Annotated in this window: 60 protein-coding genes, 1 other RNA gene, 1 pseudogene and 1 other annotated feature (2 of these 63 cut by a window edge); of the genes and pseudogenes, 10 read left to right on the top strand and 52 right to left on the bottom strand. The window is 43.3% G+C overall.

What is annotated here, in order from left to right; all coding sequences use genetic code 11:
- The 12 genes from pstB to FC51_RS06655 all read right to left on the bottom strand — a co-directional run.
- On the bottom strand, positions 1-602 hold the 5' portion of the coding sequence (gene pstB, locus FC51_RS06710) for a phosphate ABC transporter ATP-binding protein PstB (protein WP_057910251.1). The gene continues 214 nt to the left of window position 1, outside the view; the window shows 602 of its 816 coding nt (coding positions 1-602); it begins with the start codon at positions 600-602; its stop codon lies off the left edge, out of view.
- A 10-nt stretch (positions 603-612) separates the two neighbouring features.
- A complete protein-coding gene (pstA, locus tag FC51_RS06705; protein WP_057910252.1) occupies positions 613-1503 on the bottom strand; it encodes a phosphate ABC transporter permease PstA in 891 nt (296 codons plus the stop codon).
- A complete protein-coding gene (gene pstC / locus FC51_RS06700; RefSeq protein WP_057910333.1) occupies positions 1500-2399 on the bottom strand; it encodes a phosphate ABC transporter permease subunit PstC in 900 nt (299 codons plus the stop codon). Before pstC ends, pstA begins: the two co-directional genes overlap by 4 nt.
- 32 nt (positions 2400-2431) lie before the next feature.
- Positions 2432-3316, bottom strand: a complete 885-nt coding sequence (locus FC51_RS06695; RefSeq protein ID WP_057910253.1) for a phosphate ABC transporter substrate-binding protein PstS family protein — start codon at positions 3314-3316, stop codon at positions 2432-2434.
- A gap of 248 nt (positions 3317-3564) precedes the next feature.
- Entirely contained in the window at positions 3565-4956 is a 1392-nt protein-coding gene (locus FC51_RS06690) for a sensor histidine kinase (protein WP_057910334.1), read from the bottom strand.
- Positions 4943-5665: a response regulator transcription factor gene (locus FC51_RS06685; RefSeq protein ID WP_057910254.1), complete on the bottom strand. Its 723-nt coding sequence runs from the start codon at positions 5663-5665 to the stop codon at positions 4943-4945. The genes FC51_RS06690 and FC51_RS06685 overlap by 14 nt, the downstream gene beginning before the upstream one ends.
- Before the next feature lie 10 nt (positions 5666-5675).
- Positions 5676-6836: a PDZ domain-containing protein gene (locus tag FC51_RS06680; RefSeq protein WP_057910255.1), complete on the bottom strand. Its 1161-nt coding sequence runs from the start codon at positions 6834-6836 to the stop codon at positions 5676-5678.
- A gap of 162 nt (positions 6837-6998) precedes the next feature.
- Positions 6999-8121 (bottom strand): peptide chain release factor 2 gene (prfB, locus tag FC51_RS06675; RefSeq protein ID WP_099046977.1). Its coding sequence is split into 2 segments (ribosomal slippage): positions 6999-8042 and positions 8044-8121, totalling 1122 coding nucleotides; the frame shifts between segments, so codons are not numbered across the junction.
- 81 nt (positions 8122-8202) lie between these two features.
- Positions 8203-10566 (bottom strand): preprotein translocase subunit SecA, encoded by a 2364-nt coding sequence (gene secA / locus FC51_RS06670; RefSeq protein ID WP_057910256.1) that lies wholly within the window; start codon positions 10564-10566, stop codon positions 8203-8205.
- Positions 10567-10847: 281 nt separating this feature from the next.
- Positions 10848-11405, bottom strand: coding sequence for a ribosome hibernation-promoting factor, HPF/YfiA family (hpf, locus tag FC51_RS06665; protein ID WP_057910257.1), 558 nt, complete (start codon positions 11403-11405; stop codon positions 10848-10850).
- A 122-nt stretch (positions 11406-11527) separates the two neighbouring features.
- Positions 11528-11944, bottom strand: coding sequence for a ComF family protein (locus FC51_RS12540; protein WP_225355066.1), 417 nt, complete (start codon positions 11942-11944; stop codon positions 11528-11530).
- A gap of 269 nt (positions 11945-12213) precedes the next feature.
- On the bottom strand, positions 12214-13536 hold the full coding sequence (locus FC51_RS06655; RefSeq protein WP_057910259.1) for an ATP-dependent helicase ComFA: 1323 nt from the start codon (positions 13534-13536) through the stop codon (positions 12214-12216).
- A gap of 47 nt (positions 13537-13583) precedes the next feature.
- On the opposite strand from FC51_RS06655, the gene FC51_RS06650 reads away from it, so the two are divergent.
- From FC51_RS06650 to FC51_RS06640, 4 genes and pseudogenes are all read left to right on the top strand, one after another.
- Positions 13584-14246, top strand: coding sequence for a YigZ family protein (locus FC51_RS06650; RefSeq protein WP_057910260.1), 663 nt, complete (start codon positions 13584-13586; stop codon positions 14244-14246).
- A 108-nt stretch (positions 14247-14354) separates the two neighbouring features.
- Positions 14355-14537, top strand: a pseudogene (locus FC51_RS12635) (TetR/AcrR family transcriptional regulator); the annotation flags it as partial.
- A 12-nt stretch (positions 14538-14549) separates the two neighbouring features.
- Positions 14550-14948, top strand: a complete 399-nt coding sequence (locus tag FC51_RS06645; protein WP_225363643.1) for a TetR/AcrR family transcriptional regulator — start codon at positions 14550-14552, stop codon at positions 14946-14948.
- 1 nt (position 14949) lies between these two features.
- Entirely contained in the window at positions 14950-15534 is a 585-nt protein-coding gene (locus tag FC51_RS06640) for an NAD(P)H-dependent oxidoreductase (protein WP_057910262.1), read from the top strand.
- 57 nt (positions 15535-15591) lie between these two features.
- Here the strand turns inward: FC51_RS06640 and FC51_RS06635 are convergent, their stop codons facing one another.
- Complete coding sequence (locus FC51_RS06635; RefSeq protein ID WP_057910263.1) at positions 15592-16683, bottom strand: glycosyltransferase family 4 protein; 1092 nt, start codon at positions 16681-16683, stop codon at positions 15592-15594.
- Positions 16684-16944: 261 nt separating this feature from the next.
- Here FC51_RS06635 and FC51_RS06630 point away from each other — a divergent pair, with 261 nt between their 5' ends.
- Both FC51_RS06630 and lrgB read left to right on the top strand, forming a co-directional pair.
- On the top strand, positions 16945-17388 hold the full coding sequence (locus tag FC51_RS06630) for a CidA/LrgA family protein (protein ID WP_057910264.1): 444 nt from the start codon (positions 16945-16947) through the stop codon (positions 17386-17388).
- Between the two features lie 18 nt (positions 17389-17406).
- Positions 17407-18159: an antiholin-like protein LrgB gene (gene lrgB, locus FC51_RS06625; RefSeq protein WP_057910265.1), complete on the top strand. Its 753-nt coding sequence runs from the start codon at positions 17407-17409 to the stop codon at positions 18157-18159.
- Between the two features lie 409 nt (positions 18160-18568).
- Here lrgB and FC51_RS06620 read toward each other — a convergent pair whose 3' ends face one another.
- The 4 genes from FC51_RS06620 to FC51_RS06605 all read right to left on the bottom strand — a co-directional run bounded on the left by FC51_RS06620 (position 18569) and on the right by FC51_RS06605 (position 23566).
- Positions 18569-20410: an APC family permease gene (locus tag FC51_RS06620; protein WP_057910266.1), complete on the bottom strand. Its 1842-nt coding sequence runs from the start codon at positions 20408-20410 to the stop codon at positions 18569-18571.
- A 241-nt stretch (positions 20411-20651) separates the two neighbouring features.
- On the bottom strand, positions 20652-22274 hold the full coding sequence (gene groL / locus FC51_RS06615) for a chaperonin GroEL (RefSeq protein ID WP_057910267.1): 1623 nt from the start codon (positions 22272-22274) through the stop codon (positions 20652-20654).
- Positions 22275-22371: 97 nt separating this feature from the next.
- Positions 22372-22656 carry a co-chaperone GroES gene (groES, locus tag FC51_RS06610; protein ID WP_171031872.1) on the bottom strand — a complete coding sequence of 95 codons (285 nt, stop codon included), beginning with the start codon at positions 22654-22656 and terminating at the stop codon, positions 22372-22374.
- 277 nt (positions 22657-22933) lie between these two features.
- A complete protein-coding gene (locus FC51_RS06605; protein WP_057910269.1) occupies positions 22934-23566 on the bottom strand; it encodes a redox-sensing transcriptional repressor Rex in 633 nt (210 codons plus the stop codon).
- Positions 23567-23751: 185 nt separating this feature from the next.
- Here FC51_RS06605 and abc-f point away from each other — a divergent pair, with 185 nt between their 5' ends.
- Positions 23752-25707: a ribosomal protection-like ABC-F family protein gene (gene abc-f, locus FC51_RS06600; RefSeq protein WP_171031871.1), complete on the top strand. Its 1956-nt coding sequence runs from the start codon at positions 23752-23754 to the stop codon at positions 25705-25707.
- A gap of 139 nt (positions 25708-25846) precedes the next feature.
- On the opposite strand, the gene tsaD is transcribed toward abc-f, so the two are convergent.
- The 16 genes from tsaD to FC51_RS06525 form a co-directional block, all read right to left on the bottom strand.
- Positions 25847-26887, bottom strand: coding sequence for a tRNA (adenosine(37)-N6)-threonylcarbamoyltransferase complex transferase subunit TsaD (gene tsaD, locus FC51_RS06595; protein ID WP_057910271.1), 1041 nt, complete (start codon positions 26885-26887; stop codon positions 25847-25849).
- A 20-nt stretch (positions 26888-26907) separates the two neighbouring features.
- Positions 26908-27483 (bottom strand): ribosomal protein S18-alanine N-acetyltransferase, encoded by a 576-nt coding sequence (gene rimI, locus FC51_RS06590; RefSeq protein ID WP_057910336.1) that lies wholly within the window; start codon positions 27481-27483, stop codon positions 26908-26910.
- On the bottom strand, positions 27467-28189 hold the full coding sequence (gene tsaB, locus FC51_RS06585; RefSeq protein ID WP_057910272.1) for a tRNA (adenosine(37)-N6)-threonylcarbamoyltransferase complex dimerization subunit type 1 TsaB: 723 nt from the start codon (positions 28187-28189) through the stop codon (positions 27467-27469). Before tsaB ends, rimI begins: the two co-directional genes overlap by 17 nt.
- A gap of 2 nt (positions 28190-28191) precedes the next feature.
- A complete protein-coding gene (locus FC51_RS06580; protein WP_057910273.1) occupies positions 28192-28965 on the bottom strand; it encodes an acyl-ACP thioesterase domain-containing protein in 774 nt (257 codons plus the stop codon).
- Between the two features lie 15 nt (positions 28966-28980).
- Positions 28981-29856 (bottom strand): 16S rRNA (cytidine(1402)-2'-O)-methyltransferase, encoded by an 876-nt coding sequence (rsmI, locus tag FC51_RS06575; protein ID WP_057910337.1) that lies wholly within the window; start codon positions 29854-29856, stop codon positions 28981-28983.
- A gap of 10 nt (positions 29857-29866) precedes the next feature.
- The gene (locus tag FC51_RS06570; protein ID WP_057910274.1) at positions 29867-30199 is read right to left on the bottom strand and encodes a DNA replication initiation control protein YabA; all 333 of its coding nucleotides are present in this window, start codon (positions 30197-30199) and stop codon (positions 29867-29869) included.
- A gap of 7 nt (positions 30200-30206) precedes the next feature.
- Positions 30207-31232: a DNA polymerase III subunit delta' gene (gene holB, locus FC51_RS06565; RefSeq protein WP_057910275.1), complete on the bottom strand. Its 1026-nt coding sequence runs from the start codon at positions 31230-31232 to the stop codon at positions 30207-30209.
- An 11-nt stretch (positions 31233-31243) separates the two neighbouring features.
- On the bottom strand, positions 31244-31570 hold the full coding sequence (locus FC51_RS06560; protein ID WP_057910276.1) for a cyclic-di-AMP receptor: 327 nt from the start codon (positions 31568-31570) through the stop codon (positions 31244-31246).
- Between the two features lie 2 nt (positions 31571-31572).
- Positions 31573-32223 carry a dTMP kinase gene (gene tmk / locus FC51_RS06555; protein WP_057910277.1) on the bottom strand — a complete coding sequence of 217 codons (651 nt, stop codon included), beginning with the start codon at positions 32221-32223 and terminating at the stop codon, positions 31573-31575.
- An 80-nt stretch (positions 32224-32303) separates the two neighbouring features.
- A complete protein-coding gene (locus FC51_RS06550) occupies positions 32304-32570 on the bottom strand; it encodes a YaaL family protein (protein WP_057910278.1) in 267 nt (88 codons plus the stop codon).
- A gap of 30 nt (positions 32571-32600) precedes the next feature.
- Positions 32601-33200, bottom strand: coding sequence for a recombination mediator RecR (gene recR / locus FC51_RS06545; RefSeq protein ID WP_057910279.1), 600 nt, complete (start codon positions 33198-33200; stop codon positions 32601-32603).
- A 22-nt stretch (positions 33201-33222) separates the two neighbouring features.
- On the bottom strand, positions 33223-33534 hold the full coding sequence (locus FC51_RS06540; RefSeq protein ID WP_057910280.1) for a YbaB/EbfC family nucleoid-associated protein: 312 nt from the start codon (positions 33532-33534) through the stop codon (positions 33223-33225).
- Between the two features lie 29 nt (positions 33535-33563).
- Complete coding sequence (gene dnaX, locus FC51_RS06535; RefSeq protein WP_057910281.1) at positions 33564-35357, bottom strand: DNA polymerase III subunit gamma/tau; 1794 nt, start codon at positions 35355-35357, stop codon at positions 33564-33566.
- 180 nt (positions 35358-35537) lie between these two features.
- Positions 35538-35624, bottom strand: an RNA gene (ffs, locus tag FC51_RS12110) — signal recognition particle sRNA small type.
- Positions 35625-35652: 28 nt separating this feature from the next.
- A complete protein-coding gene (gene tadA, locus FC51_RS06530; RefSeq protein ID WP_057910282.1) occupies positions 35653-36138 on the bottom strand; it encodes a tRNA adenosine(34) deaminase TadA in 486 nt (161 codons plus the stop codon).
- A 9-nt stretch (positions 36139-36147) separates the two neighbouring features.
- Positions 36148-36759, bottom strand: a complete 612-nt coding sequence (locus FC51_RS06525) for a class I SAM-dependent methyltransferase (protein ID WP_057911243.1) — start codon at positions 36757-36759, stop codon at positions 36148-36150.
- Positions 36760-36917: 158 nt separating this feature from the next.
- Here FC51_RS06525 and nrdH point away from each other — a divergent pair, with 158 nt between their 5' ends.
- The 3 genes from nrdH to nrdF all read left to right on the top strand — a co-directional run bounded on the left by nrdH (position 36918) and on the right by nrdF (position 40385).
- Positions 36918-37148: a glutaredoxin-like protein NrdH gene (gene nrdH / locus FC51_RS06520; RefSeq protein WP_057910284.1), complete on the top strand. Its 231-nt coding sequence runs from the start codon at positions 36918-36920 to the stop codon at positions 37146-37148.
- A gap of 103 nt (positions 37149-37251) precedes the next feature.
- Positions 37252-39417 (top strand): class 1b ribonucleoside-diphosphate reductase subunit alpha, encoded by a 2166-nt coding sequence (gene nrdE, locus FC51_RS06515; RefSeq protein ID WP_057910285.1) that lies wholly within the window; start codon positions 37252-37254, stop codon positions 39415-39417.
- 11 nt (positions 39418-39428) lie between these two features.
- Complete coding sequence (gene nrdF, locus FC51_RS06510) at positions 39429-40385, top strand: class 1b ribonucleoside-diphosphate reductase subunit beta (RefSeq protein WP_057910286.1); 957 nt, start codon at positions 39429-39431, stop codon at positions 40383-40385.
- 110 nt (positions 40386-40495) lie between these two features.
- Here nrdF and FC51_RS06505 read toward each other — a convergent pair whose 3' ends face one another.
- The 19 genes from FC51_RS06505 to gltX form a co-directional block, all read right to left on the bottom strand.
- A complete protein-coding gene (locus FC51_RS06505) occupies positions 40496-41491 on the bottom strand; it encodes a D-2-hydroxyacid dehydrogenase (RefSeq protein ID WP_057910287.1) in 996 nt (331 codons plus the stop codon).
- A gap of 105 nt (positions 41492-41596) precedes the next feature.
- A complete protein-coding gene (locus tag FC51_RS06500; protein ID WP_057910288.1) occupies positions 41597-43063 on the bottom strand; it encodes a UDP-glucose--hexose-1-phosphate uridylyltransferase in 1467 nt (488 codons plus the stop codon).
- 2 nt (positions 43064-43065) lie between these two features.
- Positions 43066-44070 (bottom strand): UDP-glucose 4-epimerase GalE, encoded by a 1005-nt coding sequence (galE, locus tag FC51_RS06495; protein WP_057910289.1) that lies wholly within the window; start codon positions 44068-44070, stop codon positions 43066-43068.
- 27 nt (positions 44071-44097) lie between these two features.
- On the bottom strand, positions 44098-45273 hold the full coding sequence (locus FC51_RS06490; RefSeq protein ID WP_057910290.1) for a galactokinase: 1176 nt from the start codon (positions 45271-45273) through the stop codon (positions 44098-44100).
- 435 nt (positions 45274-45708) lie between these two features.
- Positions 45709-48300 (bottom strand): bifunctional lysylphosphatidylglycerol flippase/synthetase MprF, encoded by a 2592-nt coding sequence (gene mprF / locus FC51_RS06485; RefSeq protein WP_057910291.1) that lies wholly within the window; start codon positions 48298-48300, stop codon positions 45709-45711.
- A 188-nt stretch (positions 48301-48488) separates the two neighbouring features.
- The gene (gene rplL, locus FC51_RS06480; protein ID WP_057910292.1) at positions 48489-48854 is read right to left on the bottom strand and encodes a 50S ribosomal protein L7/L12; all 366 of its coding nucleotides are present in this window, start codon (positions 48852-48854) and stop codon (positions 48489-48491) included.
- Positions 48855-48894: 40 nt separating this feature from the next.
- Positions 48895-49407, bottom strand: a complete 513-nt coding sequence (gene rplJ / locus FC51_RS06475; RefSeq protein WP_057910293.1) for a 50S ribosomal protein L10 — start codon at positions 49405-49407, stop codon at positions 48895-48897.
- Between the two features lie 27 nt (positions 49408-49434).
- Positions 49435-49550, bottom strand: a sequence feature (ribosomal protein L10 leader region).
- Positions 49551-49611: 61 nt separating this feature from the next.
- Entirely contained in the window at positions 49612-50319 is a 708-nt protein-coding gene (gene rplA, locus FC51_RS06470; protein ID WP_057910294.1) for a 50S ribosomal protein L1, read from the bottom strand.
- 100 nt (positions 50320-50419) lie between these two features.
- Positions 50420-50845, bottom strand: coding sequence for a 50S ribosomal protein L11 (gene rplK / locus FC51_RS06465; RefSeq protein ID WP_013728260.1), 426 nt, complete (start codon positions 50843-50845; stop codon positions 50420-50422).
- 120 nt (positions 50846-50965) lie between these two features.
- Positions 50966-51817: an alpha/beta fold hydrolase gene (locus FC51_RS06460; protein WP_057910295.1), complete on the bottom strand. Its 852-nt coding sequence runs from the start codon at positions 51815-51817 to the stop codon at positions 50966-50968.
- Positions 51818-51836: 19 nt separating this feature from the next.
- Positions 51837-52385, bottom strand: a complete 549-nt coding sequence (nusG, locus tag FC51_RS06455) for a transcription termination/antitermination protein NusG (protein ID WP_057910296.1) — start codon at positions 52383-52385, stop codon at positions 51837-51839.
- A gap of 107 nt (positions 52386-52492) precedes the next feature.
- The gene (gene secE / locus FC51_RS06450) at positions 52493-52669 is read right to left on the bottom strand and encodes a preprotein translocase subunit SecE (RefSeq protein ID WP_057910297.1); all 177 of its coding nucleotides are present in this window, start codon (positions 52667-52669) and stop codon (positions 52493-52495) included.
- 24 nt (positions 52670-52693) lie between these two features.
- On the bottom strand, positions 52694-52843 hold the full coding sequence (gene rpmG / locus FC51_RS12105) for a 50S ribosomal protein L33 (RefSeq protein WP_008858258.1): 150 nt from the start codon (positions 52841-52843) through the stop codon (positions 52694-52696).
- Between the two features lie 51 nt (positions 52844-52894).
- Positions 52895-53452: a sigma-70 family RNA polymerase sigma factor gene (locus FC51_RS06445; protein ID WP_057910298.1), complete on the bottom strand. Its 558-nt coding sequence runs from the start codon at positions 53450-53452 to the stop codon at positions 52895-52897.
- Between the two features lie 152 nt (positions 53453-53604).
- Positions 53605-54135 carry an NYN domain-containing protein gene (locus FC51_RS06440; RefSeq protein ID WP_057910299.1) on the bottom strand — a complete coding sequence of 177 codons (531 nt, stop codon included), beginning with the start codon at positions 54133-54135 and terminating at the stop codon, positions 53605-53607.
- 24 nt (positions 54136-54159) lie between these two features.
- Positions 54160-54957 (bottom strand): 23S rRNA (guanosine(2251)-2'-O)-methyltransferase RlmB, encoded by a 798-nt coding sequence (gene rlmB / locus FC51_RS06435; protein WP_081038406.1) that lies wholly within the window; start codon positions 54955-54957, stop codon positions 54160-54162.
- On the bottom strand, positions 54947-55357 hold the full coding sequence (locus FC51_RS06430) for a Mini-ribonuclease 3 (RefSeq protein ID WP_057910338.1): 411 nt from the start codon (positions 55355-55357) through the stop codon (positions 54947-54949). Before FC51_RS06430 ends, rlmB begins: the two co-directional genes overlap by 11 nt.
- Positions 55358-55365: 8 nt before the next feature.
- Positions 55366-56772 carry a cysteine--tRNA ligase gene (cysS, locus tag FC51_RS06425; RefSeq protein WP_057910301.1) on the bottom strand — a complete coding sequence of 469 codons (1407 nt, stop codon included), beginning with the start codon at positions 56770-56772 and terminating at the stop codon, positions 55366-55368.
- 139 nt (positions 56773-56911) lie between these two features.
- Positions 56912-57671 carry the 3' portion of a glutamate--tRNA ligase gene (gltX, locus tag FC51_RS06420; protein WP_057910302.1) on the bottom strand. The gene runs 734 nt beyond the window's last position, so the window shows 760 of its 1494 coding nt (coding positions 735-1494); its start codon lies beyond the right edge, outside the window — the gene reads right to left on this strand; it ends in the stop codon at positions 56912-56914.

The following is a 57671-nucleotide window of genomic DNA, read 5'->3' as shown; positions in this document are numbered from 1 at the left end:
ACCGGGTCTAAGGCACTGGCAGGCTCATCGAGCAATAAAACGTCCGGTTGAACGGCGAGCGCCCGGGCGATACATACCCGCTGTGCTTGACCACCGGAAAGCGAAAGCGCACTTTTGTTCAAGGAATCTTTGACCTGATCCCAAACAGCAGCCTGCTTTAATGTCTTTTCAACGACTTCATCCAACACTTTTTTATCATGAATCCCGCGCCGCTGAAGGGCAAAGGTCACGTTATCGTAAATTGACTTGGCAAATGGATTGGGTCGTTGAAATACCATTCCGATCCGACGACGGACTTCGTAAACGTCAATTTTTGGTTGGTTGATGTTAACGCCCTGGTAAAGAATCTGTCCTTTCACCGTTGCCACCCCATCGTTCATCCGGTTCAGCGCCCGCAAAAAGGTTGACTTACCGGAACCGGACGGGCCAATCAGTGCCGTAATCGTATTTTTTTGAAATTGAATATCCGCGTTGTGCATTGCCAATGTTTTTCCATACAGAATTTCTAAGTCCCGGGTTTGCATGGTAATTTCAGTTTCTTCGGGATTAAAATGGTAAATGAAGCGTTTCGGTTTATCATTTAATTCAGTTGTATTTTGCATTTTCATTCACCTACTTGACTGATGTCATTCGTTCAAAGACTTTTCGACCAATAAAACGAGCCGACAGATTAAAAATTAGAATTGCCAACACCAAAACGGCTGCGGCACCGGAAGAAACCTGGGTCAGATCCGGCATAATCCCTTCTGAATTAATCTTCCAAATATGAACTGCCAAAGTCTCAGCCGGCCTAAGCGGGCTCAACGGACTGTCGATGTTAAACGGGTTCCAATCACCGAAATTCAGTGCCGGTGCACTTTGTCCCGCGGTATAAATTAAAGCGGCAGCCTCACCGAAAACCCGACCGGAACATAGGATTACTCCACTAATGATGCCGGGAAGCGACGCTGGGACGACGATGTGAATAATGGTTTCGTACTTTGAAAGTCCAAGCCCGAGGCCGCCTTGACGTTGGTCATCGGAAACGTTTGAAAGTGAATCTTCGATGTTTCGGGTTAATAACGGTAAGTTGAAAATCGTCAGCGTCAAGGCCCCTGAGAGAATTGAAAACCCATAGTTGAACTGAACAACGAAAAGCAAAAAGCCAAACAGCCCAACGACAACGGACGGAAGCGAACTCAAAATTTCAATCGACGTCTTAATCATTGACGTAAACCAGTTATCTTTGGCGTATTCATTCAAATAAATAGCCGCCAACAGGGCAATCGGTAAAGAAATCAACATCGCTAATACCAGGAGATAAAACGAATTAAAGAGTTGAACGCCGATCCCACCGCCGGCATTAAAGGCTTTGGCAGGAGATGTCAGAAAATGCCAACTGACATGTGGCAGGCCAGTGATAAAAATGTAGCCAATCAGAAACGCTAAGATCAGCACCACAAATCCTGCAATCAGCTTTAAGCCGGTAATGGCAATTTTACTTTGCTTCTGTGATCGATTCATTTTTTAAACGCCCCTTTCCGGCCAATCATGTGAACCAACAAGTTGAAGAATAGTGACATGACCAGGAGGACCAGTGCCAATGACCAAAGCGCGTCATTTTGCAGCGATCCCATCACCGTATTCCCCATCCCAGCGGTTAACACCGAGGTTAATGTCGATGCTGGTGACGTCAGGTTGTGTGGCATCAGGGCAGCATTTCCGATAACCATTTGAACGGCCAGTGCTTCACCGAATGCCCGGGCCATCCCAAAGACGACGGCAGTCAAGATGCCTGGTGTTGCCGCTCTTAAAACGACTTTCCAAATTGTCTGCCACCTCGTTGCTCCTAAGGCCAGAGACGCTTGACGGTAATACTTGGGAACCCCTTTAAGTGAATCGACGGTCATCGAGACAATCGTTGGTAAAATCATCACGAAAAGAACGAAGGTCCCTGAAAGAATTCCGAAGCCACTGCCGCCAAAAGTGCTTCGAACAAACGGGACGACCACTGACAAGCCGATAAATCCGTAAACAACGGAAGGAATTCCAACCAACAGCTCAGTTACCGGCTGAAGAATTTTCGCACCCCGCTTCGGTGAAATTTCGGTCATGTAAACGGCGGTTCCAATCGCAAACGGTGTCGCTAAAGCAGCCGCGAGTAACGTGACCAAAAACGAGCCGACAATCATGGGTAACGCACCAACGGCTTGCTGGCCGCTCGGCGTCTTGGTGCCCGGGTTCCAAATCGTGCCGGTAAAGAATTCTTTGACACTCACATTATCCCGAGAAAAGGTGGAAAGCCCCTTGCTGGCAACAAAGACAATGATTCCCAAAACAATCGCCATAATCAAGAGCAGTGCAGATAGGCTCAGCAAGTGGCCAAAGCGCTCATAACGGGCCGTCTTGGATTTTTTCATTAATTGCTTGGCTAATTTTTCATTTTGCACAGTTATTCCCCCGATCCCTTCGAAATTTTACCCTGCCACGAACGTTGGTATTGCATATCCTTAACGGAGATGTACCCCAACTTGTTGAACAGGGTTGTTTGAATATGATCGTTCTTTAAGTAGGTCAGGAATTTTTTGGTTAACCCAGTCGGTTTCCCACGGGTATAAATGTGCTCATATGACCAAATTTTCCATTTGTTATTTTTCACATTGTTTTCAGTTGGTTGAACGCCGTTAATTGAAATTGGCTGGACACTTTTATTAATATAGCCGAAAGAAACGTAGCTGATCGCCCCAGGCGTTGAGGAAACAATTTGCCGAACCGTTCCTGAAGAATCCTGTTCCTGGGCAGTCGCACTTTCATGACCGGCCAGCCCGAATTGCTCGAACGTTACCCGAGTCCCACTTCCCTGCGATCGGTTAATCAATGTCACGGGCAGGTTGGGTCCGCCGAGCTGGCGCCAATTGGTAATTTTACCGGTAAAAATGGCAATTAATTGTTTGGTTGTTAAATTCTTAATGCCAACTTGATCGTTGGTAATGGGTGCAACGCCCACAACGGCAATTTTGTGGTCAACCAAACCTTTGGGGTTGATTCCCGCCTTTTCTTCGGCAAACAAATCAGAATTTCCCATCTGAACGGCCCCGGTTTCAATTTGGCTGAGTCCGGTTCCGGAACCGCCACCCTGAACGTTAATAAAGATGCCGGCGTGATCAGCCGAATACTGTTCACTTGCGGCTTCAACTAACGGCTGTAGAGCGGTTGAACCAACCGCCGTAATTGATTGCTGGTTGGTTGACGTCTTGCTTCGGGCATTGTACGCGCCAATGCCGGCAACAATGATGATCAAACAAAGTCCTAATTTTAAGAGTGTCCGTTTTCGCATTCCAATTCCTCCTAGATCTTCAATTAATATTGTAATCAATCAATGTAAATATTTGACTTGGCGAATGTAAAAGTTATGTAAATGTGTCAGGGGGTTGTTTTATTTCAAATCAAAAGACGGTGAAAACAAAAAAGCCGTGACCACCCCAGCGTCTGGGATCATCACGGTATTGATTTGAATTCTGGGATCTAAATAACCTGTATCCCAGTCTTTGTTAATTGTAAATATCCTGTCAAAGTGAAATAACTTTATTGATTTTCAGAATCGGTTTGACTGTCCTCGTCAACAAGTGGAAATTCAACGGTGAATGTTGAGCCCACACCCCGCTGACTTTTAACGTGAATCGTCCCGCCAATCGCGTCAACCATTTCTTTAACAATCGATAATCCAAGGCCGGTGCCGCTGACCTTTTGTTTGGTTCTGGAATCGTCGGCACGGTAAAAACGTTCGAACAACCTGGAAATATCTTTTTGGGCAATTCCGATTCCGGTATCCGAAACAATCAACTGCCAATAACTGTCATTATCATCATAAGAAATGGTGATCTCCCCATTCGGCTGGTTGTACTTGATGGCGTTACTAACCAGGTTTCGTAAAATCCGGGTTAAAATCGTCGTATCTGTGTTCACTTCAACGTGCTCAGGAATTTGATTATGAATCGTTAAATGATTGTTGGCAAGCATCGAATCATAAGATTTTAATTCTGAATTGACAAAGTCGTGGAGGGCCAATGGCTTATAAACATAATTTGTCCCATTTTGGATGTGTGAAATCGTCAAAACATCTTGGACCAGTGAGGCTAACTGATCACTTTGCTGGTCAATAATTTTTAGAAATTCAACCAGACTCTTTTTGTCATCCATTGCACCGGATAACAGGGTTTTGGTAAATCCCGAGATGGCGGTAATCGGCGTTTTTAATTCATGGCTGGCATTTCGCAAAAAGTCGATTTGCATTTGCTTCACGTTAATAATATCTGAAATGTCATACATGATCACCAAAATATGAAAGTCCTTGTCCAGCTGGTTAAAAATAATGCTTGTATCCCAAGTCACCGACTCCCCGGTAACGCTTTGAACCTCAACGTGCTGAGATTTGTGATTTTCAAATACGCTTTCCACCAGTGACAATAATTGATAATTGCGAATGTCTTGGGTGTACGGGTGAACCTGGGTCAAAATGTTACGTTCAAGAATTTTCCCCATTTCGTGGTTCGCAAAAATAACGTCATGGGTGGAATCGATCACCATCACACCAACCGGTAAGCTGGATAAGATTGTGATCAATTCGGCGTTACTATTGCTGATGGTCTTTCCCTCGTCTTGCTGGCGGCTTTGAAGCTCGTTTAGCTGATCGGCAATTCCCTTTAATGAATTTCCCGGCTCCACAAACAATGGCACTGCTGGCTGATGGTCGACAATATTTTCCGTCATAACCATCAATTGTTTGAGTAATTTGTCGTGCTTCCGGTACTGGAGCACTAATACCAAGCTGGCGATGAGCAGGACAAAAGCGGCTATCAGGGCTAAAACAAGCCAGCCAGTCGATTTATTTGTAAAGCCATAAAAAAGCATGGCCAAAGTGGCAATGCTTAATAAAAAGACAATTAACGTTTGTTTTGCAAGTTTACTCATCGTCATCACCAGTTGAAAATTCATAGCCGAAGCCGCGAACTGTTTTTAGGTATTTAGGCTTCTTAGGATCAGGTTCGATTTTTTCTCGCAGGTGGGCAATTTGAATATCGACCATTCGACTTTGTCCGGAATAATCAAATCCCCAAACGCCTTGAAGCAATTGCTCGCGGCTCAGCACTTGATTTTCATGGCCAACCAGATACTGCATCAATTCAAACTCTTTTGGTGTCAACTTCAAATTATGATCGCCGGTACTGACGCGATACTTTTTATGGTCGATCGTAAATGGTCCGGTTGTTTCGACCTCACCCTTGTTAGCGGGTTGATTGGAACTACTATCAGAATTGCTTTTCTCGTATCGCCGCAAGACGGCGTTCATTCGGGCAATCACTTCTCTGGGGCTAAATGGCTTTGGAATGTAATCATCCGCCCCCATTTCCAAGCCAAAGACCTTATCGAATTCGGTGTCTTTGGCTGTCAACAAGATGACCGGTGTGTCGTTGCGATCCATTCGAAGCTGTTTTAAAACTTGTTCTCCACTGAGTTGTGGCAACATCAAATCTAACAGGACAATGTCGAAGTCGCCATTTTCCGCCATTGAAAGTGCGTCAACACCGTTAGTTGCACTTTGGACTTCAAAGTTTGCTTGTTTAAGGTTATATTCCAATAGCGTTACGATTGCCGGTTCGTCATCAACTACAAGTACCTTTTTCACGGTAGGCCTCCTAATTACTAAGTTGCGTATACGTTTTGACCCCAATTTCGTGGGGAGAATTCTTAAAGATTGCCGATTCGGTCATTTTTAACTGGTCGTTCCGGTCAAGGACTTTAAATCGGCAGTAGGTTGAATTGGTACTCAAGGCACGGTAAAATTCATCATCATTTGCAACTTTAATCCCGTTGACTTCCAAAATGACATCGCCAACCTTGAGATCCATTTTTGCCGCGGGGGTCTCGGGTTGAATGCCAATCACCCGGATACCGTTCATCACCTCGCTGTATTCAAAGCTTTGCTGATGGTCACGGCGTTTTGCAAGCATCAAGGTTAAGTAATATCCCAGCCACAAGACAATGATTGATGGCAAAACAGCTGTTGGAACAAAGTAGCTCACGATGGCCAGCACGACTCCGACACCCACTAGAAGATACATTGATTTGCTCAATTTAAGAAACAATTCTCGCGGCACACTATGACGAACGGAAAATTTCAGTCCCAATAAGATGGGAACCAGTAGCACCGCATAGGCGTGATCACCGATTTGAAATAGCGGCATAAATGGAAAACTGGTGTGAAACCAGTCACCAGGAACAAACAGCAGGAACGGAAAAATACTGAGCTCATTAAACTTGTATATCGCAATCTTATTGTTCCGCTGATTGCGAACCAGTGTTGGCGAATCAAATTTTCCACCATTAAGGTGAATGAAGACGGCGGTTAAACCAATGACCACCACAAATATAATTAACAGGTTAATCGGATTCACTGATGCTGACCGAATGCCGAGTTGGTTAAACCATTTGAAAATTGGCGCCAGTTGAGGCAGTGTCGGTAAAAGCAGAGTCACCACACTGGAAATTCCTGCAATTGTGACCGGCAACAGCCACCACGGAATGACCAGTAGGAAAAGAGCCATCAACGCTTCATAGACAATCAACCACGGAAGAGAAATGCTTAAAAAACCGCCCAAAATAATTGATCCCAGGACACCAAAAATGATTAAGCTGCGAACAAAATGCCGCCCCTCATAAAAGTCCTCATAAATCGCTGAATTGAAAATCGCGCGTTCTTTTTTCAGCCGATTTCGATAAATCAGGTAGCTGCGAATAACCCCGATCCACAATGCTGGCTGAATCACATAAAACCCAAGTGCAATTAAAATTTTCATTATGTCTTGTCCTCACCAATAATTATAAAGCTAGTATATCATTTATTTAACGGTGTTTTAAGAAACTTCGCAGAAACACCGCCCGGAATCGTCGTCTAAGAGATTGCAAATCAAAAGGGCTGATGCCAAACCAACATTGGTCTTGCTCCAGCCCCGACGGACTTATTCCGGATTTGTTTTGCTCAACTGCCATTGCAAATAAGCCGTGATAAAGGGATCGAGATCGCCGTCCATCACGCCGTCGACATTGGCGGTTTCATAATTTGTCCGGTGATCTTTGACCATTGAGTAGGGATGAAAAACGTAGGACCGAATTTGTGATCCCCAACCAATGTCTTTTTGTTCGCCTTCGATTTTTGCCTTTTCTTCAGCTTTCTTTTCTTCTTCAAGTTCATATAACTTGGATTTCAACATATTCATGGCGGTTTGCCGGTTTTGAAGCTGTGATCGCTGGGCCTGGCTGGCCGTCACAATTCCAGTTGGAATATGGGTGATCCGAACCGCTGAAGAAGTTTTGTTGACGTGTTGCCCACCGGCACCGGACGAGCGGTAAACGTCAATCTTTAAATCGTCCGGGTTGATCTTAATCGACACATCGTCATCGAGTTCCGGCATCACATCGACGGAAGCAAAGGAAGTGTGTCGTCTTCCGGCTGAATCAAAGGGCGATAACCGAACCAATCGATGAATTCCCTTCTCAGACCGCAAATAACCATAGGCGTTTTCGCCGCTAATCAAAATTGAAACACTGTTGAGACCCGCGACATCTCCGACCTGATAGTCCAAGGTTTCGACTTTAAAGCCGTGGGCCTCTCCCCAACGGGTGTACATCCGCAGCAACATTGATGCCCAATCTTGAGCTTCGGTTCCACCTGCACCAGGGTGGATTTCCAAAATGGCGTTGTTGTGATCGTACTTACCGTTCAATAACAGATTTAATTGGTAGCGGTCCAGTTGTTTCTTCAACGTCTGTTCGTTAGTTTCAAATTCCCCTTCCATTCCGGAATCGGGATCCTCGCTGATTAACTCTAAGGTAACTTTGAGATCGTCCAATTGGTTTTTGAGCGACATAAAGTTATCTCGTTTGGACTTCAATTGATTGGTCTCATCAATTAATTTTTGGGCAGCTTCCTGGTCGTCCCAAAATCCGGGTTCCGCCATTTTTGATTCGTTGATCGCAATTGTTTCACTCAACGCATCGAAGTCAAAGCGACCCCCTAAAACCATCGATGGCTTTTTGCATATCTGCGATTTGATTTTTTGCTTCACTTAATTCAAACGTCATATTAATCCCTCTTATTTCTCCAGATTCAAAGAAAGAATCCAAACAATCATCGTAATTGTCGGATTCTTCTGCGTCATACTATTAACGTTGCATATTTTGACGAATTTCAGCTTTCATGAACAGACGGGTTGCGTCGTATTCGATGTCGGCAATCATTTCTTCGAACATTTTGTAACCTTCTCGTTGGTACTCAACAAGTGGGTTTTGTTGACCATAACCACGAAGACCGATTGATTGACGCAATTGATCCATGATATCAATGTGATCAGTCCAGTGGGAATCAACAACTCGCAGAATGACAACTTTTTCGAATTCTAGCATTTGTGAGGCATCATAAAGTTGTTCCTGCTTTTCCTTGTACTCGTTGTTGGCCAAGTCCATTAACATGCTCTTGATTTCATCAGCTGATTTGCCTTGGAAATCTTCGAGTGAAATTTGATCGGGGCTGACCATGGCACTAATGGCGAAGTCCAAAATTGTTTGAAGATCCCAATCTTCTTTTTCGCCTTGCGTATGAAGGTCAACGATTCGGTTAATTGTCCGTTGAATCATTGGCATAATAACCCACTTCAGATCCTTTTGTTCATCAATGACTTCGCGACGCTCACCGTAAATAACTTCACGTTGTTGTCTCATAACATCATCGTATTGCAAAACGTTCTTTCGTGAATCGTAGTTATTTCCTTCAACCCGCTTTTGAGCCGATTCAACTTGTTTGGTAATCATCTTTGAACGAATAACGGCGTCTTCGCCTTCAACGTTAAGATGCTCCAAGAAGTTCTTGATCTTTTCAGAACCAAATCGACGCATCAAATCATCTTCAAGTGACAGGTAGAATTGTGACAAACCTGGATCACCCTGACGACCAGAACGGCCACGAAGCTGATTATCAATACGACGAGACTCATGACGTTCAGTACCAATAACGGCAAGTCCGCCGAGTTCAACGACACCTGGTCCTAATTTGATATCCGTTCCACGACCAGCCATGTTGGTGGCAATGGTTACGGCACCACGTTGGCCGGCATTGGCAACAATTTCAGCTTCCTTGGCATGGTTCTTGGCATTCAAAACAACGTGAGGAATCTTTTCTTCGTCAAGTCGGTGTGACAAGTATTCAGAAGTTTCAACCGCAACAGTCCCGACCAGCATTGGTTGGCCCTTGGTATGGAGTTCTTTAATCTTGTTCACAACAGCTTCGAATTTTGATTCCAGCGTTGGGTACAATACATCTGGATGATCAACCCGGACAACCGGCTTGTTGGTTGGAACAGAAATAACTTCCATGTTGTAAATCTCACGGAATTCTTCTGCTTCAGTCTTGGCAGTACCAGTCATACCAGCAAGCTTCTTATACATCCGGAAGAGGTTTTGGTAAGTAATGGTTGCCATTGTCTTACTTTCCTCGTTAATCGTAACCCCTTCTTTTGCTTCAAGGGCTTGATGAAGACCATCTGAGAATCGACGGCCTTCCATGATTCGTCCGGTAAATGAGTCAACAATCTTAACTTCATCATCGGAAACCACGTAATCCTTATCACGGAGCATGATAAAGTTGGCACGCAAAGCCTGATCCAAATGGTGGGTCAAAGCCGTGTTGTCAGTATCGTAAAGGTTCTTTAAGTTAAAGTACTTCTCAGCTTTTTCAATTCCTTGATCAGTTAATGAAACTGTCTTGGTTTCCAGGTCAAGCTTAAAGTCGTCGCCTTCGTGAAGGGTTTTGGCAAACCGATCTGTTCGTTGGTAAAGATCGGATGTTCCGCTCGACTGACCAGAAATGATCAATGGTGTTCTGGCTTCATCAATTAAGATGGAGTCAACTTCATCGACGATCGCAAAGTTAAGTGGCCGTTGAACCATTTGCTCTTTGTAGGCAACCATGTTGTCACGCAAATAATCAAACCCGATTTCGCCGTTGGTTGAATAAGTGATGTCGGCAGCGTATGCTTCACGCTTCTCATCGGCATCTTTTTCGGTTGTGTTAACCCCAACCGTTAGGCCAAGCCAGTTATACAACTCGCCCATTTCAGTCGCATCACGTTGAGAAAGGTACTCGTTAACCGTGACAACGTGAACTCCTTTTCCAGCAAGTGCATTTAAATAAACCGGCATCGTGGCAGTTAAAGTCTTACCTTCACCAGTCTTCATTTCTGCGATATTTCCTTCATGAAGAACAATTCCACCCATGATCTGAACGTGGAATGGATAAAGGCCCAAGACCCGTTTTGCACCTTCACGGGCAACGGCAAATGCTTCTGGAAGCAGGTCATCCAAGGTTTCACCCTTTTGATAACGTTCCTTTAATGCCGGCGTCTTGGCTTGTAGTTCTTCATCGCTGAGTTGGCGGTATTCTTCTGCGTACGAACCGACTTTGTCAGCAATTTTGCTGAGTCGTTTGAGTTCGCGCGTATCACTTTCAACCCATTTCTTTAAAACATTAGCCATTAGTAAATTCCCTTCTAAATTAAAATACTTTTCAAATTTATAATAGTATTTGTTGACTGCATACTTAATTAGTGTAACATTTTAGGTCGCTTATGAAAACAAAAAAACAATGTATCAGCGGCATTTAACCATGATAATACATTTTGCCCGGATATGAAAGGTTTGACGCACAATTTAGCCGTGATTCATGGTTCGAAAACAAAAAAGTTGGGAACGAATCGACCTGCAATTCATCCCCAACTTTACGCAAACATTTAAATGCCCGCTAGTATCGTAAATAATTATTCTTCGCCGGTCTCAATCAAGCCATAACGGCCATCATTACGACGGTAAACAATGTTAATGCCTGAAGTTTCTGCATCTTCGTAGATGAAGAAGTCATGGCCCAACATGTCCATTTGAAGAATGGCTTCCTCGTTGTCCATTGGCTTCAAAGCTAATTGCTTTGTCCGAACAACTTGGAATTTGGATTCATCATCTGTATCTGCGCTAACGTCTTCGGCTGGTGCAAATTCAAGGTTCTTGAATCCTTTTTCACGAGATTTGCGGTTAACCTTGGTCTTGTACTTACGAATTTGACGTTCGAGCTTATCTGTTACCAGATCAACACTTGCATACAAATCGTTAGACATTTCTTCGGCTCTCAAAGTTAAGTATGGCAAAGGAATGGTTACCTCAACTTTTGCTTGCTTATCTGGATAAACCTTCAAATTAACGTGAGCGGTATTTTTCACGTCCTTTTCAAAGTACTTCTCCAGCTTGCTGATCCGTTTTTCAACGTAATCCCGGATCGCTTGGGTTACCTCAATGTTTTCACCACGAATGTTAAAAATTAGCATAGCGTTCTCTCCCTTCACCATTAAAGGCTTAATGGTCCACTAATGAAATCACTTTCATTACTGGCTACAACTTTAGTATAATTGAAAGTTCGCATTTTAACAATCATTGGGTTTGGATTTCTTTAACGGGCCAAAGTCAATCCTTTAACATCCGTCGCTCCGGCTTGGTACAGCAAAGCCGCTGCGTGCCTGATAGTCGTGCCGGTTGTGTAGACGTCGTCGACTATTAACACCGGGGTATCTTTTATCAAATTTTTCTGTAATTTTAATAATTCAAATGGTTGAATCAAGTCTAATCGTTGCCGACGATTTTTTTCGGATTGTCGGATTAATTTTTGATCTTGTGTTACCTTGAGTACTTCATGGTAGTGCGTCCGGTCGAGCAACCCGGTAACCTGATTAAATCCACGGGTTGCCAAGGTGCCTTGGCTCACCGGGATTGGAACGATGAGTCGCTTGGTATGCGCTAAAGCCAACCGCAGTTCCGACACAAAAACATATCTCAGCCGATAATCGCCATTGAACTTATATCGTTTCATAAAATCCTTCATTGCTGCGTTGTATTCGAACAAGGCTTGGTTGGTCAGGTTTGGAAGTCCGCTGTCGCGCCACCGGATACAATCTTGACATGGGTTTGTCATTTGGGAAACTAACTTTCGACCGCACCCATCGCAGGTGGGCATTGATAATCGATTAAACCCGGATCGACAGGCATGACAAACCGTATGACTGGAAATCGGCCTCAGGGAAATCAACTCGCCAAATGAAATGTTGTCTCGAATTATTTCACCGCATAATAAACAATGTTTCATAGCGCTGCCGCCTTTTGATTCATTAATTTAATCTGGCGATCACAGGACTTGATGTTGGCAGTCTTTGATTCACAATAAAATAGCACTTCCCCAGTCGGCCGATCGCTGTTTCTCCCAACTCGCCCTGCAATTTGAACCAGCGCCGCCGCCGAAAAAATATCGTCGTCAGCCTTCAGCACAATTACGTCAATCCCCGGAAAAGTCACGCCCCGTTCCAAAATCGTGGTGGTAATCAAAAAGTCCAATTGATGGTTGCGCATTAAGGCGACCTTTTCAATCCGCTGAGGATCCGCTGAATAAACCGTTTCAAATTTGGCCGCCATTTTAGTGGCTTTGAGGGCGTCAAAAACATGTTTCAAATCTTTAATGTGTGGTACAAAGAGTAAAAAGCGCTGCTTGGCATCAATTAACGCTTGAATCTTGTTTAGAATGTTTTTTGGTAACTGGCCATCATTGATCAAAGTTGCTAATCGTTTAGTTCGGATCACTGCTATCTCGGGCAACAGGTGACCATGGTAACGAATTGGCAGGTAACTGACGGTCAATTTATTTTGCTTAATCGCTCGAAACAGATTTTGGTCAGGGGTTGCTGTTAAATATAAGGTTGCGCCGGTCGGTTTGATGGCGTTGGCCACGGCAAAATGAAGCATTGCATTTCCGGAATACGGAAACACGTCAACTTCATCAATAATCAAGACATCAAATGCATGGTAGAATCGTAATAATTGGTGAGTGGTACAAACCGTTATCTGGCTGTAAACATAGGGTTGCTCACTTTTGCCATGTAGCAATACACAAGATACCTTTTCAAAAGCGACTTGAATCCGTGGAAATAATTCAATACAAACATCAACTCGCGGTGAAGCGATGCCGACACGCAAGCCATTTTCAACGGCCCAGTTAATGCCTTTAAATAACATTTCCGTTTTCCCGGCACCCGTGACTGCCCATAACAAGTGTCGCCGACGATTCTTAAAGACATCAATCACCGTTTGTGCACATTCAGCCTGCAGTTTCGTTAATTTTCCCTGCCAAGTCAGTGGTTGGCTGATACGCGGAAATTCATTGGGTTCCGGCGCAAAGGCCAACTGCTGCAGCGTATCTATTCGCCCCATTTGAATACAAACGTAGCAGTAATACTGATTGTTGGGAAGCGCTGCTAGTCTTCGCTTCAAACGACTGCCGCAACGACAACAGGCAATGCCGTGGTCTGTTTGGATGGCCGCCCGTGTCTTGACGCCTGGATGATGATTAAGTGTTTCACCAAGCATCGACATCGGCATTTGGCGTCCAAACAACTCTGATATATCATTAATCATAGAAAAACACCTCACTATTTAAATACGAGATGTATGGAGGAATACTTTTGAAAAAAGAATCTTTAACAATTAAAAAAAACGGCTCCCATGAAATTGAAATTAAAAAGTCCCGCTTTATCTGCACGATGGTAAGAATTCAAAGCGAGGACCAGGCAAAACAATTGATTGAACAAGTCACCAAGGAAAATTCCAAGGCGAACCATAACTGCTACGCTTACATGCTGGGAGACGATGATCATATTCAGCGCGAAAGTGATAACGGCGAGCCTTCAGGGACTGCCGGAGTGCCAATCTTAGAGGTTTTAAAGAAAAACGAACTGCACAACGTTTTAGCTGTCGTTACCCGATATTTTGGCGGCATTAAATTGGGCGCCGGTGGCCTTATCCGTGCGTACAGCAACGCGACTTCAACCACCATCGATCAGCTGGGGATTGTCAAACTTGTCAACAAGCAGCAGCTGACACTGACCATCGACTATAATCAATTCGACAAATTAAAATATTTTCTTGAAAACGAAGCCATTCCGATCGAAGACACCCAATACACCGATCAAATACAGGTTGTCATCGCGGTCAGTGATGATCATTTCAATGCGCTTATTTCGGCGATTACAAATTTACTGAGTGATCAATTTACTTACGACAAGGGGCCGTACAAAATTTTTGAAGTCCCCTACTCAAGAGAGGCTCGACAGCAAGATGAAAGATAACAAGTGCTGGTATAAAATTTGATTTTAATTAAGTCAAACGCTCTGAAAGTGTGATGATTACTAGGTTCACACTTTTTATTTACATCAATAGGATAACGATGTTATCTTATTTTTATAAAGGAGGTTTCAACTATCGCTGGAAAAACAAATCAGACCAAGAACCTTATTCTGTCTACAACTATCCGTGAGATTAAGGAAAATGGTTACCAAACAATATCACTTCGAAAATTACTTTCACAATTAAACTTAACCACTGGATCGTTTTATAAACATTTCTCAAGCAAAAATAATTTGTTTGAAAATGTGGCAGAAATTGTTTCGAAAAGATTTTCTGAGAATGCCGAACGACAACTATCGCAAGTACAAGGAGATGCACTGGACGAGTTAGTTACTCTGGGCGAATTCATCATTTCTGAAATAGAATCCGATCCAAATCTTACAGACTTTTTATTATTTAATCCAAGCATCATTCCTGTTTACTTAATTGAATCGAATATTGATACGTTTGAGTTACTAAAACTCACTCACCACATTATCGCAAAGCTTGTTAAGCAGCGTGATCTCTCTCAAACGGAAAATGAATTATTCGTCAAGGTTTGGGCATTTATTCAAGGTTATGGCTCACTTATTTCAAGGGGCGCCGTTAAATACGACCGCCATTTATTATTGACAGCTGCTACTCAATTGATTGGAGAAAAATGAAATGTCAAACACATTAATTATTTATTGCCACCCATACGAAAAAAGTTTTAATCACGCTATCGTGGAATCGGTCATCAATAATCTTGAGCTACATCATACAGATTGGACAATGATTGATCTTTATAAAGAAGCATTCAATCCTACATACAATGAAGAAGAGCTCCGCTTGTTTCACGACGGAAAATCCCACGATCCCCACGTGTTAAAATATCTGGAAGATTTACAAAAAGCAGATAAGCTTATTTTCGTAACACCAATTTGGTGGAACAGCATTCCAGGAATGTTGAAAGGTTTTATTGATAAAGTCATGAAGGAAGGCCCGGGTTTATCACACACTGTGACTAAAACGGGCGTTAAGGGGAACCTAACCAATATTAAACAGGCGTATGTGCTGACAACATCGACTTCACCAACGTTTTATTTTCGCTTCTTTTGTGGAAATGGGATCAACAGAATTTTTATTCGCCAAACATTACGACAACTGGGCATCAAAAAATCTAAATGGGTGAATTTCGGAGGTATCTCTACTTCTAAAAATTCAAAACGAACTGCTTATCTCGACCAATTAACTAAAATCAATTTTTGATTGAGAACAAAAAACTGCGTAGACAAAATACAACTTGTCTACGCAGCTTTTTAAGTTTTAATGATTATTTTTACTCGTCGTATCCTTAACAAGCTTCTTGATGCCGTTTAACAAGGGCTGGCGGTCCTCACCCACCAGACCGATGGTTTCAACAAACAGCTCCAATCCGATTAAAACCGCAACCGTCAGCAGAATTGATCCCCACAACGTTGAGATTGGGTATAACAATGAGATAAACGAAAAAATCAACGCAATCCCGTAAATCACCAAAACGGTTTGACGATGTGTCAGGCCAATTTGCATGAGTCGGTGGTGCAGATGACGTTTATCAGCATGCGTGATCGGTTCCTTGTTTAAAAGTCGCCTGAAAATGGCAAAAACCGTATCGGTAATCGGAACGCCCAAAATCATAACAGGAATCAATAATGTAATGAAAGTGGCGTTTTTTAGACCGAACAGTGAGAAAACAGACATCATAAAGCCAATAAACAAGGCGCCGGTATCACCAAGATAAATGCGTGCCGGGAAGAAGTTGTATGGCAGAAAGCCGATACAAGCCGCAACCAGCGTGAAAATCATGATGGCGACGAAAATATTGCCGACATTCAAGAAGAACATGGCGGTAATTCCCATAGTCGTCAAAGCAATAATCGCAACCCCGGTGGCCAACCCATCCAACCCATCAATCAAATTGACGGCATTGGTAATTGCCAAAATCCAAATCCAAGTAATGGGTAGGCTCATCCAACCGAGGTGAATCGTGATAAACGGCAACGTAATGCTGGTCATTTTAACGCCGGCAGTAAAATAAACCCACAGAGCCGCGATCGAAATCCCAAGGACCTTTTGACGGGGCTTCAAAACAAAAATATCGTCAATAATCCCCGTCAAAATAATAATTGTCTCACCACCGTATATCCCCCAGAGGACCTTCGTCGGAAATTGTCCGCGCAAAAGAATCATGGTTGTAAAGGTGTAGGCAATAAAAATGGCCAACCCACCAATCGTTGGCATTGGAATTTTATTCACTCGTCGTTTGTTTGGCCGATCTTCAGCACCAACAGCAAAAGCAAGTTTCCGGATAAATGGGGTTAGGACTGCAGAAATAATCATGGTAGCAAATAGTGACACAATGATCTCGAATTTCAAAACTGTAACCTCACTTATTTCCTTCCAAATCAATATTAATTCAATTATACAAATGACAAATCATAAAAACAAGGTTCTACTTTTTCACAATCTGAATAAGCTTACTTATTTAATTACACCGGCCCAATTGTGTCAATTTTCACATTTCACAAAATTGCTAGCGTTTTCAATTGTCATCCTTCACAAAAACATTTATACTAGGAGTTGTAAGACAACAGCTTTAATTATTTTATAATTCACAAACGGAAGGAGTTTTTTACTATGGCTGACAAATCAAATACTACACAAGCCGAAACAAAGGATGCCCCAATCTTAGTTCAAATGGGTATCTTCGCCGGCGTATTGTTTGTTTCCAGTTTAATTTCACCATTGTTTCCACCAACATTTCCAGTCCCAACACCAGTTATTGGGTTAGTTCTACTTTATCTTCTCTTAACTTTCCACATTGTTAAGGTTGAATGGGTTGATAAATTTGCAACCTTTATGATCGGAATGATTGCATTTCTGTTCGTACCGTCAGGAATTCAATTAACCGCATCACTTGATATTATGAAGGCTCAAGGTGTACAGCTTATTGTTGCTATTATTATTTCAACGGTTGTCTTACTTGTCGTTATTGCTTACACCACATCATTCTTCATTTGGATCCGAAAGACTGTTTTCCACGGCGATATTTCCGTCAGTGAAACGGTTGACAAAAAATAAAGGAAAGGGTGAATATATATGTCTGCTACGCAAACAACCATTATTACGTATCTAGGGACACCAATTTTTGGTATCTGCTTGTCACTTGTTGTTTTCTTGTTTGGCCAATGGCTGTTCAAGATTGGTAAGGGATTCTTCTTATTCCAACCACTGTTTGTTGGTATGGTATTAGGAATCTTTATTCTCTGGTTGATGGCTAAGATGTTTGGCGTCGATGTTACTTGGTTCTACACCAACGCATACAAACCAGGTGGAGATATCATCTTCTGGTTCTTAAACCCAGCAACAATTGCGTTTGCCGTTCCTCTGTACAAGCGTAACGATATTGTTAAACGATTCTGGCTTGAAATTCTGCTATCATTAATTATTGGATTGTTCATTTCACTGTTCATTATCTACGGTGTTTCAAAACTCCTTGGTTTGGACAACAACGGAATCGCTTCAATGCTTCCACAAGCTGCTACGACAGCTATTGCAATGCCTATCTCTGGTGCTATCGGAGGTACTCCTGCTATCACTGCCATGGCATGTATCCTCAATGCCGTCTTGATTTACGCTTTGGCAACATGGCTGATCAAGATCTTCCACTTGACTGAACCTATTGGCCAAGGTCTTGGATTAGGTACTGCCGGACACACGGTTGGTTCAGCAAAGGCCATTCAATTGAGTTCTGTATCTGGTGCGATGGCCGCTATCGCCGTTGTTATCATTTCAATTGTTGTTGATATTGTTGTTCCAACATTTGCTAACTTAATGGGAATTGTTCATTAATTATTTCAAATAAAAAGGTTGCTCATTTGAGCAGCCTTTTTATTTTTCACAAAATTCCCCTCACCTTCATAAGGGAATTGAACCGTCTTACAGGGCGATGTAACCTAAGAAGGCAACATGGGCAACACCCCTTGACCAAAAGCGACTAAAGCGCGCTTATGAGCGATTAATGGGGATACTGGAAAGCCCACGTACAAACTAAGGGGCTGTGACAAAACTAACGTTTTGCCAACAGCCCCTTGCTTTTTCAATTTTATATAGCCAGAACGTGTGCCAAAAGGCCGCTTCCGTAGCATAACCCGCCTTTTGGCACACTCCCTTTTTAGCCTGAATGTAACTCAACTGAATCGGGCACCAAATAACAGCTCTCAAAGTATGAGCGGTATGTCCCCGCAGGCTTTAATCCCAACTACTCACGCAGGTGGTAGTTATAAGTTGAAATAATAATATTTTGTCTTGAATTTAAAATCGTTCGCAAGCGTAGACTGGTTTGGTTATGCAAGACGTTCTCCCAACGGTGACGAGGCACGAATTGTGGTACCAAGACCGTGGTTGAATAATTCCGATCAGCCGCACGCTTAGCAATCACATCACAGAATCGTAAGGTTGGTTGGGCGATGGATCGATAAGACGAATGGATATCCACGAATCGGACGTCTGGGAATTCCTTCTTAAATTGCTCAGAGGTCTTATGTTCCTTCTCGGGATTGGAATCAAACGAGACGTGCATTGCGATAACGTAATCACCAATTGACTGGGCATAGCTGATAGCATTCGCCGTCACCCGGGTCACCCCGCTAACCAGTACAATCACAGTCGCCCCATCAAAATGATGGGTAGCAGTAATCTCAGTTTCGTCTTCGACCACCCGGAGCTGCTCAGCAACTCGAACATAGTGATGGTGAATCTTGTAGAAAATTTGTAACAAAATCGGCATTACGATTAGATAAGGCCAAACATTGGGGAATCTTAACAGGAACAAACAAGTAACCAAAGCTAAGGAAATAAAGGCCCCAATAAAGTTGATCACTGATTTGATTTGCCAATTTTTCCCTCGGTTTCGATACCAATGAATAATCATCCCTGATTGCGACAGCGTAAATGGAATGAAAACACCGACCGCATAAAGTGGAATCAGTGAGTTCGTCCGACCACCAAAAATGCCAATCAAGACCATCGCACCAATTGCCAAGGAGATAATACCGTTGGAGTAACCCAACCGGTCCCCTTTATCCAAGTAAGCGTGGGGCAAGAACTTATCCTTCGCTAAATTATACGCCAAAATTGGAAAGGCTGAAAATCCGGTATTGGCAGCGACTGCCAAAATCATCGCGGTGGACAGCTGAAGAATATAGTAAACAATGCCGTGGCCAAACACATTCACACCAATTTGTGAAAGAACCGTTTCATGACTGTTAGGCACAATCCCCATGTAGTAACTAAGAAATGTAATCCCACCAAAGAAGCAAGCTAAGATGGTGGCCATGATCGCCAATGTTGCAGAGGCGTTCTTGCTCTTTGGTTTGTTGAAGTTAGGAACAGCATTACTAATCGCTTCAACACCGGTCAATGATGAAGAACCGGATGAGAAAGCCCTAAAGAACAGCACCAACGTCATCCCTTCAACGGGCGCACCAATATGCGCAGCCGCGTGATAGGCAATGTTGCCAGTGACGATATTGTAGCCACCGTATACGATCATCCCAATGATCATGATGATAAATAAATAAACAGGCAGCGTCAAAAATGAAGCGGATTCTCGAATTCCCCGAAGATTAAGCAACATAATAGCAACAACAATAAGACAGGAAATCAAGACTTGGTGCGAATACAATGACGGGATAGCCGAGGTAATCGCCTCGGTCGCAGATGTGGTTGAAACGGCAACGGTCAACATATAGTCAACCAGTAGTGACCCGCCGGCAACCAGTCCGGCCTGCTGTCCCCAATTGGTGCTGGCAACAACGTAAGCACCTCCACCAGACGGATAAGCATGAATAATTTGTTGGTATGACAACGTAATTGCAGCCAATAATACCAACACAAGTGCGGCAACCCAAATTTGGTACATCAACGCTGCTGCAGACAGCGTAATCAAAATGGTTGTAATCTGCTCAGTACCATATGCAACTGACGAGAGCGCATCGGAAGACAGTAATGCCAGTGCCTTAAATTTGGTTAAGGATTGACCACCTTCATCAGTGGTTTTTAACGGCTTCCCAATTAACAGCCGTTTAAGATATCGCCACATAAATAGTTACTCCTTTTTCAATAATCTACCATTCTTGTGAACCATAAAATGATAGTCCTTCTTGAGATTAAAAACAAGTCTTGATATGTACGCCCAAATGAGTTTAGAACTGAAACTCATTTGAAAGCCAAAAAATATGACATTTACCAGACAAATTTTGATTCAAAATAAGCACCAATCCTCATTAGGACTGATGCTTATTTTACAATACTTTAATCATAAATGGTTATTTTATGCTAAATTACATGCCCATTCCTGGTTGTGGCATTGGAGCAGCTGGTGTGTCCGGCTTAGGTTCGTCGGCAACAACAGCTTCCGTTGTCAACAACAAAGCAGAAACGGATGCGGCATTTTGAAGTGCTGAACGGGTAACCTTGGTAGGATCAACGATTCCATCGTCAATCATATCTTCAAATTTGCCGTTAGCAGCGTTATAGCCGATTCCAGGCTTTTCATCCTTGAGCTTTTCAACGATGACAGAGCCTTCAACACCGGCATTTTCAGCGATTTGACGAACTGGCTCTTCGAGGGCACGAAGGACGATTCTGATACCAGTTTCTTCATCACCGCCAGCTTCGGCATCCAACTTGGCGATTTCTGGAATGACGTTAATCAAGGCAGTTCCACCACCGGGTACGAAGCCTTCTTCAACGGCCGCACGGGTAGCGTTCAAAGCATCTTCAATCCGATACTTCTTTTCCTTCAATTCAGTTTCAGTTGCGGCACCAACACGAACAACGGCAACCCCACCTGATAACTTAGCTAAACGTTCCTTTAACTTGTCACGGTCAAAGTCTGAAGTCGTCTTTTCGATTTGTGTCTTAATTTCAGCAACACGGTTGGCAATTTCATCATTTGAACCTGAACCGTCAACGATGGTAGTTGAATCCTTCGTAACGTTAACCTTGTTAGCTTGACCTAATTGTTCAAGGGTTGCGTCCTTCAAGTTCAAGCCAAGGTCATCGGTGATCAAGGTTGCACCAGTCAAAATGGCGATATCTTGTAATTGATCCTTACGACGGTCACCAAAGCCAGGGGCCTTAACAGCAACAACGTTGAAGGTTCCACGCATCTTGTTCAAAACAAGTGTTGGCAATGCTTCGCCACCAATGTCATCGGCAATAATCAGAAGTGAACGACCTTGTTCAACAATCTTTTGCAGCAATGGCAAAATGTCTTGAATGTTGGTGATCTTCTTATCAGTTACCAAGATGTATGGATTGTCCAAGTTAGCTTCCATCTTGTCGTTGTCGGTTACCATGTATTGTGACATGTAGCCACGGTCGAATTGCATTCCTTCAACAACGTCCAAGCTGGTATCAACACCACGTGATTCTTCAATGGTAATGACACCATCATGGCCAACCTTTTCCATTGCGTCGGCAATCAACTTACCAACTTCAGTGTTGGCAGATGAAATTGATGCAATTTGTGCAATATCATCCTTGGTCTTAACATCGTGTGACATCTTGTGAAGGGCATCAACGGCAGCCTTGGTTGCTTTTTCAATCCCGCGACGAATACCAACTGGGTTGGCACCGGCAGTCACGTTCTTCATACCTTCATTGACGATTGCTTGTGTTAAAACAGTTGCAGTGGTGGTTCCATCACCGGCAACATCATTGGTCTTTGAAGCAACTTCAGAAACCAACTTGGCACCCATGTTTTCAAAATGATCAGGCAATTCAATTGACTTGGCAATTGTGACACCATCATTGGTAATGGTTGGTGTTCCTGCACTTTGTTCCAAAACAACGTTTCGACCCTTTGGTCCAATTGTTGCCTTAACTGTATCTGCTAATTTATCAACGCCTCGAAGCATTGCGCCACGAGCATCTTCAGAAAACTTTACTTGTTTAGCCATTTTAAAATTTCACCTCAAAAAAGTATTTTTGATTATTTTTAAATTGTTATTCGATTCAAATCATTCACTAACGCACAATTATCTTGGTAAAATGAACTTACTCGATAACTGCAACGATGTCTTTTTCATGCAGAACCAGGTAGGACTGATCGTTGTCCTCGATCTCGGTTCCGGCGTACTTATCAAACATAACCCGGTCGCCCTTCTTAACAACTGGCGCTACTTTTTGGCCGTTATCCAAAACGCGGCCATCACCCACGGCAACGACGGTACCAGCTTGTGGCTTTTTCTTTGCATTATCAGCAAGAACAATGCCGCCCACTGATTTTTCTTCTTCTTTTTCTGTTTCGATAATGACGCGATCTCCTAATGGTTTTAACACGTTAGTCCCTCCATTTACAACATTTTTTAGCATCATTAGCACTCGTATGTTAAAAGTGCTAATCACTGTTTATAATATATTATTTTTTCAGACCAATTGCAAGGATTTCTACATATTTTTCAAGATTTTAGTATTGACTAGGCCGGCTTTCACAAATTGACGTAACAGAAAAACCTTGTGACAAAGGCGTTTTAATCGCAGAACTGAAGTCATTCAAAAAAGCCGAGCCAAAAGTTGACACTTTTGGTCCGGCCAATAACATCTATTCATTAAGCTGTTACTTACTGAAATTTTCAATAAAATAAATCAAAGTTTGTAATTCGTTGGTTAAATCGACATTTTGGACTAACACATCATCAGGCACTGACAATCTGATCGGCGTAAAGTTCAAAATTCCCTTCACCCCACCGGCAACGGCATCGTCGGCAATCGATTGGGCAACGCTTGATGGAACGGTCAAAATAATCACTTTAATTTGTTGATCGTGAAGTTGATGCGCCAATTCATCAATTGGATAAACCGGAACGCCGTCTTCAATCGTGTTGACAATTTCATCATCGGTATCAAATGCAGCGGAAATTCGAACGTTGCCATCCTTGTGAAAATTAAAGTTCAACAAGGCGTGGCCCAAGTTCCCAACCCCGATCAAGGCAACGTTGGTCAGATGCTCCTGATTCAAAATCTGCTTGAAAAATGAAAGCAAATTGTCGACATCGTAACCGTAACCTCGTTTGCCCAAAGCACCAAAGTACGAAAAGTCCCGGCGGATTGTAGCTGAATCAACCTGCACCGCCTCAGCTAATTCGGTAGACGAAATTCGTTGCTTGCCTGTATCGTGTAATATATTTAAGTATCTGTAATAAATGGGCAATCGTTTAGCGGTTGCGCGTGGAATATTTTCAGCTGTCAAGAAAATTTCCTCCTATTTGTATTTTGATCATATAACTTTGTGAATTCCTATTTACAACTTATTCTACCATATCTCGACATCTTGTGAAATATATTTCAAATAATACTTACAAAAAATTACTGAAGCATTGAAAATTATGATAGAATTATATGATGTAAGTTACAAAACGAAAGGTGGCCAAACGCTTGATAATCTTACAAGTACAGGATCTCAGTAAACGTTTCAATGGCGAAACAATTTTTTCAAAAGTTAACTTGGCCATTCAAGAAAAAAGTCGCATTGCCTTGGTCGGCCGAAACGGTGCCGGCAAGTCGACCCTGGTCAAAATGATAATCGGTGAACAATCCGTTGACAGCGGCCAAATTGTCACCAAAAAGAATCTGACGATTGGCTACCTTGCCCAGGATACTGGTTTGGACTCCGATAAAAGCATCTATGATGAGATGGCATCGGTTTTTGCCGGTTTAAAAGCACAAGAACACAAGCTCCATGAATTAGAATCACAAATGAGTGCCCCTGATCTGGATACGACCTCTGAAGATTACCAAACGATTTCTTCACAATATGATAATATTCGGGCCGATTTTGAACAACATAACGGATACGGTTACGACGCTGAAATTCGCGGCGTGCTCCATGGCTTTGGTTTTGAGCAGCCCGACTACGATCGGCATATCAACGAATTGTCCGGTGGTCAAAAGACCCAATTGGCGCTGGCTAAGCTCTTGTTGGAAAAGCCTGAGCTCTTAATCTTAGATGAACCGACCAACCACTTGGATGTTGAAACCATCACCTGGCTTGAAGGTTACATTCAAAATTATAGCGGTGCGCTTTTGATTATTTCACATGACCGTTATTTTCTGGACCGGATTGTGAACGAAGTCTACGAAATGTCACAAGGGACCCTCCACCATTTCACTGGGAATTATACCGACTACACCCGAAAAAAGGGCCAGCTAGTCGAACAAGAGTGGAAAGAATACGAAAAACAACAGGCAAAGATTCAGAAGTTACAAACATTTGTCGATAAAAACATCGTCCGGGCATCTACGACAAAACAAGCTCAGGCGAGACGAAAGCAACTCGAAAAAATGGACAAGCTGCAAAAGCCGACCGGTGACGCCAAAAGTGCCCGTTTTTCATTTACGCCGGCTTCCAAGAGCGGCAACAACGTTTTAAACGTCGTAAACGCCGCGGTCGGCTACACCACTGTTCTTTCAGAACCGGTTAATCTCGACGTGAAACGTCACCAAGCGATTGCAATTGTCGGCCCGAACGGGGTGGGAAAATCAACGCTACTTAAAAGTATCTTGGGGATCATTCCATTTTTAAAGGGAACAGCCCAATTTGGCACCGGTGTTGATACCGGGTACTACGATCAAGAGCAGGCCTCCCTACACGATTCCAAAACCGTTTTAAGTGAACTATGGGACGATCATCCAACCACGCCTGAGGGCGACATCAGAAGCATCTTGGGCAGCTTTTTATTTTCGGGTGACGATGTTGCCAAAATGGTTCATGATCTTTCCGGCGGTGAAAAGGCCCGGCTTCTGTTGACGAAGCTGGCAATGCAGCACAATAATTTCCTGATTTTAGATGAACCGACCAATCATTTGGACATCGACAGCCGAGAAGTTTTAGAAAAAGCGTTAAATCAATTTGACGGCACAATTTTGTTTGTTTCCCATGACCGCTACTTCATCAATAAGATTGCCACGTCTGTGGTCGAACTGTCCCGTCAAGGCACAACGCTGTATTTAGGAAATTACGATTATTACGTCGATAAAAAAGCCGAGCAACTTGCGATTAAGGAACATGATGCCCAGAAAAATGCCCCGGAACAGTCACAATCCGAACCGGAGCAAACCACAGACAAGAAGAATTACGTCATCAATAAACAAGTTCAAAAAGAGCACCGCAAGCTTGAAAGAGAAGTGGCGTCGCTCGAAGAACAACTGGATCGTTTAACAAAAGAAAAAGATACAATTGAGACTGAGATGACCAAGCCGGATGTTTTTAACGACTTAGGTAAACTACAGGATCTGCAAACTCAACTTGATGAGACCAATCAAAAAATCGGCGAAACGGAATCAAACTGGGAAGCCGCCAGTTTGAAGCTCGAAAACATGTCTGAAGGCTAGCAGCTCTCGGATCACACCACTCGACTTTCACCTAAAAAATGAGCGTGGGCCAAATATCGGTTAGGTAATATTCAGGCTAAAAAAGAGGTTGGAGCAAAACTTTTAAGTTTTGTCCCGACCTCATTTTTTGTCCATATTTTTATTTAACTTCATCTTTAAGCCAATCAAATTCAAGCCCAGGATCGGCATTGAGCGTTGCGTCCGCCCGCTCACCGTGTCGATAGAGCATTTCCCCAGCTGCCCCAATCATGGCGGCATTATCCCCGCACAATGAGAGTGGTACCAATTCAAGCTTGGTTTGTGGAAAAGCCGCTAAGTCTGACGTGAGTCTGTCGCGCAACCCTTTGTTGGCTGCCACACCACCGGCTAAAATCAATTGCTTAACTGGAAATTCACGTAACGCTCTGACAGTTTTATCCGACAAAACATCTACAACTGCTTGTTGGAAGCTGGCGGCGAGATCTTCTTTGCTCAGTGATTCGTTGAGTTGATCTGCATGGTGAACCGTGTTAATAAACGCACTCTTCAAGCCACTAAAACTAAAATCGAAGTTCTCGTCGGAGTCCATTGCCCGAGGAAAGTTGAAAGTATCCTTGCCCTGATGAGCCAATTCGTCAACCGGCTTGCCGGCGGGATAGTTAATCCCGAGAACCCGACCAATTTTATCGTACGCTTCTCCGGCAGCATCGTCTCTGGTTTCACCAATAATTTCAAATCGATTTTCTTCCGGCATGTAAACCAGCTCAGTGTGTCCCCCGGAAACTACGAGCGCCATGGCCGGAAATTCGATCGGTTCAACTAATCGGGCAGCGTAAATATGTCCCGCCAAGTGATTGACCGGAACTAATGGTAACTGGTGGGCCCAAGCAACCGCTTTGGCAGCCGTCACACCAATCAATAGTGCGCCCACTAGGCCAGGACCGTAAGTAACCGCCACTGCAGATAAGTCGTCGTAGGTGACGTCCGCTTCGGTTAATGCATCCTCAATACAACTCGTAATCTGCTCAATGTGGTGGCGACTGGCAACTTCGGGAACAACCCCGCCGAATCGTTGGTGACTTTTGATTTGTGTCGCAACAATATTTGAAAGAATCTGATTGCCATTTTCGATCACAGCGACTGAAGTTTCGTCACAGCTGGTTTCAAAAGAAAGCACTAAATTTCTTGCCAATAAATTCATCTCATCCCTATTCGTCATTTTTACCCAATCTTAGTAATATCCAAAACCATATTCAAAGCATCTTCGCGATCGTTGAAGTAATAGTCTTTTTTCAGGCCGTTATCCACAAACCCGATGTCTCGGTACAATTTCTGGGCGCGCGTATTGCTGACGCGAACCTCCAAAGTAACTTTACTGTACTGAAGCTGACGGGCTTTTTTAATGATCGTCGTGACCAAAAAGTACCCCAATCCATGATTTTGAAAATTGGGTGCAACAGCAACGTTTGTGATGTGACAATCCTTGGTATGATTATTCAATGAACAGCCGATAAACGCGACCAGCCAATCATTTCGTCGTAAAACCAAGTACAGACGGTCGGTCTTTCGCATCAATTCTGTGCGAAAAGCCCGGTCGTCCCAAGGGGTCTGGCCACCATAAACGGCGCGTTCAATTCCTAAAATCTCAGGAATATCCGGAATCATGGCCTTAGCCAAGAAATATTCAGTTCCGTTAATTTCAACATCGTGATTTTTGATGTCAAGGTAACGTTCACGTAACTGGACTTCCTTATTATAAAATTGCTTACTAAACCAATCCTTAAATTTTTTCAACATAATCATGCGTATCCTCGTTAGGATGTAATTTTTTCCAATCGGCCTCCGCCTTGGTCAATCTCAAGTATCTGGGGACAACCGCATCAACGTTTGTCACCGGCGACTTTGATCGCCCATAGCGACCGAGCTTGGCGGCACTGGGAATTGCTGCTAATGAATCAGCGACGATTAAACGACTATGTAAAACAGACCGCATCCCGTCTTCAAATGAATCCGTGTCACCGGAAATGATAATCGGTTGGTCATAAGAGCTAATTAATTTCAGCCAGTCAGTTAAGTTGATGTGCTGATCTTCAATCACGGACTCAATGACACCATCGTTCCACCGATAAAGGCCGGTGAACATGTTTTGGTTTCGACCATCAAAAATTGGGTTGATCAAAACCCCTTCTTTTTCAATATTAAGGGCCAAATTTAATAGGCTCGAAACCGTCACCAACTCAATGCCAAGCGTTTTAGCGATTGTTTTCCCCGCTGTCACTGCCATGCGAATCCCTGTGTAGGATCCTGGCCCGTCGGCGACGACAACCCGCTGTAAATCCGTTGGCTGCAAATCAGATTTTTGAACCAAGTCTTCAATGACCGGCATCAAAAATTCTGCGTGCTTTCTATGCGTGGTTAACGTCGTTTCCGCTAATAAACGGTCATCTTCCATAACAGCGACGGAAAGTGGCCGATTCGATGTATCAATTGCTAAAATTTTCATGATTAATCGTTACCCTTTGCTTTACTTTCTTTCCAAATGATCGATGCCGTAGCTGAGAGCACATCGTTGGATGTAATGTCGTGCACTGTTTTAATTCTATCATTATCTGAAGAATCGACAACTACCGAACTCGTCACCATGCTTCCATATGTGACTTCATTTTCAAAACGGATATCAATGTTGGCCGGTTCGTGCGCATTTAAAAAGGTCATTGGCAGTGCATCCAACATCCATTCAGGATAACGGGAATTATTGACGTGGCCGTTAAAATCAATGTCACTCCATCTAACCCGATATTGTTTGGCCGTGGCTTGACTTGTTTCTTCAATCTTATCCGGTCGCGGCAGCCGTGGTATTCTGCGGACCTTTTCGGACTGGTACGGGGCAATCACGTCGTCTGCAATCGCCGTAATTTTACGGGCCTTTTCATCCATTAAAACCCAGATGCTTTCGACCTTGACTAATTCGTTCCCAGCTTCGTCATGTAACCAAAACTCTCGATAAGCAAAGTAACGGTTATAAGAGGTTCCCCGAGTCGTCATTTCAACTTTCATGTCTTTTTGCGGCAGCTTGGTAATGTGAATCGAATATGAAGTAACAACCCACCCAATGCCATATTTATCAATCAAATATCGTTGATCAACACCGAGTTTTTCATTTTGGTGTTCAGACGCCAAAATCAAAATGTTAATCAGCATCGGAATCGTAATACGGTTATTAACATCGCATTCATAAAATGGGATGGTGTGGATTTCACTAAAGTGATGGGCTGGCATAGACATTACTTCTTTCTATTTGATGTCGTGGTATTGATTATAAACAACTTGCTTACGTAAATGATGCGCTTTAGCAACCCGCTTAATTGCTTCGTTAACACTCAGATCATTTTGAATATAGAAATCAACCTGCTGGTCAATGGTCATTCCGGCGAGTGGGTCGACAGCCTCAATTTCAGGCTGGTCATTACCTGACACTATAATAACAAATTCCCCACGAACTTCATTGGAATTGGCCCATTCGTTGAGTTCCGAAAGACTCCCGCGAATAAATTCTTCATGCTTTTTGGTCAACTCCCGGCACAGAGCACCCTTTCGAGCAGATCCAAGCTGGCCTTCCAAAGTTTTTAGAGTCTTCTTCAACCGATGTGGCGCTTCATAGAAAATCATTGTTTCGGGCTTGGTGCGCAGTGCATCGAGTTCTTCCCGCTGCTCTTTAGGTTTCCGGGAAAGAAACCCGTAAAAGTAAAATGGCTGGGGCGCAACTCCTGAGGCAATTAACGCCGTGATTCCGGCATTGGCACCAGGAAGTGGCACAACATTGATTTGTTCTTTCACACACGCCATCACCAATTCATGGCCGGGATCACTAATGGACGGCATCCCTGCATCACTCACTTGCGCGATTGTCACGCCCTGCTTTAACTTCTCGATCAATTCCGGAATCCGTTGAGCGGTGTTGTGCTCATGAAAGCTAATCTGTTTGGTTTTAATATCAAAATGATTGAGCAGTTTCTGGGTGTTTCGCGTGTCTTCCGCCGCAATCAAATCGGCTTCCTGAAGTATTTTGACGGCACGAAACGTCATGTCGTCAAGATTCCCGATCGGCGTTGGTACCAGGTATAAAATCCCATATTGAGTTGAAGAATCAAAGCTTCGTTGCGTTTCCAATGTTGACTCCTTAATGACGTTTGCCATAAATAATATCGGTACAGAAAATACAGTCCTCACCGTTTTCCCGACGCTTACCATAATACGAGCTGCATACATGAAAGCCTTGGTTATAAAGCTTTTCTAAGTTCTTTCTCGACTTAGACAGGCGGGGTGAGTTGCTATCCATTTTTTCAGTTATCTGATTAATTCGATCCCGTAGATGCTGATTTTCAATTTCCAGCTCCGCGTTTTTTTCCATCAAGCCGATCAATGATTCATGGAGGTGGGAAAAGTTTGCGGCGTTGGAACTAAGTTGTGTGTCCATTTGTTTTAATTCATCGTATAAGCTCTGACTGTCCACGTTTTTATCACCCTTTAACAAACTCTGACTGACTGATTGTGAGAATCTTTAGCGTCACTGATTCAATGATGTTTTGAAAGTTTACGTTAACGTTCATACTGCTGTTCATATTCAATAATTCGTCGAGCATGGCCAACACCTGGTCGTTGTTCCATTTGGTTGCAGCCTGTTTGGTTTGTTCCAGGATGCCGGGGTACTTAACTTGATCCGCACTCAATGTTTCGTACTTCATTTGTAACACATCATCAAACAAACTAATCATCATTGAGATGACAATCCGTTGTCGTTCTTTATTAGTAATTAATGGCATCAAGGACATTTGAATAAACGGCATGGCCATCGCATCACTCTTTACCAAATAGGTAAACCACTTTTCGAGCAACCGTTGGGTATTTTCAAACCAGTCATCTTTGAGCCATTCGTTGATTTCGTCCATGCTATTGGTGATTGAAATCATCAAATTGACTTCACTGGGCTTAACCCCACTTGATTTTAATTCTTCAACCATCAATTTTTTGCTCAAGCTGGGGAATTCAACCACTTGGGTTCTGGAAATAATCGTTGGCAACACCAAATTCCGGTTCTTACTGATCAGAAACGAGACGACGTTTCCGGTCGGTTCCTCAATAAACTTCAATAAGCTGTTCGCTGCGCCGGTCGTCATTTTTTCAGCTTCGGAAATAATGAAGACCTTTTTGGATCCTTCCATGGCGCTCTTAGTAAATTCACTTTTAACGTGACGGATTTGGTCAACTTTGATACTTAGCCCATCCGGCTTGGTCATGACGACGTCTGGGTGGTCATAATTCATGATTCGTCGGCACTCGGGACATTGACCACACGGCATGCCATTTTGAACATTCGTACAAAAAAGCCGCATGGCAACCCCCATTGCGACTGAAAATTGACCGGCACCGTCTTCACCAGTAAACAAATAGGCGTGAGACAATTCGTTTCGTTTAACCAGATTCATAAACTGCTTAAAAATTGTCGGTTGTTTAGTTTCAGCAACGTTAACAATATTTTGTTCCATAACGTTCCCTTCTAAAACTGCTTAAATGCTTCGATTGGCAAAATCATAACCGTTGCCCCACCAACTTGAACTTCGATTGGAAAAGTGTGTTCAGCGGTATCGCCATTCAGACTCACGGGCGGTGTCATAAATTGCTGTCTTGCTGAACAAGTTTCTTTGATCAACTTCAACGTCAAATCAACTTTATCATCGTCAACCGCAACTAAATAAGTGGTGTTTCCTGCCCGCAAAAAGCTACCGGTAGTTGAAAATCGGGTCGCAATGATGTTATGGGCAACAAAGACCGAACGAAGCTTGTTTGCGTCTTTATCTTGGACAATCGCAATGACTAATTTCATACTTAATCCTCCTTAAAGTATTCGCCGGCAATTTGATGAATAATTGTAATTGTATCATTAACCACCGCATCGATTGGCTGCGTTGCATCGATACTGATAAACCGATCGGCATTTTGATCGCGAATCTTCATGTAACCTTGATGAACCCGCTTATGAAAAGCGGTTGTTTCGACATCCAACCGGTCAATTTTACGACTATCGCGATGCTTGGCGATCCGCTCCAAGCCGACTTCAACGGGAATATCAAAATAAATTGTTTTAAACGGCAATAATTTCTCTGTTGCAAATTCATTCATTCTGGCAACTTGACTCATGCCAATCTGACGTCCCGCACCCTGGTAGGCAACCGAACTGTCAACGTAGCGATCACATAAGACTAATTTATGATCTTTCAGTGCGGGTAAGATGGTTTCGACCAGGTGCTGACGGCGGGCTGCCGCATACAATAACGCTTCGGTCCGATAGTCCATTTCAGTATTATTCCGATCCAAAATCACGCTGCGGATCTCTTCAGAAATTTTGTTGCCCCCCGGCTCTCGGGTGACCAGTAATCGATCACCGAGTTCTTGATCAAACACGGCGATTACTTGGTTCATAACGGACGTTTTCCCCGCACCATCCGGTCCTTCAAACGTGATAAATTTACCATCCAAAACAATTCCCTCAATTCTATGGTTAATTGTACTTTAACTCATTTCGACTGTCTAATGACGTGTTGTTTGATTCCAGCACATTATTCAAAGTTATCGTGATCGTAACTGATCACAGAAGGTTGGATTTGATCGTTTTTGATTTTTCTAATCCGGGCTTCTCTATAGATAAAGAAATACTTTTGTCGTGCCAAGGCAGTCTCTTGTTCCATTTCCATATCGCTATCAGCCACAGCCTCTTGCGTTTGGGAAGCGTGATCCCACTCCTCTTTCAAACTATTGATCAGCTCAAGCAATCGTTGATCGTATTCTTTTTTGACGTTTTGCCGTCTGAATCGATTAAAAAACATGTTGATTGACCACCTCGCTTTTAAATTCGCTTAAATTTCAGTTCTTCCCTGGACCGCTTTAAACAAGGTCATTTCATCGGCGTACTCGATATCAGAGCCAACGGACAGGCCATGGGCCAACCGTGTCACTTTAATGCCGGCCGGCTTAATCAGCTTGCTCAGATACATCGCTGTCGCTTCTCCTTCTGGAGTGGCATTGGTTGCGACGATGACTTCTTTGACGTCTTGATTTTTTTGCAGCCGCTTAATCAAAGAACTAATATTCAAATCTTCCGGGCCCTTACCTTCAATAGGTGATAAAACACCGTGCAGCACGTGATATAGCCCATGGTACTCCTGCACTTTTTCCATAACCATCACGTCTTTGGGCTCTTCAACAACTAAAATCGTTGATTGATCGCGGGTTTTGTCCCGGCAAATATCACAGGGATCCTCATCGGTTAAATTGCCACAAATTGAACAGTAACGTAAATCGTTTTTGGTAGCAACCAATGCTTTGGAGAACTCCTTGACATCATCTTCATTCATATCGACCGTGTAAAATGCCAAGCGGGTCGCGGTCTTGCTGCCAATCCCCGGCAACTTCATGTAACTATCAATTAATTTTGCGATTGGTTCAGGATATTGCATAGTTTCCCCTTTTCAAAAATGCTTACATTCCTGGGATCCCTTTAGTATATTTACCCATTGTATCTTGGGTCGCTTTATCAACCTTGGTAAGACCATCGTTTACGGCAGCCAATACCAAATCGCCCAACATGTCTGGATCATCAGGATCGATGGCTTCAGGCTTAATTTGAATGTCAGTCATCTTCTTGTCACCGCTAAAGGTCACCGTCACCATGTCATCAGGAGAGACACCCTTAAATTCTTGTTGCTTTAAGTTCTCTTGTTCTTGACCGAGTTCCTTTTGCATCTTCTTCATTTGTTTCATCATGTTGTTCATGTTCATACGGTTCATCATAATTGGTTTCCTCCATTAATCGTCATTTATTAATCATTTTTAATATCTAATATGTCTTTGCCAAATAATTCCTCGGCTTTTTTGACAACGGGTTGGGTCTCGGCGTCGTCTGCCGGACGCTCATCAGCGTCATCAGTGGAATCAGGTTTTGGGTCGGCATCATTAGAACCTGCCTTCTTGCCCTTCAGCTGATTGCGATGGTTCGCTAAGTAATCATGCCGAATTTCCGGCCATTGATTTTCAGGGACAAAGACAATTTGGGGTACTTTGCCGACAATTCGATCCAGATTATTTTCCAACGCATCCTTTAAATCCGAATCTCCCTGCGCCTTTTGATACACAAATGGGTATTCAAAGGCGACAATCACGCCGCCTTCGCTGGCAGCCACCGGAGACGATACATGCATCACCGCGCGTTGAGTGACCGACAATGCATTCATCAAATCCGGCCAAATTTCTTTAAATTGATTAAGTTGCTTTCGCGTGGCCTGTCCCAAAATTGGGTAAATCTTTGCCAACTCAATGTGCGTATCCAATGCCGGAGCGCTTGCTTTGGCCGGCTCAGAAACAGCCGGAGTCTCAACCGTCGAACCAGCCTGCTGTTTAAGTGACTCAACTTCAGCTTTGAGCCGATCGACCTCTTGAGTCAACTGTTGGATTTCCACCGTCGTCTCAGGTGACGGTGCCTGCTGATTCGTTGAGTGAACGGCAGCTGGCGCCGAACTAGTTGATTTTGGTTGTTCCAAATGCGTTATTTTGACCGTCAGAACTTCCAAATAGACGTCCGGATTGGCGGTATACCTCAATGAATTTGAAATGGCGTTTAATTCGCTGATCATTTGATAAATTTCCTGATCAGTGATTTTTTGACTCAATTCCTTGAACTGATCGTCAATGACGCCCAATTCCATTTCCTCAACGATACCGGGATCTTGCTGATACAACAAAATATCTTGACAATAACTGGTTAAGTCTTCAATAAATCGGCTGGCATCCTTACCTTCATCCAAAATCTTTTGAATAGTGATCAAGGCGCTTTTGGTGTCCTTAGCCACAACCTGTTGCATGTAAGTTGTCAACAGCTCATTGGTGACGCTGCCAGTAACCAGCAAGGCGTTTTCGTATGTGATCTGATTATCCCCGTAAGACATGGCCTGATCCAGGATACTCAGTGCATCCCGCATCCCGCCTTCAGCCGCCTTTGCAATCAGCTTAAGGGCCTTATCATCATACGCAACCTTTTTTTGGTCCAGAATATATTCCATTCGTGACAGAATATCCTGAGGCTTGATCCGCTTAAAATCAAACTTCTGTGTCCGCGAAATGATGGTTGCCGGGATTTTATGGGGCTCAGTCGTTGCCAAAATAAAAATAACGTTGGTTGGCGGCTCCTCAAGTGTTTTCAGCAATGCATTAAAGGCCCCCGTCGAAAGCATGTGGACTTCATCAATAATGTAAACTTTGTAGTCCGCCTGGGTTGGCGCGTATTTTGCCTTATCCCGAATGTCTCGGATCTCTTCAACACCGTTGTTCGAGGCAGCATCAATTTCAATGACATCATTTAAGCTGCCCTCATTAATCGCCTTGCAAGTCTCACATTCGTTGCAGGGTTCGCCGTCCTTCAAAAAGTGACAGTTCACCGCCTTGGCAAATATTTTGGCTGCAGATGTTTTTCCAGTGCCTCGTGGGCCGGTAAACAAATAAGCATGACTAATTTGTTTAGTAATTAGAGCGTTTTTAAATGTTCGTGTAATAATCGACTGGCCGACAATCTCGTCAAAGCGTTGAGGCCGCCAAACCCGATATAATGCTTGATAGCTCATTACCAAATCCTCCAAAATAAAAATGCCGAATGCAAAAAAGTGTAATTGGAACGTCTAAATAATTATATAGTGAAATTTGTAAGAATGCCAACATAAATCCGAAAACATGTTCCGCTCTTCAATTAAAAAAACTCGCACAAAAAAATACTCCCAGCAGAATCTGCTGAGAGCTTAATTTCTATGTACAAGAGGCACAAGGTTGATGATACTTAGTGCTGCTTCCTTCCGGACCTGACACAGTTCGTAACCCGACCCTTGCCTCAGGGCCTTGCGGCAATATCTATCATAACGTAATTCACTTTGAATTGCCAGAGATATTCTTCCTTTTTTGTCGAGCAGCCCGAAAAAAGGCCTTCATTATCTGTGAGCATTGGTCGCTCAGTAGCCCTTCAATCACATTAACCCGATGATTCAAGCGTGAATCTTCCAGAACCGTATACAGGCTTTTAACAGCTCCGGCCTTGGGATCACGGGCACCAAAACAAACGTTATCGATTCGAGAATTGATGATCGCCCCGGAACACATTAAACACGGCTCAATCGTCACGTAAAGATCGCAATCAACCAGCCGCCAACTATTTAATGCCCCACAGGCTTCTTCAATGGCCATAATTTCTGCGTGGGCGACACCGTCATTTAAATGCTCCCGAAGATTGTGACCACGTCCAATAATGTCACCATTGTGAACCACAACAGCGCCAATTGGAACCTCATCAATTAAAAATGCTTTCTGTGCTTCGACCAAGGCGGCCTTCATATACTGAACGTCTGCTTGAAACATGATTCAACCTCACGATTTCTGAATGCTTTGTAGAATATAGTAACCTTTGTCACGTTTTAAAATTTGGCAATTCCCAAATACTTGCGTCATTAGCTTCTTAGCGGATGGTGCCCCCTGCTTTTTTTGCAGCACAACGGTCAGTGTCCCGTCCAAAACGAGGTGGTCACGGGCACCGGAAATCATCTGTTCAACAACTTGTTTGCCGGCTCGAACTGGTGGATTGGTGATAATTGCGGCATATGAATCACTGACTGCATCATAAATATTACTTTCAAAAATTTTGACGTTGTCAACCTGATTGGCAGCCGCATTCTTCTTGGCCAATGCCAAAGCAACCTCATTAACGTCAACCATGTCGACTTGGCGTTTGGGAAACGCTTTGGCAATCGCAATGCCAATTGGGCCATAACCGGTTCCCATATCAAGGATTTTACCGGCGGGGATCCGGTCATAGTCAACGTAATCAATCAAAACGCGACTGCCATAGTCAACGGTATGTTTAGAAAACACACCGTTGTCAGAAGTAAACACTAAGTTGTTTCCAAGTAACGAAAAGTTCCACGTCAGCGGATTGGATTCAACGTCTGGATTCTTTGAATAGTAAAATGAATTGTCTGTCATAAAAATCTCCTAAGTTGTTTTTGATAATGGTCACCTATATTTGGTGTTTACAATTAGTTTTATCACAATATATTGTGTTTTAATCGTTGCATTTCACGATATTTAGTGTAAACTTGAACCATAAATTAAATTTCAACGAAACAGGGGAAGTGTTAACAATGGCTAAAATCACACTATATTCAAAGAACAACTGCATGCAATGCAAAATGACAAAACGTTATCTTTCAGAACACAATGTGGAGTTCGAAGAGCATAACATTAACGAGCAACCACAATATATTGATTATCTTAAACAACGGGGCTTCATGGCTGTTCCCGTCGTTGATGTTGATGGTAAACAAGCATTTAGCGGTTTTCGACCTGATCAGCTTCACTCGATTGCCGGATAAATCGCCTTTATCCATTCTAACATATTGATTTCAGATTAGCGGGCGAAACCACAAACGGTCTCGCCCCTTTTATTCGCAATTATAAGAAAGCGTGGTACTAAATATGTCACTTCACAACTTGAAAGATGTTACTTATTTCGATTTAAACAACGAAATTAACATCCCAGTCAATGGCCAGATCCCATTACAAAAGGACCAAGAGGCACTTCAAGCCTTTTTGAAAGAAAACGTCGAACCGAATCTCAAACGTTTCGACAGCTTAAAGGACCGCTTCGATTATTTAATCGACAACAATTATTATGAAGCTGACTTCGTTAAGAAATACGATTTTGCCTTCATCGAAAAGTTATACGCCTACTTAAATGATCAAGACTTCCACTTCAAGTCATTCATGGCAGCCTACAAGTTCTATGCCCAGTACGCCTTAAAGAGTAATGACAACGACTCTTACCTGGAAAGCTTTTTGGATCGGGTTGCCGCAAACGCACTGTTCTTTGCGGACGGCGACGAACAATTGGCCATGGACCTTGCTGATGAAATCGTTCATCAACGTTACCAACCGGCAACGCCCAGCTTTTTGAATGCCGGCCGTGAAAATCGTGGCGAATTTGTTTCCTGCTTCTTGATCCAAACCACTGATGACATGAACACCATTGGTCGAACCATCAATTCCGCCCTTCAACTATCCCGTATCGGTGGTGGCGTTGGTATTAATCTTTCCAACCTCCGTGAAGCCGGCGCACCTATCAAACATATTGAAGGCGCCGCATCTGGTGTGGTTCCGGTGATGAAATTATTGGAAGACAGCTTTTCGTACTCAAACCAGTTGGGACAGCGTCAAGGCGCCGGTGTTGTTTATTTATCAGTCTTCCACCCAGATATCATTGACTTCTTAGGTGCCAAGAAAGAAAACGCCGACGAAAAGGTCCGATTGAAGACCCTTTCGTTGGGTGTGACCGTTCCCGACAAGTTCTACGAATTAATTAAGCAGGACGCTGATATGTATCTCTTCAGCCCCTACGACGTAGAACGGGAATATGGCGTGCCATTCTCATATGTGGACATTACTAAGGAATATGATCATTTAGTTGCTAATGACAAGATCTCCAAGAAAAAGATCAAGGCCCGCGACTTGGAAACTGAAATCAGTAAGCTCCAACAAGAATCCGGCTACCCTTACATTATTAATATCGACACGGCCAACCGTGATAATCCGATCGCCGGCCGTATCGTCATGAGTAACTTGTGTTCTGAAATCCTTCAGGTTCAAACGCCATCGACAGTTGATAATCAACAGCACTACATTAAGATGGGCAAGGATATTTCTTGCAACCTGGGTTCAACAAACATTAACAATATGATGGCTGGCGATGATTTCGGTCACTCGGTTGAAAGCATGGTCCGCGCATTAACATTTGTCACTGACCACTCCAACATTGACGTTGTTCCTTCCATCCAAAAGGGTAACAAGGAATCCCATTCCATTGGACTTGGCGGCATGGGCCTGCACAGCTTCTTGGCGAACCATCACATGTATTATGGCTCACCTGAATCAATTGAATTTACCAGCGTTTACTTCATGCTTTTAAACTACTGGAGTTTAGTTGCATCTAACAAGATCGCTAAAGAACGTCAGGAAACGTTTGCCGACTTTGATAAGAGCAAGTATGCGGACGGCACTTATTTCGACAAGTACCTGGAAACATCATTTGCACCGAAATCCGACAAAGTTAAAGCGTTGTTCAAAGACGACTGGATCCCTTCAAAAGAAGACTGGGAAGCACTTAAGAAGTCCGTCATGGAATATGGCCTCTATCACCAAAACCGGCTTGCAGTGGCCCCTAATGGCTCCATTTCTTACATCAATGACACGACTGCCAGTCTTCATCCGATTATCAACCGAATTGAAGAACGTCAGGAGTCAAAAATCGGTAAGATCTATTACCCAGCTCCATACCTTTCAAACGATACAATGCCCTACTACACTTCCGCATACGACATGGACATGCGAAAAGTGATTGACATTTACGCTGCTGCTCAGGAACACATTGATCAGGGAATGGCTTTAACGCTTTTCATGCGATCAACAATTCCAGAAGGCTTGTACGAATGGAAGAACGGCAGAACTGATAAGATGACCACACGGGATCTCAACATTTTGAGAAACTACGCGTACAAAAAAGGCGTCAAATCAATTTATTACATTCGAACTTTCACAGATGACCAGCAAGAAGTTGGTTCTAATGAATGTGAAAGCTGCGTCATTTAAAGGAGAAGAACATGACCGAGAATTATAGTGCAATTAACTGGAATGCCATTGATGATCAAATCGATAAAGCAACCTGGGAAAAGCTGACGGAACAATTTTGGCTTGATACGCGAATTCCGTTATCTAACGATTTATCCGATTGGCGGACGTTTGACGAAGACCATCAGTGGGTAGTTGGCCACGTATTTGGCGGCTTGACGCTGCTTGATACCCTTCAATCCCAAGAAGGAATGGCATCATTAAGAAAAGATGTTCAAACCCAACATGAAACAGCCGTCCTCAATAACATCCAATTTATGGAATCTGTTCATGCTAAAAGTTATTCATCCATTTTCTCAACTCTGAACACCCCTGAACAGATTGACGAGATTTTTGACTGGAGTGACAGTGAAGAATTTCTCCAAAATAAGGCCTTGAAGATTCGTGACATTTACGAAAACGAACCCGATCCACTTAAGAAAAAGGTTGCCAGCGTTTTCTTGGAAACTTTCTTATTCTATTCAGGATTTTATACGCCACTTTGGTACCTGGGTCACAACAAGATTCCTAACGTTGCCGAAATCATCAAATTGATTTTGCGTGATGAATCCGTCCACGGAACCTACATTGGTTACAAGTTCCAAATTGGCTTTAACCAATTGTCAAAGGCAAAGCAAGAGGATATGAAAAACTGGATCTATGACTTCTTGTACAAATTATATGGCAATGAGGAAAAGTACACCCACATTCTGTACGATCAAACCGGTTGGACAGAAGATGTCCTGACATTCATTCGTTATAACGCCAATAAAGCGTTGATGAACCTGGGTCAAGACCCACTGTTCCCAGATACTGCAGAAGACGTTAATCCAGTCGTCATGAACGGTATTTCAACATCAACGGCCAACCATGACTTCTTCTCGCAAGTTGGAAATGGTTACCTGTTAGGAAATGTTGAGTCCATGAATGATAGTGACTACGACATATAAATTCGTTTCACTTTAAAAAAATATTTAAGCGTTCTATCAAAAAAGGCTGCCAGCCAATCCAAAATCAATCGGATTTGTTGGCAGCCTTTTTAGTTGTATTTTGCAATAGTTTAATCAACCAGGTCTTTTGGCTTGTCACCATTGTTTAACGAGACTAAATTGCTCAACGAAATATCAATCATATTTCGAACTGCTTCACTGGTGTGGAAGGCAGAATGTGGCGTAATCAAAACATTAGGCATCATAGAGAGTTTAATCACATCCGGATCCGTTACCTGCTTGGTTGACCGTGAATCCTGCAGATCGGCCGATTCATTTTCAATGGTGTCAATTCCGGCACCGGCAATTTCACCACTTTGCAAAGCGAACAATAAATCGTCCGTCTTAACAATCGACCCCCGGGCGGTATTAATTAAGAGCGCCGTATCTTTCATCTTCTCAAAGACTTCGTGATTGAACTGATGGTAATTATCCTCGGTGGCGGGCATGTGAATACTGATAATATCACTTTGGGTCAACAATTCTTCAATATCATTGACATATACAAATTGTCCGTTGGTTGTTTTTTGAGGATACTTGTCATAGGCAATTACGTTTGACCCCAGGCCTTTGAACAATTTGATCGCTTCTTGGCCAATTCGGCCGGTTCCAATAATACCCACGGTTTGTTCGCTCATTAAACGGCCCATAAAATAAGGGGAGAAGTGAAATTGATGATTTTGATCGAGTTGCTTTTGCATATAGCCAACTTTTCTGGAAAGGTAAAGGGCCATCATAACCGCAAACTCGGCAATACTTTGAGGACTGTACGCTGGAACGTTGGTAATTTGAACGTCATTTTCCTTTGCGGCAGCCAAATCAATGTTATCGACACCGACATTTCGAAGTGACAGGTACTTAATCCCCATTGACTTCATCGACTCAAATAATTCTTGCGAATACGGAATCGTTTGAAGACATGAAATACCGTCAAATCCATTGGCCTCTTCAACCGTTTCCTGATTCAAAGTGGTTGTCGTGTAGGCGACTTCAACGCCATGGTCCTTTCCCCATTTTTGAACAAATGGAATTTCGTCATCCCTGACATTGTACACAATAAATTTCATAGTTGACCTCCGAGAAGTATTTTTTAACGAAATTGATTACGCTTCCATTCTACCAAAAAAGAGAAGCCGACAACAAATAATGTTGCGCCCCTCTTTAAATGAATCCTACTTCAATTGTTCAATGAATCGATCAAAGGCGGCCTGCCCTTTATCATCCCATTTATAAACACCGGCATCCTCAAGGACTCTGCCAAACACCTTACCGACTTCTTCGTCAATGACGGTTTCAACATTATTCTTTGTGAAGTGGTCCCGCTGCTTTAATTCGTCTGCCCATGGTTTGTGGTAGTCAGCAATTTGATTATCCTCACCGAGAACATACTTTTGAACTTCCTTCATTTCAGTCTTTAAACGAGCTGGCAAAATTGCGCGGCCCATCACCTCGATGAGACCAATATTTTCTTTTTTAATATGTTGGACATCTTGATGTGGATGGAAGATCCCATCAGGATATTTGTCAGACGTTTGATTATCCCGTAAGACGACATCCATTTCAAATTGATCCCCATTCATTCTGGCAATCGGTGTTACCGTGTGATGCCGGGTGCCATCCGTATATGCGCGAATGTCGACTGATTCATCTGAATAGTTCAACCACGTGTCAGCAATCTTTGTGGCGGCATTGATGACCTTGTTGGCATCCTTACTCAGCAACCGGATCGTTGCCATCGGCCACTTAACAATTCCGGCTTCCAGTCCGTCAACGCCTAGATCAACGGAACGATCAATTTTGGCCTTCATCATTGGGAATGTATGCCGCCCACCCTGATAATGATCCTGGGCAAGCAATGATCCGCCAACGATTGGCAAATCGGCATTACTGCCGACAAAGTAGTGCGGGAACTGTTTGATAATATCAATCAAATTCTCGAAGGTTCGTTGATCAATTGACATTGGGACATGTTTTTGATTCAAGAAGATTGCGTGTTCGCCAAAATAGGCATATGGCGAATATTGAAATCCCCAAGGCTCACCATTGATCATCATACGAATTACCCGGTGATTACTTCGTGCAGGATAGCCTAATCGGCCTAAATAGCCCTCATTTTCGATGGCTAATGGCCCAACCGGATAACTTGTCGACTTTGCTCTTCCGGCGGCTGCAATCGCCTTAGGATCCTTTTCAGGCTTAGAGAGATTAATCGTAATTTCCAGATTACCATAATCGGTCTTTGTCTCATAAGAAATATTTTTAGCGATTGCCCGTGTCTTGATATAATCATTTTCCTGACTCATGCGGTAAAAGTAGTCAGTTGCTTTATCAGGAGATTGTTGATATAGATTCCAAAACAGATGATTCAACGTCGATGGAATTGGCGTGATTAAATCCATCAGTTGGTCTTCCAAAATTTCACGGTTGGTAATTGAATCTTCAATTTTACCGTGCGCAATGGCCAGATCAACCAATTCATTGGCCAAGTCAACGGCGACTGTTTGCGTGGTTGGCTCACCAAACCCATCACCAATGAGTCGGAAAATCAGGTTGGTTACATAAATCCGGTCAACATCTGAATATGGTGAATCAGATTGAATAATTAAATCGACAAATTTTTCAACTGCTGATTGGCTCATGATTACTGGTTTCCTTTCCGATCGTCATAACCCTTTGGATGGGTCTGCTTCCAGTTCCATGCGGTCTTAATGATTTCGTGGACATCGTCAAACTGTGGTTTCCAGCCAAGGATCTTGCGTGCCTTATCGCTGGCCGCAATCAACGTACTTGGATCACCGGCACGCCGTGGGCCCATTTTTGCCGGAATCGGCTTACCAGTGACATCCCGCGCAGCATCAAGCATTTGCTTATTGGAAAATCCGGTTGATGAGCCCAAGTTAAAGGCATCACTGTCATTTCCAGCTTGAAGATATTTCAATGCCAAAATGTGCGCATCGGCTAAATCAACAACGTGAACATAGTCCCGCACATTGGTGCCATCCGGGGTGTCGTAATCGTCACCGAAAATGGTTAATTCATCACGTTCACCGGCAGCAACCTGCAAAATGATTGGAACCAAGTGGGTTTCTGGATGATGGTCTTCACCAATTGAACCATCCGATTTGGCACCGGCAACGTTGAAGTAACGCAGGGCAACGAATTTGATTCCGTAGGCCACGTCACTCCAGTGCATAATCTTTTCCATCGCCAATTTACTTTCACCGTATGGATTGGTTGGGACCTGAGGATCGGTTTCCTTAATTGGAATTTGTTTTGGTTCGCCGTAAGTTGCGGCAGTTGATGAGAAGACAATCTTCTTAACATCGTGATCATGCATGACTTCAAGAAGACTGATCATCCCACCGGTATTGTTGTCAAAGTACTTTAATGGCTTTTCCATTGATTCTGGAACAACGGAGAATGCAGCGAAGTGAATGACACCCTCAATGTTTTCTTTGTCAAAGACATCGTTCATAAACTGCTTGTCACGAACGTCTCCTTCGTAAAAACGGGCCTGACTGTTAACGGCGGCTCTGTGCCCGGTTACCAAATTGTCGACAACGGCAACGTCATATCCATTTTCAATTAAACGATCAACAGTATGTGAACCAATGTACCCTGCTCCACCTAGTACTAAAATTGCCATTTAAATATCCTCCTTCTAATCAATCCGTTACTTAATCTCTTTAGGGCCATCAGAAATTTCTGCGATGTAGAATTCTGCTGGATGGCCGATCTCTTTCTCATAAACCTTGCCAACATTTTCAGTAAATGCGTCTACCTTGTCGCGGTCAACAATCGCAATTGCACAACCACCAAATCCGGCACCGGTCATTCGGGCACCGATCACACCCGGTTGCTTCCATGCAGTTTCTGCCAAAGTATCCAATTCCTTACCAGTTACTTCAAAATCATAGTGTAATGAAACGTGGGAAGCGTTAATTAATTTTCCAAAGGTCTTCAGGTCGTTATTAACCAAGGCGTCTTTGGCTTGCAAAGTTCGCTGATTTTCAAAGACCGCATGACGCGCACGGCGAATCAAGACGTCATCATTAATCAAATAACTATTTTCGTCGAATTCACTCTCGGATAAGTCGCCAAGTGACTTGATTGGCAAATCAGCTTGAAGACGTTTCAAAGCCTCCTCGCATTGGGCCCGACGTTCGTTGTATTTGGAATCTTGGAGTTCACGATGTTTCTTAGTATTCATGATCACAATCACCCGATCCCCTAATTTAACGGGCACGTAATCATATTCAAGGGTGTTGGTATCAAGTAAAACGGCTTGATCCTTCTTACCCATCCCAATCGCAAACTGATCCATAATCCCTGAGTTCACACCAATGTATTTATTTTCAACCAATTGGCCATATTTAACCAGGTCAAGTTCACTGATGCCAAGGGAGAAGACGTCGTTGACAATTTCTCCGGTTAATAATTCGATGGCAGCTGATGATGACAAGCCGGCGGCATCTGGCAGATTACCGTAAACTGCCAAGTCAAAACCATGGCCAATTTGATAACCATGTTCAATAATTTGAACCATCATTCCCTTCGGATAGTTAGTCCAGCCGTGAGCTTTGTTGTAGGCCAAATCATCCAATGAAAATTCAACGATCCCTGCATCGGGTACGTTGCCAGAGAACATGCGAATCGTGTTATCCTGGCGTTCACCGTAAGCGGCGTAAATTCCCATACTGATGGCACATGGAAAAACGTGACCACCGTTGAAATCGGTATATTCACCAATTAAATTAATCCGTCCTGGTGAGAAAAATACACGACTTGAGTCATAACCAAACTTGTCATTAAATTCTTTTTGTACATCTTCCGAAATCATAAATTTCATCCCTCTACATTTATTTTAGTAAACTTTACTTACTCAAAATTTAACGCATTTTGAGAGCGTTGTCAACCGTGTCTTCACAAATTTCCATCGCTCCACTCATGATTATATCCCTTGCGGGGCGTGATGTGAATATCTAGTTTTAACTTTTCGTGAATTTTAGTTGCTTGACATGTAAGCGCTTCAAGGAATTCCCATAGCGACGGGGTTCGCTGAGGTAAACTTCAGTAAACTTTTTTCATCATCAAATTCACTTCATATTTCTCACTGGAATGATCGAACTCGTGCTTGGGCCGTGTCAAATGATTAACCTAAAGTCTGTGCACGCAAAAAGCCCGGCTAAAAATTGACATGAATCAATTTCTAACCGGGCTAAATCGTCATCCGGGGCTGATTGGCTCATTCACGATGCAAATAAACGCGCCGCGATTTCAATGATTATTCAGTCTCGTCAATATCCACAAAATATCGCAGGGTTCTCGATAGCTTATCAGGCTTTTTATTACGCGGTTGATTAACGACCAAGAGAATTTGTAGAACAGCGAATACAAGGGCACTGTGACGATAATAAGCAATATATTTTGATTCCCAGTTGTCAACGTACTTATCTTTGTAGGATCGCAGCCCTTCAAAACTATACAGGCGATACCCATACTGATAAATCAAATGGACGATCCGTTCCTGGGTAAAACTGAATCGCGACGTCCCAACATTTGAAAAAGGAGACATTCCCAGATCGAAATATCGATACCCCTTTTCATGAGCGTCTTGATACAGGTTAATCAAAATCCCATCCATAATTCCGGACGGGGCCTCTGAGGATGAGCGCATCAAATCAATCGAGGTGGTCGTCTTGTTACCATCAGGCATCACATTGGCAAAAGCGACAATTTTGCCTGCTTTATCCCTCATGACGGCAATTGGTGCTTGCTCGAGGTAATAGCGGTCAAAGAATCCAAGAGAAAACCCCTTTTCAGCCTTATGGTCCAGCCACTCATCCGAAATTTGCTTTAAAGTCGTCATCAAGCTGTCAGTGAATGGTGGCTGAAGAATTTCAAACTGATAACCTTCGCGATCAAACTTATGCATCAAGGCACGCTCACCACGATGGCGTTTGCCGCTCAAGGTAAAGCTGTCCAAATCAACGAGTCCATCCTCACCTGTTTTGATGAAATCAAACCCGCTCTCATGCAGGCTCATGGTCAATTCCTGATTAATTTCATAGAAGACAAGCTTGAGGTCTGACTGATCCGCCTTGGCAACAAAGTCATCGATCGCAGCCGGGAATTTTTCGGGGTCTCCAATCGGTTCTCCCATAATTAATAATTTGTCGGAAATTCGGCGATACATGAAGAAGACAACATCTTGGCCATCTTCTTGATAAAAGTAAATCCGTTTATCCCGTAGGAAAGCTAGGTGGCTATTTTCGTTGCCGCCAAATTTTTCGATCACCGCCTTGACCCGATCGGCATCAAAACGCTTCAGGAGCCATGCCGGCTGTCCGGCTGTCAGGTATGCATTGATGCCAACAAGAACCAGCAGTGCGACTAACAGCCCGATAAAACCGGTTAACCAAGCGGCAGCTGAAGGAAACAGATAAGCCTTATCAAAGTGAAGCGGTGTTTTTTTATTGGCAGCAATCCCAATCAAGGCGTATATGACGAAGGTCACAACAAAAATAGACCCATTGAAGAGCATTATACCCCACGAGTTTGCCATCCGGTCTCGGTATAGAACGCTTCGAGACAGCCATAAAGTAACCAGAATCAATACGAGTAACAGCACCATCCGCCAAGTGAAAGCCTCGTTGAACCAGGTATTGAGAATTGACAGAATTAAGACCAGCATGGTTGGTCCAAACGCTCTCCGTGTCCGCGCCCAAATCCCACTCGCCAGTCCAATCAACAGAAAGGCGACAACAATATTCATCATATGGCTCACAAAAAAGATCGAGTACGGAACTAATTTAATATATAGCCGGTTGACGATGACCACATTCGGCACAGTGGCAAACAGTAACATCATCAGTCCGGAAAAATACATAAATCCAGTCAGAAAAATTTGGGCGGCACGTTTGACCAAGTGCCGTGGAATATCATCCAAATACGTGTTAAATTTACTACCGGTATCGTGAACAAATAAGATCGTGCCAACAATAAATGGCAGCAGGTAATAGAAAAGCCGATAAAGAAGGATCCAGACCAAAGCATCGCTGCGGGCAACCCCAATGAAGCCGAGTCCAATAATGACAAATATATCAAAAGACCCCAGACCGCCAGGAATCATGGAAACAACCCCCGCCACGTTTGCGACCACAAAGATTGGAATCACCAGGCTAAAATCAATTGGCAGCTTCATCAAGTAACCAATCAAAATGAAGAACCCAAGCGCACTTCCCCACTCCATAAATGATCCGCCGGTCATAATTAGTTCCTGCTTGGTGGTCAAATCACTGAAAAACTGCGAATTATTGAGCTTGGTAAAGATCAACACACCTGGAAAATAAATCGCCCCACCAACAAGCCAAATCCAGTATTGGGCAAGGGGCGTCCCAATTCCAAAGCCAAAAATCATGATCAACGAAACAAAACAAAGTAATGATAGTCCTGAAATCAAGAACAGGGCAACTTTCGAAATTGCATATAAAATCTGCTTGCGGGAGGCATTTTTACCATAAAAATTGGCTCGTAAACTAGCCCCAAGAAGGCCACCAAATCCGAGCAGATTGGTAAACGTATTCACGATCCAGCCACTACGCACTATGTATCCAGGTGAAAATTTGCCGGGTAAAAATTGAATAATTGAATAATCATAGACCAGCATCGGCAAAATTGAAATAAAGCCGACAATCAGCATGATCAACAGTGAGCTCTGACTTTGACTCGCTAGCACAGTCTTGAATTGTTCCCCATTCACTTCCCGAATAATTTTTGCCAATTGACGCACAACGAAAATTAAAACCGAGAAGACAAAAATTAATTTAATTAGGGTCATCCGTTTATCAATAAAATCCTTAAGCTTATTAAACATTATTTGCCTCCGTTATTTCATTTTGAATAATTAACTCTGCTTCCATTATGCCAATAAATAATCGATGACACAATCAATGTGCGCACTGAATTGAATTTGACTCCCAGCCCGCCAGCAGATTAAAAAAAGAGGTCGAATACAAACTTTCGTTTGCACCGGCCTCTTCTTGTATGTGAGTCGTAAAACGACTACTTAAGGGTAACAACGCCACCAACGGCTTCAAGTTGTTCCTTGATCTTGTTGGCTTCGTCTTCTGAAACGCCTTCCTTGATAACTGAAGGAACCTTGTCAACAAGTCCTTTAGCATCTTTCAAACCAAGACCAGTGATGTCACGGATAGCCTTGATGGCTTTAACCTTTTGGTCACCGGATTCAGTTAATTCAACGTCGTATGAATCTTTAGCAGCACCGTCGCCGCCAGCAGCACCAGCAGCTGCAACTGGAGCAGCAGCTGAAACACCGAATTCGTCTTCAATTGACTTAACTAAGTCGTTAAGGTCAGAAATTGAAGCATCTTTTAATTGGTCAATAATATTATCTTTATCAAAAGCCATTATATTTTCCTCCATTTTAATTGGAATTATTTAGTTCTGATTAGGCAGCGTCGCCATCGTCAGATTGTTTCTTATCAGCAATAGCTTTAACACCGTACGCAAAGTTACGGACAGGTGCTTGAAGAATGTTAGCAAGAGTTGATAACAATTCTTCACGGCTAGGCAATGCAGCGTAGGCAGTAATTTCATCAAGACTGGCAACTTGGCCATCGATAACGCCGCCTTTAATCTTAATTTGGTCGTTAGTCTTTGTAAAGTTGTGGATAATCTTAGGTCCTGCAATAGGATCCTCTGATGAAAATACAACAGCAGTAGGGCCGGCAAAAGTTGGCTTTAATTCTTCAAAACCAGCTTTGGTAGCGGCACGGTCCATCACTTTGTTCTTGATAACCTCCATCTTAACGCCCTCATCACGTAATTGCTTACGTAAGTCGGTCACTTCAGCAACCGTCAAACCACGATAGTTGACGATGACAACAGATGAAGCATTCTTCAATTCCTCAGTAACAGCTTCAACCTTTTGTGCTTTTACAGCAACAGCTTTTTCACTCACGAAATTCACCTCCCAAAATAATTGTTGGGATTTAATAAAAAATCCCTATGCCCACCCAGACATAGGAAAAAAGTAAACACTTTCCTCGGCAGGATATTAAGGCATAAAGCCACCTGAGTCTTAGGCGAATATATCAGCAACTAACAGTCTATCACAAATTGTGATGGGCCGTCAATTAGGGATTTTTTATTTAATCTGATCTAACTAAGCTTCAACAGATGCAAATGAGTCAAGATCAACTTTGACACCAGGGCCAAAGGTTGTTGAAATTGAAACATTGTTAACGTAAACGCCACGAACAGAAGCTGGACGTGCCTTTACAATAACATCTTCGATTGTCTTCAAGTTACCAAGCAACTTGTCGTTATCAAATGAAGCCTTACCAACTGGAACAGCAACGTTACCGTCACGGTCAGTCCGATAAGTAACCTTACCAGCCTTTGATTCTTGAACAGCTTTGGTAACATCCATTGTAACGGTTCCAGTCTTAGGGTTTGGCATTAAGCCTTTAGGTCCAAGAACTCGACCTAAACGACCTACTTGAGCCATCATATCAGGTGTTGCAATTGCAACATCGAAGTCAAGCCAACCGTCTTGAATCTTTTCAACCAAATCAGTGTCACCGACAAAGTCAGCGCCAGCATCTTTAGCTGCTTTAGCATTGTCACCCTTTGCAAATACGATAACTGTTTGTTCCTTACCAGTTCCATTAGGTAAGACAACAGCACCACGTAATTGTTGGTCAGCCTGCTTAGTATCAACGTTTAATTTAAATACAATTTCGACTGTTGAGTCGAACTTTGCAAAATCAATATCCTTAATTAACTTAACAGCGTCTTGGATTGGGTATGCTTTTCCAGCTTCAACCTTTTCGACAGCTGCCTTGTAATTTTTACCTCTTTTACGAGCCATGTGTGTTTTCCTCCTTGCTTTGTGGTTATAACGGATAAACCTCCCACGCGACGTGAAACAGTGCATCACCGTTAAAAGTCCCGACTATAGAATGGTCAAACTATCCTTCGACAGTAAAGCCCATGCTACGTGCAGTACCTTCAACCATGCGCATTGCTGCTTCAACATCAGCTGCGTTTAGGTCTTTCATTTTAGTTTCGGCAATTTCTTTAACTTGGTCTTTGGTAACAGTTGCGACCTTGTTAGTGTTTGGTTCGCCGGAACCCTTTTGAACACCAGCAGCTTTCTTGAGTAACACAGCAGCAGGTGGAGTCTTGGTAATGAAGTCGAATGAACGATCTTCATACACAGTAATGACAACAGGAATAATCATCCCTGCCTGATCGGCAGTACGTGCATTAAATTCCTTTGTGAATCCCATGATGTTGATACCTGCTTGACCTAATGCAGGTCCAACTGGAGGGGCAGGTGTTGCTTTGCCCGCTGGAATTTGCAATTTAACAATATTCGCTACTTTTTTAGCCACGAGACATAACCTCCTTAAGTCCGTGTGTGGTAAATGGAGATGAAAATTTCTCCTCCCACGTGGGTATGCTTAAACATACCATACTAATATAACATAAACATCTTCAATCAACAACCTAATTTATAGATTCCAAATAAATTTTGCGATGCCCTCATCAACTTCCGAATTTTCATGGAGTAGTCTGTGGGTGGCCCGCTTGCCATGGATCACGAGTTCTCGATACTGTTCAACGGGCGCGCGAAGCAGATACCGCAAAGAAAAAGCACTGTTAAGCGACACCTGCCCGTCATCTTGCTGAAGATTGCTGATCCGACCGGCAATATTAAGAACTTGAATGCCTTTGGGAATCGCAAAAACCCGTTTGGAAAGGGCGCGATAAATGGGCATCTTCTTTACCGGTCCCTTTGCGTTAAGTGGATAGGCGTCAATGTCACTGGTTCTTCGGGCAATTTCAGAATCATTAAACGGCCCGGCAATTGCAACGACGCGCTTCACGGTTACCATACTGGTCGCAGACTGATGGGTTAAAAACCAGAATATAGTAATGCAGCCCATCGAATGTCCCACCAAATTAACCTGATTGACCCCATATCGGTCATGAAGCGCCCGACAAATATCAGCTAGCCAGGTGGCCTGCTGTTCAGGTCTTGATAGTTTGTTGGCAAACAATACCTGAATCATTGGCCGTGATTGACTGATGGTTCCACGAATCCGAATCCTGCCGTGCAGGTCAACTCTAACCACCATCGACTTGTTTGCCTGATACCGAAGCGACAACCGATTCAGCAGACGACCAAATGAAAATCTGTTGCCAAAATATCCAGGGAGAAAGATCGTTGGAATTTGATCAGCAGGTTCTAAAGCGCCGACCGTCTGCCGAGTTTTGGGTTTTCCCAGCGCGACAAACTTAAAAGACGCGGGAATCATTACCAAGAGCACTAAAACAATCATTCCAATCGTTATTCCAACCATAACGACCACCTACTTTGAATTAAAGGGCAGTATCCACCTGATTAAAGTCCAGATCAGTGCTGGTTTCACGACCAAACATTTCAATGTTTACCTTCAGACGCTGCTTTTCGTTGTCAACTTCAGTTACTTTGCCATCGAGGCCGGTAAACGCCCCATCAACAATCTTAACCGTATCGCCAATGTTGACATCAAGATCCTCATGGCGTGAACTCATTCCGATTCGTTTAAGGACCAAATCCACTTCGTCAGGAAGCAGCGGTGTTGGCTTACTACCTTGGCCATGGGACCCGACAAATCCGGTAACGCCAGGAGTGTTTCGGACGATATACCAGGCCTGGTCAGTCATGATCATTTCCACTAACACATAACCCGGGAACGTCTTGTCCATCTTAACTTTGTCCTTGCCGTTCTTAACTTCATGTTCTTCTTGTTCGGGGACGACCACACGGTAAATGTAGTCCTGCATTCCCATTGATTCCTTTCGACTATCCAAGTTCATTTTGACTTTATTTTCATAACCTGAATAAGTGTGCAACACGTACCATTGCTTTTCTGCTGACTCGACCATTATTTTTGCTCCTTCATCAATTCATCCTAAAATTAATTCAAATAAAAAAACCTGACACTTTTCGCAGGTTTTAACAACTTAACTATATCAAAGTTTTGCCAAAATGGCTATGCAAGAAATTGAAGTGCCCACTGAACAATCCAATCAACCAAGCCTAAAAAGATCGCCATGATAATTGAAGTACCGATAACTGTACTGGTATCAGTACGTGTCTGTGATGCGTTTGGCCAAGTGACCAACTTCATTTCCTGGCCGACTTTCTTGAAAAAATTAAATAATCTCAAAATTTTATCCCCTAACGTTTATGATTAACGAGTTTCTTTGTGCAAAGTATACTTGCCGCAATACTTGCAAAACTTATTGAGCTCCAAGCGTTTGGTTCGGTTGGGATTTGCGGGGATCGTATAGTTCCGGGATCCACAAACCGAACAAGCCAGAGCGACTTTTCTTTGTGCCATATCGGCACCTCCTTACAAGCATAGTAATTTTAGCATTCAAATTGTTTAGAGTCAATTTATCTCGTCATCAAACTTCCGCCGACAGCGTTCAAAAGCGTTAATGATCGCCCGACGAATCTCTGCATCAAGCTTGGAAAATTCTTGATCATTCATCATGAGATGAAAGGCCCGCTTTTCAAGTGGCGAACATTTGCTGTAGAGCTTTCGCAACTCTTCGTCGATGATTGCAGCAGTTTCCGGACTACTCGCAGTATAATCGGCAACCGTTGCTTCATACAGCCGTTCATTGGCCTCAATGGACGTCAACGGTTCACTTGGGAGCCGCTTTTGGGCATTATTGGAACGAATCAAGTCAAATAACCGATTTCTCAAGTTAAGGCTGTAAAAGCTGCCGAAGCTGACCTTACGCGCCGGCTTAAACCAACACGCCGATCGATACAGAACAATGCCTGCTTCCTGGTCCAAATCTTCGAAGTCATAACCCTCGATGTAGTATTGTTGGCGAAATTTCCTGACAATTGGATAATACTTCTTGAATAATTTGGCAAATGCCTCATCGTCGCGATTCGCAACCGCACGAATCAATTGTTCTTCTTGACTAGGTAACATTTCTGTTCTCCCCTTTTACTGTTTTTGATAATCAATTAATAATTATGAAAAACATTAAACGAGAACGGGTACCTCGACAAGACGAACCGTCGTTCAGCCACCTTAATTCATACCTATACCAATTTTAAAATATCAAAATACTGATATTTTTATTAATCGTCATGCATCATCTTATCACGGAGTTTTTCCAATTCGAGCAGTTGCTTCGCATCCCACGGGGTGTGTCGAAACACTTGTGATTGATCCGTCATCTTTCTGGCTTCAATGTCGACTTCTTGTTTGGCCCGCTTGACGTCCCGTAGCAATTCCCGTGCAGGAATTCTCAGGGCCCCCGCCGCAAAAATTGTCCACTGTTCAGCTTGATCACTGGTTGCCACGATTACCTGGGTAAAGCGATTCTGCCGTTTATGAGCCAAGGCTTCGATATAGCTGTCAGCAGTCTGGTCCTTACTGGTCCACACAATTTCCATGTCAAATTGACGAAAGCTCTTTGAGTTTCCTGGGACATACATCGCATCAAAGACGACAATCATGTTAATGTCCCGGTATTTTTTGTACTCGGAGAGCTCTTTTAACAACTCATCGCGCGCGTCTTCCAAACGATTGTCCTGCTTCAGCTTATTTAAGTGCGGCCAATTGCCAATCATATTATAGGCATCGACGATTAACAAGTCTTCTTTCATGATTTCTCACCAACTTAACTTTTTTTATAGTGGATGGCGGGAGTTAAAGCCTTGATAAATCAGAATACTGGCAGCAACACTGGCATTTAAGCTTTGAATGTCGCCAATCATTGGAATCGTCAGCATTTCATCTACCTGCTTCTTGAGTAACGCAGAGATGCCCTTGCCTTCGTTTCCGATGATGACGGCCACCGATCCTTTAGCATCCCAACGCCGGTAATCAGTCCCTGAAACATCCGTTCCAAAGACCCACATTCCGCGTTCTTTTAATTCTTTAATTGCATTTGAAAGATTCGTGACCCGAGCAACCGGAACCCGCTCGATCGCCCCTGCCGACGTTTTTGAAACAGTTGCGGTCAAGCCGACTGCCCGGTGTTTTGGAATAATAATCCCCGAGACGCCGGCAGCATCGGCCGTTCTGATAATCGATCCCAAGTTATGCGGATCTTCGATATTGTCCAAAATGACAAAGAACGGTTCGGTACCCTGCTTCTTAGCATTGTCAAACAAGTCATCAATACTGGCATATTTAAAAGCCGCAATTGATAAAACGACCCCTTGGTGATTTTGATTGTCTGAGAGCTTATCCAACTTCTGCTTAGGGACTTTCGAAATCACCAAGCGCTTTTTATGCGCCAGCTTCATAATCTCTGAAATAATGTTGTCGTCGTCCTTGATTCCGGATTGAATAAATAATTTATTGACCGGATTTTCACTTTTTAATGCTGCAACAACCGGATGGCGGCCAATGACGAACTCTTCGATATGGTCATCTTGGCCGTCCTTATTTTGCTGCTCGTTATGTTGATGATTAGTTTTCATGTTTAAGGTTCCCACTTTCTACTTGTTCAATGCACCAGTCGGCAATGTGCTTCATTCGGTCTGTTTGATCGCTCAATGACAGGTAGCCGAAAACCGCTTCAAAGCCAGTTGAGATCCGGTAAGTGATCACATCGGTGTTTTTGGCGTGCGTGTGGCTGTTTGCATTCCGCCCGCGCTTAAAATAATCCCACTCGGTCTCGTTTAATAGGCCCTCTTGCTTCATCAAATCAATCAACGCTGCTTGAGCCTTGGCCGAAACGTAATTGGTAGCAACGTGCTGCAGCCGCTTGGGCTTGGTCAGTCCTTGAGCAATTAAATGTCGCCGAATAAAGACTTCGTAAGCGGCATCCCCCATATAAGCCAGTGCAATCCCATTCAGTTGGGAAAAATTATCAATCATTAAATCCATTATTCCTTTCTAAACCGGGTTCCTTGTGGCGTATCTTCCAGTACAATTCCCCGGGCTTTTAGCTCTTCTCTAATCTCATCGCTGCGGATAAAGTCTTTGTCACGACGGGCCTGTTCACGTTCATGAATCAGTGCCCAAATTTCATCGTCTTTCAGTTCGCTTTGTTCCAACTTAATCCCAAAGACGCCGGCTAATTCACGCAGCGTGTTGATGATAAACTGCAAGCTTAATTTAAAGACCGTCTGTCTCTCACTGTATGTGTTGGCAAATTTGGCAAGCTCATAGACTGCGGCAATCCCGTTTTGAACGTTAAAATCATCGTCCATAGCATCCGTGAAATCAGCGACAATCTGGCGAACTTCCTGATCCGTCTTTGGATCATCTCCCTCATCGGCATTGTGGAGCCGATAAGTGAGGTTATTGAAGGCCGTCTGAAGCTTTTTAAGGTTGCTGCTGGCCTCTTGCACACTGGCGTCACTGTATTGAATGGGTCGGCGATAATGCGTGGTTGACATTAACAAACGAATCACCTGACCATCCAGATGCTTAAGCAAATCATGAACGGTAATAAAGTTTCCAAGCGACTTGCTCATTTTTTCATTGTCGTCACCAATGGTCACGAAGCCGTTGTGCATCCAGTAGCGGACAAAGGTCTGTCCTGTATTGGCTTCACTTTGTGCCCGTTCGTTTTCGTGATGCGGAAAAATCAGGTCTTCTCCGCCACCATGAATATCAATTGTTTTGCCCAAATACTTCGTTGACATTACCGAGCACTCGATGTGCCAGCCGGGACGGCCCTTGCCCCATGGCGAATCCCACGAGATTTCATCACCCTTGGATTTTTTCCACAAAGCAAAATCGATTGGATCAGCTTTTTTGGCCATTTCTTCTGAACTGACGTGCTGGCTGGCACCGATTTCAAGCTGATCGACGTTGATGTGAGGCAGCGCACCGTACGTAGGAAACTTCCGCGCACGGAAATAAACGTCGCCGTCGACATCATAAGCGTAGCCGTTATCAACCAATTTTTTAACAAAGTCGATGATCTCGGGAATGTTCTCGGTTGCCCGTGGATGAACGACGTCACTGGAAATATTTAATGCAGCAGTATCCTGATTAAAGGCGTTGATGTACTTATCGGCGATCGCTTCAACGGTCGTATGATTTTCCCGGGCTGCGTTAATCATCTTGTCATCAACGTCGGTAAAATTCGAAACGTACTTTACCTTATACCCGCGATACTCCAAGTACCGACGGACCGTATCAAACGCAATCGCGCTTCTTGCGTTCCCAATGTGGATGTAATTGTACACGGTTGGGCCACAGACATACATTTTAACGACACCTGGGGTAATGGGTTCAAACTTCTCTTTTTTCCGCGTGAGGGTATTAAATATCTGCAACATTTCGAATTCCTCTCTTTACTTGATATAGTCAAATAATATCATAATTCATATTTTTTTGATTAGTTTAACTATAACCCATAATAAAAGGTCTCGCTGTAATTTCAACGAGACCAATCGAAACAATAATATTTTTTATCAATTAGGCTTTATCAATTTGAGCTAAAGTTTGTTTGATATGCTCAATCGCTTTTTGTTTACCAACCAACTCAACGGATTCCGGAAGTTCTGGCCCGTGCATCTCGTGGGTAACCGCAATTCGAATCGGCATCCAGAGCTGACGGCCCTTAATCTTGGTGTCTTTTTGAATTGCTTTGATGGTTTTAAGAATCTCAACCGAATCAAAAATTGTTAATTTTTGGATGCGATCAAGAAATTCATGGAGAACAACCGGCGCCGTGTCATTTGAAATCTCAGCCAATGCATCGCCATCGATTTCATCTGGTTCTTGGAAGAACACCGAGGCCATATCGTTAATTTGAGCCATGTAGCTCATTTCCCGTTTATAAAGCATGATTAACTGACGGGCCCACTCGATTGTCTTGTTGTCAGGATTTTCGGGAATGTTTCCCCCGGCAATCAACTGACGTAAAGCCAAGTCCATGATCGTGCTGTTATCCGCTTCTTTAACGTATTGATTATTAATCCACTCAAGCTTTTTGGAATCAAATTTAGCAGGTGACTTGCTCAAGCGAGTTTCATCGTACATCTTGATGAATTCCTTTTTGGTAAAGATTTCGTCTTCACCAACGGGTGACCAACCAAGCAATAAAATGAAGTTAAACATTGCATCAGGTAAGTAGCCCAACTTGCGGTATTGTTCAATAAACTGAAGGACGGACTCGTCTCGTTTACTCAATTTTTTGCCGGTATCAGCACTAATAATTAAGCTCATATGGCCA

Origin of the sequence: Lentilactobacillus parabuchneri DSM 5707 = NBRC 107865, assembly GCF_001435315.1 — a bacterium.
GTDB classification, from domain to species: domain Bacteria; phylum Bacillota; class Bacilli; order Lactobacillales; family Lactobacillaceae; genus Lentilactobacillus; species Lentilactobacillus parabuchneri.
Note: the sequence above shows the minus strand (reverse complement) of the source record. Positions and strands in the feature narration are given on the sequence as shown.

Bases quoted from the DNA above. Each gene is read 5' to 3' on its own strand.
- pstA (WP_057910252.1), bottom strand. From the start codon at position 1,503: ATGAATCGATCACAGAAGCAAAGTAAAATTGCCATTACCGGCTTAAAG.
- pstC (WP_057910333.1), bottom strand. From the start codon at position 2,399: ATGAAAAAATCCAAGACGGCCCGTTATGAGCGCTTTGGCCACTTGCTG.
- FC51_RS06695 (WP_057910253.1), bottom strand. From the start codon at position 3,316: ATGCGAAAACGGACACTCTTAAAATTAGGACTTTGTTTGATCATCATT.
- FC51_RS06690 (WP_057910334.1), bottom strand. From the start codon at position 4,956: ATGACGATGAGTAAACTTGCAAAACAAACGTTAATTGTCTTTTTATTA.
- FC51_RS06680 (WP_057910255.1), bottom strand. From the start codon at position 6,836: ATGAAAATTTTAATTGCACTTGGGTTTTATGTGATTCAGCCAGCATTG.
- secA (WP_057910256.1), bottom strand. From the start codon at position 10,566: ATGGCTAATGTTTTAAAGAAATGGGTTGAAAGTGATACGCGCGAACTC.
- hpf (WP_057910257.1), bottom strand. From the start codon at position 11,405: ATGCTAATTTTTAACATTCGTGGTGAAAACATTGAGGTAACCCAAGCG.
- FC51_RS12540 (WP_225355066.1), bottom strand. From the start codon at position 11,944: ATGAAACGATATAAGTTCAATGGCGATTATCGGCTGAGATATGTTTTT.
- FC51_RS06655 (WP_057910259.1), bottom strand. From the start codon at position 13,536: ATGATTAATGATATATCAGAGTTGTTTGGACGCCAAATGCCGATGTCG.
- FC51_RS06640 (WP_057910262.1), top strand. From the start codon at position 14,950: ATGTCAAACACATTAATTATTTATTGCCACCCATACGAAAAAAGTTTT.
- FC51_RS06630 (WP_057910264.1), top strand. From the start codon at position 16,945: ATGGCTGACAAATCAAATACTACACAAGCCGAAACAAAGGATGCCCCA.
- lrgB (WP_057910265.1), top strand. From the start codon at position 17,407: ATGTCTGCTACGCAAACAACCATTATTACGTATCTAGGGACACCAATT.
- FC51_RS06620 (WP_057910266.1), bottom strand. From the start codon at position 20,410: ATGTGGCGATATCTTAAACGGCTGTTAATTGGGAAGCCGTTAAAAACC.
- groL (WP_057910267.1), bottom strand. From the start codon at position 22,274: ATGGCTAAACAAGTAAAGTTTTCTGAAGATGCTCGTGGCGCAATGCTT.
- tsaD (WP_057910271.1), bottom strand. From the start codon at position 26,887: ATGAATTTATTGGCAAGAAATTTAGTGCTTTCTTTTGAAACCAGCTGT.
- rimI (WP_057910336.1), bottom strand. From the start codon at position 27,483: ATGTTGAAAAAATTTAAGGATTGGTTTAGTAAGCAATTTTATAATAAG.
- tsaB (WP_057910272.1), bottom strand. From the start codon at position 28,189: ATGAAAATTTTAGCAATTGATACATCGAATCGGCCACTTTCCGTCGCT.
- FC51_RS06580 (WP_057910273.1), bottom strand. From the start codon at position 28,965: ATGCCAGCCCATCACTTTAGTGAAATCCACACCATCCCATTTTATGAA.
- holB (WP_057910275.1), bottom strand. From the start codon at position 31,232: ATGGAACAAAATATTGTTAACGTTGCTGAAACTAAACAACCGACAATT.
- FC51_RS06560 (WP_057910276.1), bottom strand. From the start codon at position 31,570: ATGAAATTAGTCATTGCGATTGTCCAAGATAAAGACGCAAACAAGCTT.
- FC51_RS06550 (WP_057910278.1), bottom strand. From the start codon at position 32,570: ATGTTTTTTAATCGATTCAGACGGCAAAACGTCAAAAAAGAATACGAT.
- recR (WP_057910279.1), bottom strand. From the start codon at position 33,200: ATGCAATATCCTGAACCAATCGCAAAATTAATTGATAGTTACATGAAG.
- FC51_RS06540 (WP_057910280.1), bottom strand. From the start codon at position 33,534: ATGATGAACCGTATGAACATGAACAACATGATGAAACAAATGAAGAAG.
- dnaX (WP_057910281.1), bottom strand. From the start codon at position 35,357: ATGAGCTATCAAGCATTATATCGGGTTTGGCGGCCTCAACGCTTTGAC.
- tadA (WP_057910282.1), bottom strand. From the start codon at position 36,138: ATGTTTCAAGCAGACGTTCAGTATATGAAGGCCGCCTTGGTCGAAGCA.
- FC51_RS06525 (WP_057911243.1), bottom strand. From the start codon at position 36,759: ATGACAGACAATTCATTTTACTATTCAAAGAATCCAGACGTTGAATCC.
- nrdH (WP_057910284.1), top strand. From the start codon at position 36,918: ATGGCTAAAATCACACTATATTCAAAGAACAACTGCATGCAATGCAAA.
- nrdE (WP_057910285.1), top strand. From the start codon at position 37,252: ATGTCACTTCACAACTTGAAAGATGTTACTTATTTCGATTTAAACAAC.
- nrdF (WP_057910286.1), top strand. From the start codon at position 39,429: ATGACCGAGAATTATAGTGCAATTAACTGGAATGCCATTGATGATCAA.
- FC51_RS06505 (WP_057910287.1), bottom strand. From the start codon at position 41,491: ATGAAATTTATTGTGTACAATGTCAGGGATGACGAAATTCCATTTGTT.
- FC51_RS06500 (WP_057910288.1), bottom strand. From the start codon at position 43,063: ATGAGCCAATCAGCAGTTGAAAAATTTGTCGATTTAATTATTCAATCT.
- galE (WP_057910289.1), bottom strand. From the start codon at position 44,070: ATGGCAATTTTAGTACTAGGTGGAGCAGGGTACATTGGTTCACATACT.
- FC51_RS06490 (WP_057910290.1), bottom strand. From the start codon at position 45,273: ATGAAATTTATGATTTCGGAAGATGTACAAAAAGAATTTAATGACAAG.
- mprF (WP_057910291.1), bottom strand. From the start codon at position 48,300: ATGTTTAATAAGCTTAAGGATTTTATTGATAAACGGATGACCCTAATT.
- rplL (WP_057910292.1), bottom strand. From the start codon at position 48,854: ATGGCTTTTGATAAAGATAATATTATTGACCAATTAAAAGATGCTTCA.
- rplA (WP_057910294.1), bottom strand. From the start codon at position 50,319: ATGGCTCGTAAAAGAGGTAAAAATTACAAGGCAGCTGTCGAAAAGGTT.
- FC51_RS06460 (WP_057910295.1), bottom strand. From the start codon at position 51,817: ATGGTTGGAATAACGATTGGAATGATTGTTTTAGTGCTCTTGGTAATG.
- nusG (WP_057910296.1), bottom strand. From the start codon at position 52,385: ATGGTCGAGTCAGCAGAAAAGCAATGGTACGTGTTGCACACTTATTCA.
- rpmG (WP_008858258.1), bottom strand. From the start codon at position 52,843: ATGGCACAAAGAAAAGTCGCTCTGGCTTGTTCGGTTTGTGGATCCCGG.
- FC51_RS06445 (WP_057910298.1), bottom strand. From the start codon at position 53,452: ATGTTACCTAGTCAAGAAGAACAATTGATTCGTGCGGTTGCGAATCGC.
- FC51_RS06440 (WP_057910299.1), bottom strand. From the start codon at position 54,135: ATGAAAGAAGACTTGTTAATCGTCGATGCCTATAATATGATTGGCAAT.
- rlmB (WP_081038406.1), bottom strand. From the start codon at position 54,957: ATGAAAACTAATCATCAACATAACGAGCAGCAAAATAAGGACGGCCAA.
- FC51_RS06430 (WP_057910338.1), bottom strand. From the start codon at position 55,357: ATGATTGATAATTTTTCCCAACTGAATGGGATTGCACTGGCTTATATG.
- cysS (WP_057910301.1), bottom strand. From the start codon at position 56,772: ATGTTGCAGATATTTAATACCCTCACGCGGAAAAAAGAGAAGTTTGAA.